The sequence below is a fragment of the Rahnella sp. BCC 1045 genome (assembly GCF_019049615.1).
GTDB lineage: Bacteria > Pseudomonadota > Gammaproteobacteria > Enterobacterales > Enterobacteriaceae > Rahnella > Rahnella contaminans.
The window spans coordinates 1-57,671 of the sequence record NZ_JAFMOZ010000114.1; the positions used below are offsets into that span (position 1 = coordinate 1).

The 57,671-nt window shown below is 53.9% G+C and carries 53 protein-coding genes (1 of these 53 running past the window's edge); 36 read left to right on the forward strand and 17 right to left on the reverse strand.

Annotated features, from left to right (window positions below):
• Positions 1-100 precede the first annotated feature (100 nt).
• Positions 101-556: a ferric iron uptake transcriptional regulator gene (gene fur, locus J1782_RS07540; RefSeq protein WP_152326459.1), complete on the reverse strand. Its 456-nt coding sequence runs from the start codon at positions 554-556 to the stop codon at positions 101-103.
• Positions 557-872: 316 nt separating this feature from the next.
• Positions 873-1,400, reverse strand: a complete 528-nt coding sequence (gene fldA / locus J1782_RS07545; protein ID WP_095921178.1) for a flavodoxin FldA — start codon at positions 1,398-1,400, stop codon at positions 873-875.
• A gap of 410 nt (positions 1,401-1,810) precedes the next feature.
• Between fldA and J1782_RS07550 the strand changes: the two genes are divergently transcribed.
• Positions 1,811-3,475 carry a methyl-accepting chemotaxis protein gene (locus tag J1782_RS07550; RefSeq protein WP_217152803.1) on the forward strand — a complete coding sequence of 555 codons (1,665 nt, stop codon included), beginning with the start codon at positions 1,811-1,813 and terminating at the stop codon, positions 3,473-3,475.
• Positions 3,476-3,540: 65 nt separating this feature from the next.
• Here the strand turns inward: J1782_RS07550 and ybfE are convergent, their stop codons facing one another.
• Both ybfE and ybfF read right to left on the reverse strand, forming a co-directional pair.
• The gene (gene ybfE, locus J1782_RS07555) at positions 3,541-3,822 is read right to left on the reverse strand and encodes a LexA regulated protein (RefSeq protein WP_104924773.1); all 282 of its coding nucleotides are present in this window, start codon (positions 3,820-3,822) and stop codon (positions 3,541-3,543) included.
• 255 nt (positions 3,823-4,077) lie between these two features.
• Positions 4,078-4,866: an esterase gene (ybfF, locus tag J1782_RS07560; protein WP_217152818.1), complete on the reverse strand. Its 789-nt coding sequence runs from the start codon at positions 4,864-4,866 to the stop codon at positions 4,078-4,080.
• Between the two features lie 233 nt (positions 4,867-5,099).
• Between ybfF and seqA the strand changes: the two genes are divergently transcribed.
• The 3 genes from seqA to J1782_RS07575 all read left to right on the forward strand — a co-directional run bounded on the left by seqA (position 5,100) and on the right by J1782_RS07575 (position 8,211).
• Entirely contained in the window at positions 5,100-5,654 is a 555-nt protein-coding gene (seqA, locus tag J1782_RS07565; RefSeq protein ID WP_152326461.1) for a replication initiation negative regulator SeqA, read from the forward strand.
• Between the two features lie 25 nt (positions 5,655-5,679).
• Positions 5,680-7,323 (forward strand): phosphoglucomutase (alpha-D-glucose-1,6-bisphosphate-dependent), encoded by a 1,644-nt coding sequence (pgm, locus tag J1782_RS07570; protein WP_217152804.1) that lies wholly within the window; start codon positions 5,680-5,682, stop codon positions 7,321-7,323.
• Between the two features lie 171 nt (positions 7,324-7,494).
• Positions 7,495-8,211 carry a PadR family transcriptional regulator gene (locus J1782_RS07575; protein WP_217152805.1) on the forward strand — a complete coding sequence of 239 codons (717 nt, stop codon included), beginning with the start codon at positions 7,495-7,497 and terminating at the stop codon, positions 8,209-8,211.
• Here J1782_RS07575 and kdpE read toward each other — a convergent pair.
• The 6 genes from kdpE to J1782_RS26550 are packed head-to-tail and all read right to left on the reverse strand — an operon-like array spanning position 8,201 to position 16,091.
• The gene (gene kdpE / locus J1782_RS07580) at positions 8,201-8,890 is read right to left on the reverse strand and encodes a two-component system response regulator KdpE (protein ID WP_165059437.1); all 690 of its coding nucleotides are present in this window, start codon (positions 8,888-8,890) and stop codon (positions 8,201-8,203) included. The genes J1782_RS07575 and kdpE overlap by 11 nt on opposite strands.
• Positions 8,887-11,583 (reverse strand): two-component system sensor histidine kinase KdpD, encoded by a 2,697-nt coding sequence (kdpD, locus tag J1782_RS07585; protein ID WP_217152806.1) that lies wholly within the window; start codon positions 11,581-11,583, stop codon positions 8,887-8,889. Before kdpD ends, kdpE begins: the two co-directional genes overlap by 4 nt.
• Before the next feature lie 7 nt (positions 11,584-11,590).
• Entirely contained in the window at positions 11,591-12,169 is a 579-nt protein-coding gene (gene kdpC, locus J1782_RS07590) for a potassium-transporting ATPase subunit KdpC (RefSeq protein WP_217152819.1), read from the reverse strand.
• Positions 12,170-12,202: 33 nt separating this feature from the next.
• Positions 12,203-14,269, reverse strand: a complete 2,067-nt coding sequence (gene kdpB / locus J1782_RS07595; protein WP_152326467.1) for a potassium-transporting ATPase subunit KdpB — start codon at positions 14,267-14,269, stop codon at positions 12,203-12,205.
• 43 nt (positions 14,270-14,312) lie between these two features.
• The gene (kdpA, locus tag J1782_RS07600; protein ID WP_152326468.1) at positions 14,313-16,001 is read right to left on the reverse strand and encodes a potassium-transporting ATPase subunit KdpA; all 1,689 of its coding nucleotides are present in this window, start codon (positions 15,999-16,001) and stop codon (positions 14,313-14,315) included.
• Entirely contained in the window at positions 16,002-16,091 is a 90-nt protein-coding gene (locus tag J1782_RS26550; protein ID WP_101075733.1) for a K(+)-transporting ATPase subunit F, read from the reverse strand.
• A gap of 297 nt (positions 16,092-16,388) precedes the next feature.
• On the opposite strand from J1782_RS26550, the gene J1782_RS07610 reads away from it, so the two are divergent.
• The 4 genes from J1782_RS07610 to J1782_RS07625 all read left to right on the forward strand — a co-directional run bounded on the left by J1782_RS07610 (position 16,389) and on the right by J1782_RS07625 (position 20,209).
• Positions 16,389-16,595: a YbfA family protein gene (locus J1782_RS07610; protein ID WP_095921190.1), complete on the forward strand. Its 207-nt coding sequence runs from the start codon at positions 16,389-16,391 to the stop codon at positions 16,593-16,595.
• Between the two features lie 191 nt (positions 16,596-16,786).
• Entirely contained in the window at positions 16,787-17,740 is a 954-nt protein-coding gene (locus J1782_RS07615; protein ID WP_217152807.1) for a DUF523 and DUF1722 domain-containing protein, read from the forward strand.
• A gap of 10 nt (positions 17,741-17,750) precedes the next feature.
• Positions 17,751-19,190 (forward strand): deoxyribodipyrimidine photo-lyase, encoded by a 1,440-nt coding sequence (gene phrB / locus J1782_RS07620; RefSeq protein ID WP_165059443.1) that lies wholly within the window; start codon positions 17,751-17,753, stop codon positions 19,188-19,190.
• A gap of 35 nt (positions 19,191-19,225) precedes the next feature.
• Positions 19,226-20,209, forward strand: coding sequence for an MBL fold metallo-hydrolase (locus J1782_RS07625; RefSeq protein WP_152326472.1), 984 nt, complete (start codon positions 19,226-19,228; stop codon positions 20,207-20,209).
• 47 nt (positions 20,210-20,256) lie between these two features.
• On the opposite strand, the gene J1782_RS07630 is transcribed toward J1782_RS07625, so the two are convergent.
• Together J1782_RS07630 and J1782_RS07635 are read right to left on the reverse strand one after the other, a co-directional pair.
• The gene (locus J1782_RS07630) at positions 20,257-21,720 is read right to left on the reverse strand and encodes an FGGY-family carbohydrate kinase (protein WP_254302972.1); all 1,464 of its coding nucleotides are present in this window, start codon (positions 21,718-21,720) and stop codon (positions 20,257-20,259) included.
• A 13-nt stretch (positions 21,721-21,733) separates the two neighbouring features.
• A complete protein-coding gene (locus J1782_RS07635; protein ID WP_217152808.1) occupies positions 21,734-23,023 on the reverse strand; it encodes a nitrate/nitrite transporter in 1,290 nt (429 codons plus the stop codon).
• A 319-nt stretch (positions 23,024-23,342) separates the two neighbouring features.
• Between J1782_RS07635 and J1782_RS07640 the strand changes: the two genes are divergently transcribed.
• From J1782_RS07640 to J1782_RS07660, 5 genes are all read left to right on the forward strand, one after another.
• Positions 23,343-24,128 (forward strand): SDR family oxidoreductase, encoded by a 786-nt coding sequence (locus J1782_RS07640; protein ID WP_152326474.1) that lies wholly within the window; start codon positions 23,343-23,345, stop codon positions 24,126-24,128.
• A gap of 68 nt (positions 24,129-24,196) precedes the next feature.
• A complete protein-coding gene (locus J1782_RS07645; protein ID WP_217152809.1) occupies positions 24,197-25,651 on the forward strand; it encodes an FAD-binding oxidoreductase in 1,455 nt (484 codons plus the stop codon).
• A gap of 138 nt (positions 25,652-25,789) precedes the next feature.
• Positions 25,790-27,139 (forward strand): MFS transporter, encoded by a 1,350-nt coding sequence (locus tag J1782_RS07650; RefSeq protein ID WP_165059453.1) that lies wholly within the window; start codon positions 25,790-25,792, stop codon positions 27,137-27,139.
• Positions 27,136-27,918: a hypothetical protein gene (locus tag J1782_RS07655; RefSeq protein WP_217152810.1), complete on the forward strand. Its 783-nt coding sequence runs from the start codon at positions 27,136-27,138 to the stop codon at positions 27,916-27,918. The genes J1782_RS07650 and J1782_RS07655 overlap by 4 nt, the downstream gene beginning before the upstream one ends.
• A complete protein-coding gene (locus J1782_RS07660; RefSeq protein WP_217152811.1) occupies positions 27,915-28,874 on the forward strand; it encodes an electron transfer flavoprotein subunit alpha/FixB family protein in 960 nt (319 codons plus the stop codon). Before J1782_RS07655 ends, J1782_RS07660 begins: the two co-directional genes overlap by 4 nt.
• Here J1782_RS07660 and J1782_RS07665 read toward each other — a convergent pair.
• The 3 genes from J1782_RS07665 to J1782_RS07675 form a co-directional block, all read right to left on the reverse strand.
• A complete protein-coding gene (locus J1782_RS07665; RefSeq protein WP_101075745.1) occupies positions 28,871-29,437 on the reverse strand; it encodes a glycerol-3-phosphate responsive antiterminator in 567 nt (188 codons plus the stop codon). The two genes, J1782_RS07660 and J1782_RS07665, sit on opposite strands and share 4 nt — an antisense overlap.
• 87 nt (positions 29,438-29,524) lie before the next feature.
• Positions 29,525-29,797 carry a ferredoxin family protein gene (locus tag J1782_RS07670; RefSeq protein ID WP_217152812.1) on the reverse strand — a complete coding sequence of 91 codons (273 nt, stop codon included), beginning with the start codon at positions 29,795-29,797 and terminating at the stop codon, positions 29,525-29,527.
• A complete protein-coding gene (locus tag J1782_RS07675; protein WP_371819751.1) occupies positions 29,794-31,086 on the reverse strand; it encodes an FAD-dependent oxidoreductase in 1,293 nt (430 codons plus the stop codon). Before J1782_RS07675 ends, J1782_RS07670 begins: the two co-directional genes overlap by 4 nt.
• Positions 31,087-31,206: 120 nt before the next feature.
• Here J1782_RS07675 and J1782_RS07680 point away from each other — a divergent pair, with 120 nt between their 5' ends.
• Positions 31,207-31,950 carry a type 2 GTP cyclohydrolase I gene (locus J1782_RS07680; protein ID WP_152326482.1) on the forward strand — a complete coding sequence of 248 codons (744 nt, stop codon included), beginning with the start codon at positions 31,207-31,209 and terminating at the stop codon, positions 31,948-31,950.
• On the opposite strand, the gene J1782_RS07685 is transcribed toward J1782_RS07680, so the two are convergent.
• Positions 31,947-33,401, reverse strand: coding sequence for an MFS transporter (locus J1782_RS07685; RefSeq protein WP_165059461.1), 1,455 nt, complete (start codon positions 33,399-33,401; stop codon positions 31,947-31,949). The genes J1782_RS07680 and J1782_RS07685 overlap by 4 nt on opposite strands.
• 228 nt (positions 33,402-33,629) lie before the next feature.
• Here J1782_RS07685 and pxpB point away from each other — a divergent pair, with 228 nt between their 5' ends.
• The 5 genes from pxpB to nei are packed head-to-tail and all read left to right on the forward strand — an operon-like array spanning position 33,630 to position 37,415.
• On the forward strand, positions 33,630-34,295 hold the full coding sequence (pxpB, locus tag J1782_RS07690) for a 5-oxoprolinase subunit PxpB (RefSeq protein ID WP_217152814.1): 666 nt from the start codon (positions 33,630-33,632) through the stop codon (positions 34,293-34,295).
• Positions 34,289-35,218 carry a 5-oxoprolinase subunit PxpC gene (gene pxpC, locus J1782_RS07695; protein WP_152326485.1) on the forward strand — a complete coding sequence of 310 codons (930 nt, stop codon included), beginning with the start codon at positions 34,289-34,291 and terminating at the stop codon, positions 35,216-35,218. The genes pxpB and pxpC overlap by 7 nt, the downstream gene beginning before the upstream one ends.
• Positions 35,208-35,945, forward strand: coding sequence for a 5-oxoprolinase subunit PxpA (gene pxpA / locus J1782_RS07700; RefSeq protein WP_217152815.1), 738 nt, complete (start codon positions 35,208-35,210; stop codon positions 35,943-35,945). Before pxpC ends, pxpA begins: the two co-directional genes overlap by 11 nt.
• A 25-nt stretch (positions 35,946-35,970) precedes the next feature.
• On the forward strand, positions 35,971-36,621 hold the full coding sequence (pcp, locus tag J1782_RS07705) for a pyroglutamyl-peptidase I (RefSeq protein WP_165059467.1): 651 nt from the start codon (positions 35,971-35,973) through the stop codon (positions 36,619-36,621).
• Complete coding sequence (nei, locus tag J1782_RS07710) at positions 36,621-37,415, forward strand: endonuclease VIII (RefSeq protein WP_165059469.1); 795 nt, start codon at positions 36,621-36,623, stop codon at positions 37,413-37,415. Before pcp ends, nei begins: the two co-directional genes overlap by 1 nt.
• A gap of 60 nt (positions 37,416-37,475) precedes the next feature.
• On the opposite strand, the gene J1782_RS07715 is transcribed toward nei, so the two are convergent.
• Positions 37,476-38,759: a citrate synthase gene (locus J1782_RS07715; RefSeq protein ID WP_152326489.1), complete on the reverse strand. Its 1,284-nt coding sequence runs from the start codon at positions 38,757-38,759 to the stop codon at positions 37,476-37,478.
• A gap of 873 nt (positions 38,760-39,632) precedes the next feature.
• Between J1782_RS07715 and sdhC the strand changes: the two genes are divergently transcribed.
• The 17 genes from sdhC to tolB all read left to right on the forward strand — a co-directional run.
• Positions 39,633-40,022 carry a succinate dehydrogenase cytochrome b556 subunit gene (gene sdhC / locus J1782_RS07720; RefSeq protein WP_104922897.1) on the forward strand — a complete coding sequence of 130 codons (390 nt, stop codon included), beginning with the start codon at positions 39,633-39,635 and terminating at the stop codon, positions 40,020-40,022.
• Entirely contained in the window at positions 40,016-40,363 is a 348-nt protein-coding gene (gene sdhD, locus J1782_RS07725; protein WP_152326490.1) for a succinate dehydrogenase membrane anchor subunit, read from the forward strand. The genes sdhC and sdhD overlap by 7 nt, the downstream gene beginning before the upstream one ends.
• A 3-nt stretch (positions 40,364-40,366) precedes the next feature.
• Positions 40,367-42,133 (forward strand): succinate dehydrogenase flavoprotein subunit, encoded by a 1,767-nt coding sequence (gene sdhA / locus J1782_RS07730; protein WP_152326491.1) that lies wholly within the window; start codon positions 40,367-40,369, stop codon positions 42,131-42,133.
• Positions 42,134-42,152: 19 nt separating this feature from the next.
• Positions 42,153-42,869, forward strand: coding sequence for a succinate dehydrogenase iron-sulfur subunit (locus J1782_RS07735; RefSeq protein ID WP_152326492.1), 717 nt, complete (start codon positions 42,153-42,155; stop codon positions 42,867-42,869).
• 392 nt (positions 42,870-43,261) lie between these two features.
• Positions 43,262-46,069, forward strand: coding sequence for a 2-oxoglutarate dehydrogenase E1 component (gene sucA, locus J1782_RS07740; RefSeq protein ID WP_152326493.1), 2,808 nt, complete (start codon positions 43,262-43,264; stop codon positions 46,067-46,069).
• A gap of 45 nt (positions 46,070-46,114) precedes the next feature.
• The gene (odhB, locus tag J1782_RS07745) at positions 46,115-47,344 is read left to right on the forward strand and encodes a 2-oxoglutarate dehydrogenase complex dihydrolipoyllysine-residue succinyltransferase (RefSeq protein ID WP_217152816.1); all 1,230 of its coding nucleotides are present in this window, start codon (positions 46,115-46,117) and stop codon (positions 47,342-47,344) included.
• Positions 47,345-47,440: 96 nt separating this feature from the next.
• Positions 47,441-48,607 carry an ADP-forming succinate--CoA ligase subunit beta gene (sucC, locus tag J1782_RS07750; protein ID WP_101077379.1) on the forward strand — a complete coding sequence of 389 codons (1,167 nt, stop codon included), beginning with the start codon at positions 47,441-47,443 and terminating at the stop codon, positions 48,605-48,607.
• Complete coding sequence (sucD, locus tag J1782_RS07755; RefSeq protein ID WP_101077378.1) at positions 48,607-49,479, forward strand: succinate--CoA ligase subunit alpha; 873 nt, start codon at positions 48,607-48,609, stop codon at positions 49,477-49,479. The genes sucC and sucD overlap by 1 nt, the downstream gene beginning before the upstream one ends.
• Positions 49,480-50,200: 721 nt before the next feature.
• On the forward strand, positions 50,201-51,769 hold the full coding sequence (gene cydA, locus J1782_RS07760; RefSeq protein WP_165059470.1) for a cytochrome ubiquinol oxidase subunit I: 1,569 nt from the start codon (positions 50,201-50,203) through the stop codon (positions 51,767-51,769).
• Positions 51,770-51,784: 15 nt separating this feature from the next.
• On the forward strand, positions 51,785-52,924 hold the full coding sequence (cydB, locus tag J1782_RS07765; protein WP_165059472.1) for a cytochrome d ubiquinol oxidase subunit II: 1,140 nt from the start codon (positions 51,785-51,787) through the stop codon (positions 52,922-52,924).
• Between the two features lie 10 nt (positions 52,925-52,934).
• Entirely contained in the window at positions 52,935-53,048 is a 114-nt protein-coding gene (gene cydX / locus J1782_RS07770; protein ID WP_101077375.1) for a cytochrome bd-I oxidase subunit CydX, read from the forward strand.
• 2 nt (positions 53,049-53,050) lie between these two features.
• Complete coding sequence (gene ybgE, locus J1782_RS07775) at positions 53,051-53,344, forward strand: cyd operon protein YbgE (RefSeq protein WP_152326497.1); 294 nt, start codon at positions 53,051-53,053, stop codon at positions 53,342-53,344.
• A gap of 151 nt (positions 53,345-53,495) precedes the next feature.
• The gene (gene ybgC / locus J1782_RS07780; protein ID WP_165059474.1) at positions 53,496-53,900 is read left to right on the forward strand and encodes a tol-pal system-associated acyl-CoA thioesterase; all 405 of its coding nucleotides are present in this window, start codon (positions 53,496-53,498) and stop codon (positions 53,898-53,900) included.
• Positions 53,897-54,586, forward strand: a complete 690-nt coding sequence (tolQ, locus tag J1782_RS07785) for a Tol-Pal system protein TolQ (RefSeq protein ID WP_013576430.1) — start codon at positions 53,897-53,899, stop codon at positions 54,584-54,586. Before ybgC ends, tolQ begins: the two co-directional genes overlap by 4 nt.
• Positions 54,587-54,597: 11 nt before the next feature.
• Entirely contained in the window at positions 54,598-55,029 is a 432-nt protein-coding gene (gene tolR, locus J1782_RS07790) for a colicin uptake protein TolR (protein ID WP_165059476.1), read from the forward strand.
• 115 nt (positions 55,030-55,144) lie between these two features.
• Positions 55,145-56,398 (forward strand): cell envelope integrity protein TolA, encoded by a 1,254-nt coding sequence (tolA, locus tag J1782_RS07795; RefSeq protein WP_217152817.1) that lies wholly within the window; start codon positions 55,145-55,147, stop codon positions 56,396-56,398.
• A 130-nt stretch (positions 56,399-56,528) separates the two neighbouring features.
• Positions 56,529-57,671, forward strand: partial view of a Tol-Pal system beta propeller repeat protein TolB gene (gene tolB, locus J1782_RS07800; RefSeq protein WP_104922885.1) — the 5' portion only. Its footprint extends 150 nt past the window's final position; only the first 1,143 of its 1,293 coding nucleotides appear in the window; its start codon is at positions 56,529-56,531; its stop codon lies off the right edge, out of view.

Genomic DNA, 57,671 nt, shown 5'->3' on the forward strand with positions numbered 1-57,671 from the left:
CCCCGGCTTGCCGGGGTTTTGCGTTCTAACTCTCATCCTGGAACACAGACATAAAAAAACCGCCTTTCAGCGGTTAATTTATTCGGACTGACCGTGCAGATTACTGCGCAGGTTTGTCATTGTGCAAAGATTCATCTTCGCGGCAATCGCCCGCTTCACAGTGTCCGTACAGATACAGACTGTGGTTGGTCAGTTTAATACCGTGTTTCTTAGCAATCTCACGCTGACGGCCTTCAATGTATTCGTCGCGGAATTCAATAACGCGGCCGCAATCAAGGCAGATCAGGTGATCATGATGATGTTGCTGAGTCAGTTCGAAAACAGACTTGCCGCCTTCGAAGTTATGACGGGTGACGATACCGGCATCATCAAACTGGTTAAGAACACGGTAAACCGTGGCCAGACCAATTTCTTCGCCCATATCAATCAGTTGCTTATAAAGATCTTCCGCACTAACGTGATGACCTTCCGGCGCTTGCAGCACTTCCAGGATTTTGAGGCGCGGAAGCGTGACTTTTAAGCCGGCTTTCTTCAGTGCGGTGTTGTTGTCAGTCATGCGGATTCAGTCCTGTTACTATGTGCTAATCAAGTTGAGGCATGCAGCCTGTGGCATCGGCGGCACAAAAATTTGTCGTTTAAGGATTCTTCGTTTAAGGGAAGTGTGCCGATTCTCAAAAACGTAGCCTGTTAATAAAGATCACAAAATGCCTGTCACATTCAATAATGCAACGACTTGATCGATAGAAAAAACAGATGAACTCAGTGTACCTTGATACCACCGAAAGTTACAATTTTGTAGCGGTTAAATTGTTAATTTCAGTAATAGTTTGGCCCTTCAATTGTAGAATAAATCCTCAGGGCCAACAGGGTTTTTAGCCAATAATTTCTGAAAGGCTCAGTTCTTCTGTGATCTGTTTGACCCATGCATCAACACGTTCGTTGGTCAGTTCCGGCTGACGATCTTCGTCAATTGCCAGCCCGATGAAGTGCTTATCATCAGCCAGACCTTTTGAAGCTTCGAAGTGATAGCCTTCAGTTGGCCAGTGACCTACGATCACCGCGCCGCGTGGCTCGATGATGTCACGCACGGTACCGAGCGCATCACAGAAGTATTCGGCATAGTCTTCCTGGTCGCCGCAGCCAAACAGCGCAACCAGCTTACCTTCGAAATCTATCTCTTCCAGCGTCGGGAAAAAGTCGTCCCAGTCACACTGCGCTTCACCGTAATACCAGGTTGGAATACCGATCAGCAAAATATCGAATTTTTCCAGATCCTCTTTGCTGCTCTTCGCAATGTCATGCACCTCTGCAACATCTTTACCCAATTGCTTCTGGATCATTTTCGCGATGTTTTCGGTGTTACCTGTATCGGATCCAAAGAAGATACCTACTACGGCCATAAGATTACCTAACCTCTTGTTCTTAATGAAGTGCTCTGCATTGCAGGCAATAATAACGCAGATGATAGCAAACTCGCGCGGCGGAGAATATGTTTCAGCTCGCCTTCTTAACTGGTGAATAAGTTTATCGGGCAATCTTTTTAAGTGTTATCGCCTTCGTGTGCTTTTAATAACCTCAAACTTATTGAGGGCACAAGCAAAATTAAGAAATAATTCCCGCCACTCCTTAAGTTTGCCCGTTGAACGCCGATAGATGATGCGAGAGGAATCTCAACATAATAAAGAAATCGATGCCCGGAGAGGTGTTCAAACATGTCCGGGGGCAAACGCCTGCCGGCTACCTGTCTTGATTCTCCGCATCCCCGTCAATCCTCAGACCAGAAACAGTCCTGTTTCGAGAGAGGCATATCGTGCAGTTTTTAAAAAATATTACCATCAGGGCCGCATTATTAACGATTCTGGGCATTTTTTGCGTCATGTGGGCGAGTGTGTCTATTTACACCGTCACCTCCCTGAATACGCTGACTCAGAACACCCAAAACAGTACCGAACTGGTCAACAATATGGCGCTGATCAATAAAGGAAATGATCAGTACTTTCGTACCGTGACACGTTTAAGTCGTGCCGTGGGGCAGCTCCAGGCGGATCCGTCAAAAGGGCAGGAAATTTTTGATACGGCAAAACAGTCACTCGATGGTCTGTCACAGGCGCTGGCGAGTTTCAAAACGGCTCCGCATCCGGGATTAGATGAAGCGTCAGTTCAGGAACTGGTCTCCAGTTGGGAAAGTCTGGTCGCGCAAGGCGTTACGCCGTTATATTCAGCGGCTATCGGCAAAAATTTCGATGCCTATAATCAGCTGGCGAACGATACCGTTCCGGCGCTGAGCCGCAATTTTGGTGCCTCAATGACGAAAGTCAGCGGGCAGATTGCGGTCGATTTCGAGGCGGCGCAGACCAAATCAAACCATCTGACTTATTACAGCAAAGTTATTCTGCTGACGGCTTTTTCTCTCGGCCTGCTTATTTTGCTGCTGACCGACCGTTATCTGGTGATGGCACTGGTGAAACCGCTGGATAAAATCCGCGATCATTTCGCCGTAATTGCCAGCGGCGACCTGACGCATTATCTGGAAGAGTTCGGCAAAAACTGCGCGGGTAAACTGATCCCGTTGCTCAACGTTATGCAGTCCAGTCTGGAAAATACCGTTCAGACCATCCGCAACTGTACCAACCACATCTATCAGGGCGCGTCCGAAATCTCTGCCGGGAATAATGATCTGTCTTCCCGAACCGAAGAACAGGCGTCTGCACTGGAAGAAACGGCAGCCAGTATGGAAGAACTGACGGCAACGGTAAAACACAACGCAGACAACGCGCATCACGCCAGCCAGCTGGTGATGGAAGCGTCTTCTACCGCGCAAAAAGGCGGTAACATTGTGGCTGACGTCGTCAGCACCATGAAAGATATCTCCGGCAGCTCGAAGAAAATTGCAGAGATCACCTCGGTTATTAACAGCATTGCCTTCCAGACCAACATTCTGGCGCTGAATGCCGCGGTAGAAGCCGCGCGGGCAGGCGAACAGGGGCGTGGATTTGCGGTGGTTGCCAGTGAAGTCCGAAATCTGGCCCAGCGCAGTGCGCAGGCGGCGAAAGAAATCGAATCACTGATCAGTGAATCCGTTTCCCGCGTCGACAGCGGTTCAAAACTGGTGGAAAACGCCGGTCAGACAATGAACGAAGTGGTGCGTTCAATCACGCATGTCACGGATATTATGGCGGAAATCGCTTCGGCGTCTGATGAGCAAAGCAAAGGCATCAGCCAGGTTGCGGTAGCAGTCACACAAATGGACAGCGTAACGCAGCAGAACGCCGCACTGGTGGAACAGGCTTCACACGCGGCGGTTTCGCTGGAAGAGCAGGCTGCATTGCTGAACAACGCCGTCGCGACGTTCAAACTCAAAGACAGCATCACGAATGTCGGAAAACGACCCGCCAGCGTGGTTCCTCAGCCGTTGTTACGGCCTGCAACCGGTGTAATGACATCGAAAAGCAGTGCAAACTGGGAAACGTTCTGAGATGAGAGTTAAGGCGTAAAAGGAAAGAAAACAGGCGGATAACCGGGAGGTTATCCGCTTTTTTATCAGCCTTCCTGACCGTTAAGATGCGACAGCAACATCTCTTCAATCAGTTCGCTACGACTGATATTGCGTTCTTCTGCCAGCTTATTGAGGGTATCAACAGCATCGGCGTTCATTTTCAGCTCTACGCGACGCAGACCGCTCGCTTTATCGCGGCGTAACTGGTTGCGCTTGTTGATCCTGAGCTGTTCATCACGGGAAAGCGGATTAGTTTTTGGACGCCCCGGACGGCGGTCATCTGCGAACAGATCAATCGTCGTGCGATCCAGTTGTTCTTTTGCCATAGGTAGCGGTACAACCAGGGAAGTTTTTACATCGGAAAACGGCAAGCCGATTCCTGACGAGCGTTTCACACATTTCGGGCTAAGAAACCCTGACCCAATTTACCCCCCGTAACTCACTTCGAGTAAAACGGGGCGGCAAAATTATAGCGCGCAATCATACACTGGCGCGCCTGGGGTTCACAACGCCTGATTGCCCTGATTTCATGTTAACTTTCGAAGTTGTGCAGACTTTTTGCACAATTTATCCCCAGGATGTTAAACCGACGGCGAATCGATGAAACGATGCACAGCGCGCAGGACGGCGTCGGGTTTTTCTGCGTGCACCCAATGACCGGCTCCGGCGACTACATAGGCTTTTGCCTGCGGGAACTGGCGGCCAATATCTTCGCGATACGCATCCTGCACATAAGGCGAATCCCCGCCACGGATGAACAGCGCCGGACAATCCCACGCCGGAACCTCTTCCCAGCCGACAATTTTGGCATATTCGTTCAGCAGAACCGGCACATTGAAGCGCCATTCTCCCTGCTGGAAGGACTTCAGAAGAAACTGAATCACCCCGTCTTCCTTTATATACTCACGCATACATTCGGTAGCGGAGGTACGGTCGCGCAATCCGGCCCCGGTGACGGCATTAATCGCAGCAAAAATCTCATCGTGACGGCGCACGTGATAATCCACTGGCGCGATATCAATGGCGATGAGCTTCTCAATTCTGTCGGGAATCAGCGCCGTCAGCGCCATAGCCGCTTTTCCGCCCATGGAATGGCCGATTACGATGAATTTTTTGAAACCGACTTCATCTAACGTTTCCATTAAATCCTGCGCCATCGCGGCGTAAGACATCTCCGGCGAACGCCCGGATTGCCCGTGATTACGCAAATCAACCTGCAACACTCTATGCTGTTGTTTCAGGTCGCGGGCGAGAACGCCCAGATTATCAAGGGTTCCGAACAGTCCGTGGATCAGGAGAACCGGCAGCGCATCGCTGCCAGCGACTTCAGGTTCTTGCAGGCGATAATGTAATTTCATGGCGAAGTTCATACAGATAAACAATCTCATTAGGTTATCATGAGTAGCGGATGATTTTTTTAAAACAGAAAGTTTCTGCCAGATGCCTGAGTGGGATTTGACAACGTGGAACAGAAGGCGAACGCAGCGAAAACGGGAAGTAATCTGCTTTTTGCTTAGCGACGCAATTCACCTGTTCGTAAACGCGTAGAAATTTGTATAATCCTTTTGAATGAATTTAGTAGAAAAAACAGTACTGGATAAAGATGAAAACTATTGAGGTTGACGAAGAACTCTACCGCTACATTGCCAGCCACACGCAAGCAATCGGTGAAAGTGCGTCTGATATTTTGCGCCGTATGTTGAAATTTACTGCTGGCCAGACCGCTCCTGCCGCGCCAGTAACATCCGCCGTTATTGCCGGGACCGTCGCACAGGAAAAACCTGTTGCCGCCGCCGCGCCGACGTCGCGTGATAAAGTCCGCGCCGTTCGCGAACTGTTACTGTCTGACGAATATGCAGAGCAGACCAAAGCGGTTAACCGCTTTATGCTGATCCTGTCGACCTTGTATTGCCTGAACCCAAAAGAATTTGCCGCTGCGACCGATTCACTTCATGGCCGCACGCGTACCTATTTTGCCGGCGACCAGCAAACCCTGCTGCAAAACGGCATTCATACCAAGCCTAAACACGTTCCCGGAACGCCGTATTGGGTTATTACTAACACCAACACAGGTCGCAAACGCAGCATGATCGAACACATCATGCAGCTCATGCAGTTCCCGGCGGAACTGACTGACAAAGTGTGCGGCACCCTCTAAATTTCAGCGTAAGGGAGAAGCGCCAGTGGCTAATCACCCCCGTGCAGGGCAACCTGCTCAGCAAAGCGATTTGATTAATGTGGCGCAGTTAACGTCACAGTATTACGTTCTGCAACCGGACCCGCAAAACCCGGCCCATGCCGTGAAATTCGGTACGTCCGGTCACCGCGGCAGTTCGTTGCGTCACAGCTTTAATGAAGCGCATATTCTGGCGATTGCGCAGGCGATTGCTGAAGTGCGTAAAGAGCAGGGCACAACCGGCCCGTGCTATGTGGGGAAAGACACCCACGCCCTGTCCGAACCGGCGTTTATCTCTGTGCTGGAAGTGCTGACGGCGAATGGCGTAGATGTCATTGCGCAGGAAAATAACGGTTTCACCCCGACTCCGGCGGTGTCTCACGCGATTCTGACGCACAATCTCAACGGCGGCGCGCTGGCGGATGGCATCGTCATCACGCCTTCGCACAACCCTCCGGAAGATGGCGGCATTAAATATAACCCGACCAACGGCGGCCCGGCAGATACCAATCTGACCTCCGTGATTGAGAAACGCGCTAACGCATTGCTGGCGGCTAAGCTCGCAGGCGTCAAGCGTCAGTCTCTGGATCTGGCGTGGAAAAGTGGCCATCTGGTGGCGCAGGATCTGGTTCAGCCGTTTATTGAAGGACTGACTGACATCGTCGATATGGCCGCGATTCAGAAAGCGGGCCTGAAACTCGGTGTGGATCCGCTCGGCGGTTCCGGTATCGAATACTGGAAGCGTATCGCAGAGCACTACAAACTGGATCTGACGCTGGTTAACGATGAAGTCGATCAGACTTTCCGCTTCATGCATCTCGACCACGACGGTGTGATCCGCATGGACTGCTCGTCTGAATCCGCAATGGCCGGCCTGCTGGCGCTGCGTGATAAATTCGATCTGGCCTTTGCAAACGACCCGGATTATGACCGCCACGGTATCGTGACGCCTGCCGGTCTGATGAACCCGAACCATTATCTGGCGGTGGCGATTCAGTACCTGTTCCAGCATCGTCCGCAGTGGGCCAAAGACGTCGCCGTCGGCAAAACGCTGGTTTCCAGTGCGATGATCGACCGCGTTGTTGAAGACTTAGGCCGTAAACTGGTCGAAGTCCCGGTGGGTTTCAAATGGTTCGTGGATGGCCTGTTTGACGGCAGCTTCGGTTTTGGTGGCGAAGAAAGTGCAGGGGCTTCTTTCCTGCGTTTCAACGGCACACCGTGGTCTACCGACAAAGACGGGATCATCATGTGCCTGCTGGCCGCGGAAATCACCGCCGTGACCGGTAAAAACCCGCAGGAACATTACAACGAACTGGCTGCCCGTTTCGGCGCGCCAAGCTACAACCGTATTCAGGCACCTGCGACTCACGCGCAGAAAGCCGCGCTGTCTAAACTTTCTCCTGAACAGGTGAAAGCTGACACGCTGGCCGGTGACCCGATCACTGCCCGTCTGACCAACGCTCCGGGTAACGGCGCGTCAATCGGCGGCCTGAAAGTGATGACCAAAAACGGCTGGTTTGCGGCACGTCCGTCCGGTACAGAAGAAGCTTACAAAATCTATTGTGAAAGCTTCCTCGGTGCTGAACACCGCGAACAAATCGAGAAAGAAGCGGTAGAAATCGTCAGCAAGGTGCTGGCCGACGCGAAATAAGTCCCTTTCTTCATCTCATCAAAAGCGCTGATTATTCAGCGCTTTTTTTTTGCCCGCGCTTCAGACATAAAAAGATATATCTAAATGCATTTTTCGGCTTGCCAGTTTCTGAAATTCGATCTAATTTAGATATATCGAAATAATTCGATATATCTAAATAGGACATAAATTATGTTTAGCAAAATGTTTGAAGGGCGCCATCGCGGTCACGGTTGCCGGGAAGAAGGGCATCGCGGTCATTGCCGTCATGAATCAGAACGCAGCGATCACAGCGAACGTCACATGTTGCGCCGCGATGGCCGCCATCGTGGCGAAGAACGCGGTGAGGAAGGGCGTGAACGTCGCGGACGTGGCGAAGGTCGTCGCGGGGGGCGTGGCGATCGCGGTGTACATCGTTTGTTTGAACACGGTGATTTGCGCCGTGTACTGCTGGCGCTGGTGGCGAAGAAACCGAGTCACGGTTATGAGCTGATCAAGGCGATTGAAGAAGCGTCGTCTGGCCTTTACGTGCCAAGCCCAGGCGTGATTTACCCGACGCTGACCCTGCTGGAAGAACAGGATTTCCTCGAGCCTGTCGCCACCGGCAATGGCCGTAAAAGCTATCAGATTACCGAAGCCGGGAAAGTGGAACTGGCGCAACATCAGGCTGCGGTAGATGTGATTTTTGCCCGTCTGGCTGGCGCACAGCGTCCGCCTGAAAATAATCTGGCAGAAGGCATTCATGAATCTATGCACCGTCTGCGTCATGCGCTGCGCACAAACATGATGCGCGCGGATTTGACGCCGGAGCAGGTTGTGCGGGTGAATGCAATTTTGCAACAGGCGGCTGAAAGTCTGGAAGCCGAATTCGGCGATGCTAAACCGGAGACTGATGAACCTAAGGCATAAAACGATAGCCCACGCCGGTCTCGGTCAGTAAATGACGCGGCCGGGTGGCGTCGGCCTCCAGTTTCTGGCGTAAATGCCCCATGTAGATGCGCAGATAATGACTGTGTTCGACGTAATTCGGGCCCCACACATGGCTCAGTAACTGACGCTGAGTAATGACTTTGCCGCTGTTTGCCAGCAGTTCAGCCAGCAGGCGAAACTCAATCGGCGTCAGATGACAATCTTCACCGTTGCGCTGTACGCGCCGGTTGATCAAATCCACCGTCACATCAGCAAACGTCACCAGCGGGCTTTCCTGCGAACTGCCCGCATGACGGCGTAACGCGACGCGAACCCGCGCCAGCAGTTCACCGACGCCAAACGGTTTTGTGAGGAAATCATCGGCACCGGCATCCAGCGCCGCAATCTTATCTTCTTCGCTGGTGCGTGCCGACAGCACAATAATCGGGATGGCGCTCCAGTGGCGCAAATCACGGATATAGGTCAGGCCGTCACCGTCCGGTAAACCGAGATCGAGAATAATCAGATCCGGTTTACGGGTTCCGGCCTCAATCAGCCCGCGTTGCAGTGTCTCACTTTCAAATACCCGTAAACCTTCCCCCTCAAGCGCTGTGCGCACAAAGCGGCGGATTTCTTTCTCGTCTTCCACAATTAAAATATTTACCGGGGATGCGCTCACGTTGCCTCGTCGATGTCTGTGTCCATATCCGTTTCCATGTCAGGCACTGCTTCCAGCGGCAGCCTGAAGCGGAAACGCGCGCCGCCGTCCGGGCCATTTTCAGCCCAAATCCGTCCGTCGTGTACTTCAATAATGGCACGACAAATCGCTAATCCCAAACCCACGCCGGGAATGGCTGACTCTTTATTTCCGCGGGCGAATTTTTCGAAAATCGCATGCTCCGCGCCTTCCGGAATTCCCGGACCATTATCCCAGACTTCGATCTCCAGCCAGTCGCCGAGCGGTAACGCTCTGATGCCGATGGTGGCACCGACACCGGCATATTTATGGGCATTTTCCAGCAGATTGATCAGCACCCGTTCGATCAGGCTTGCATCACAATTGACCAGCACCATTTCGGCAGGCAAATCGATTTCAATATGGTCATGTGCCAGCACCGGTTCCAGCATCCGCAGGGCACTGCCGGTGATTTCCTCCACCGACTGCCACTCTTTGCGCAGATTAAATCCGCCGGACTGAATGCGCGCCATATCCAGCAGATTGTTCACCAGTCGCGTGGTGCTCAGCACTTGCTGGCGGATCTGGCTGGCCTGTGGCGCATGTTTCGAGCCTTCGGAGGCCAGATCCAGCGTCAGGATTTCCGCCTGTCCAAACAGCACGGTGAGCGGTGTGCGTAAATCGTGGGAAAGCGCGGACAGCAGCGAGTTACGCAGTTGCTCACGCTCTGTTTCCAGACGTGATGTTTCCGCGCTGGCCGCAAGATGCAGACGCTCAAGGGCGTTGGCGATCAGCACCGTAAATGTCTGCAAAAGCCGCTGTTGTTCCGGCACCAGAAGCTGACGGATATTCGGCGGCTCAACTGCCAGCAAACCGCGCGATTCGCCCGAGGCCACCAGCGGCAGAAGCTGATACGGCACGCCGGGCAACGTATCGGTCCCGGCACCGGCGGGCAGTTTTTTATCGAAACTCCAGCGGGCAATGGCGTCGTCCACCACAATCGAGGTGATTTCACCGGCCGGTTGCACCAGTTCACCGTATTCATCGGGCAGCAAAATGGCCGTTTTGGCGTTCAGGCTGGAGGAAATAAAGTGGCGGCTGGTTTGCGCGATCGCTTCCGGTGTCAGCGACTGGCTCAGCCCTTTGGACATCTCATAAAGATGCTGCGCGCGCTTTTCACGGTGACGGGCGATGCGCGCCTGATAACGCACACCGGCAGTGAGATTCCCGATCAAAATCCCGACGATCAGCATGACGCCGAACGTCACCAGATATTGCGCGTCTGTGACGGCCAGCGACCCGCGCGGTTGCACGAAAAACAGATCAAAGCTGACGACGTTGATTACCGCCGCCAGCACCGAGGGCCAGCGGCCATAAAACAGCGCCACGATCACCACGCCAAGCAGATACACCATCACCAGGTTGGCCTGATCGAACGCGGGCACCAGCCATTGCGAAAGCACCGTAATGATGGCGCACAGCGCGACGGCCAGCGCACACCCGCGGATCTGGCGGCTGAAGCGGTCAACGAATGTCCGGGGATCCTGCTCTTTTCGCGACGAATTATTCGGGGTGTCTTCCAGACCGACGACAATCAGATCGAGATCGGGCCCGATCTCCGCCAGTTTATCGGCAAAGCTCGGGCCGAATTTCCAGCGTTTCTCGCGACGGCGGCCGGTCATCACTTTGCCCAGACGATGCTCGCGGGCGTAACGCAGAATGGCCTTTTCTTCCTGCGGATCGGCCAGCGTGGCGGTTTCCGCGCCGAGCTCCTGCGCCAGTTTCAGCGCATGCAAAATCGCGCGGCGCTGGCTTTCCGGCAAACGGTGCAGGCGCGGGGTTTCGACATATACCGCATGCCAAACGCAGCCCAGACGCGCCGCCAGACGTGACGCGACGCGAACCAGCTTCTCGTTGCCGCCGTCGTGACCAATGCACAGCAGCAACGCATCGCGGGTATGCCAGACGCGGCTGACGCCCTGATCGTCGCGGTATTCGCGCATCTGATCGTCCACGCGATCGGCGGTGCGACGCAGGGAAAGCTCGCGCAGGGCAATCAGATTGCCTTTGCGGAAGAAATGTTCGATGGCGCGTTCGGCCTGACCGGGGATATAAACTTTGCCTTCTTTCAGGCGCTGGCGCAGGGAGTCGGGCGGTAAATCCACCAGCACCACTTCGCTGGCGTCATCAAATAAACGGTCGGGCACCGTTTCACGAATAATAATGCCGGTCACGCCGCTGACCACGTCGTTCAGGCTTTCGAGATGCTGAACGTTCACCGTGGTAAACACGTCGATACCGGCATCGAGAAGTTCTTCGACGTCCTGCCAGCGCTTTGGATGGCGCGAACCGGCGGCATTACTGTGCGCCAGTTCGTCCATCAGGATCAGGGCAGGGCGGCGGGCCAGCGCGGCGTCGAGGTCAAATTCGTAAACCTGACGGCCGCGGTGGTGAATGCGTTTTGGCGGTAACAGAGAAAGCCCCGGCAGCAGCGCCTGCGTTTCCTGCCTTCCGTGGGTTTCCACCACGCCGACCAGCACGTCGAGACCGGTGGCGCGCAGACGCTGCGCTTCCTGCAACATGGCAAACGTTTTCCCGACGCCCGCACAGGCGCCGAAAAAGACTTTCAGTTGCCCGCGCGGCTTCTCGTTAGCGAGCGCCAGCAGGCTGTCTGGATCAGGGCGATCGTCAGTCATATTTTCCTTATTGAGATTTCAGTTCATCCAGTGCCTGATTCAGACCGAGTACGTTAACGACGTCGGGGCCGAGGAAACCAATCAGCGGTGATGATGTATTATCATCAATCAATTTATTCACTTGCGCCAGTGGCAGACCCCGCGCAGCCGCAATGCGTGGTGCCTGCCATTGGGCGGCTTCCACCGAAATTTGCGGATCTAAACCGCTGGCGCTGGCGGTCACCAGATCCACCGGCACAGCCGCAGGACTTAGCGGATTAGCCTTACGCAGCGCCGCCACACGGTCTTTCACCGCCTGATCCAGTGCAGGATTACTGGCCGCCAGATTACTGCCTGCGGACGCCATCGGATTATACGGCGAGTCAGAGGTGGCGGACGGACGTCCCCAGAAATAATCATTGCGGGTAAAATTTTGCCCGATCAGTTCTGAGCCAATCACTTTGTTGCTGCTGTCTTTCATCAGCGAACCTGTCGCCTGCGCGCGGAATACCAGCTCTGAAACGCCGGTGGTCAGCAGCGGATAAGCGACGCCGGTCGCCAGCGTCAGCAGAACCGTCATCACCAGAGCCGGGCGGACATAGGACATTCTTTTAACGGACATAATGGTCTTCCTCAAAAATCAGCTCAGATGTAAAACGGTCAGGATCACGTCAATCAGTTTGATACCGACAAACGGCACCAGCAGGCCGCCGACGCCATAAATCCACAGATTACGGCGCAACAGCGATGCGGCGCTCATGGCTTTATAGCTCACGCCTTTCAGCGCCAGCGGGATCAGAAACACAATCACCAGGGCGTTGAAAATAACCGCAGACATAATGGCCGACGACGGCGAGGTCAGATGCATCACGTTCAGCGCGTTCAGCTGCGGGTAGGTCGCCGCAAAGGCTGCCGGGATAATCGCAAAGTATTTCGCGACGTCGTTGGCGATACTGAATGTGGTCAGCGAACCGCGCGTCATCAGCATTTGCTTACCGATATGCACTACTTCAATCAGTTTGGTCGGGTTGGAATCCAGATCCACCATGTTCCCGGCTTCTTTCGCCGCTTGCGTACCGGAGTTCATGGCCACCGCCACGTCAGCTTGCGCCAGCGCCGGGGCGTCGTTGGTCCCGTCGCCGGTCATCGCGACTAAACGGCCTTCCGACTGATACTGGCGGATCAGCGCCAGTTTGGCTTCCGGCGTGGCCTCGGCCAGGAAATCATCGACACCCGCTTCAGCGGCGATCGCGGCGGCGGTCAGACGGTTATCCCCGGTGATCATCACCGTTTTGATACCCATTTTGCGCAGCTCGGCAAAGCGTTCTTTGATACCGCCTTTAACGATATCCTTCAGCTCCACCACGCCCAGCACCTTCGCACCTTCTGCGACGACCAGCGGCGTGCCGCCTTTACGCGCCACGTTTTCCACCAGCCCGTCAACGGCTTTCGGGAACGTACCGCCGTTGGATTCCACATGACGACGGATGGCGTCCACCGCACCTTTACGGATATTCCGGTCGCCGACGTTCACGCCGCTCATGCGGGTTTGCGCAGAGAACGGCACAAAGGTCGCATTCAGTGAATGAATATCGCGCTCGCGCAGGTTAAAGCGTTGTTTCGCCAGCACCACGATACTGCGGCCTTCCGGTGTTTCATCGGCCAGCGACGATAACTGTGCGGCATCGGCCAGTTCCTGTTCCGTCACCTGAGGCGCGGGCAGAAACTGCGATGCCTGGCGGTTACCCAGCGTAATGGTGCCGGTTTTATCCAGCAGCAGCACATCCACGTCACCGGCGGCTTCCACCGCACGGCCACTGGTGGCAATAACGTTGGCTTCCAGCATGCGGCTCATCCCCGCAACGCCGATAGCTGACAGCAAACCGCCGATGGTGGTCGGGATCAGACACACCAGCAGGGCGACCAGAACGGTGACGGTGACCGGAATACCGGCGTGACTGGCGTCCACGCTGAACAGCGAGAACGGATACAGCGTGGCGGTTGCCAGCACGAACACCAGCGTCAGCGCCACCAGCAAAATGGTCAGCGCCACTTCGTTAGGGGTTTTGCGACGTTTCGCGCCTTCGACCATGGCAATCATGCGGTCAAGGAAAGTATCACCGGGATTGGCCGAACACTCGACCACCAGCCAGTCGGACAACACGCGTGTCCCGCCAGTGACGGACGAAAAGTCCCCGCCGGATTCGCGGATCACCGGTGCGGATTCCCCGGTGATGGCACTTTCATCGACGGACGCGCCGCCGATCAGCACTTCGCCGTCACACGGCACGGTGTCTCCGGCTTCGATCAGCACATAATCGCCTTTGCGCAGCGTATCGGCCGCGACTTTGATCACCGGTGATTCCGGGCGCGGTTCGTAAATCTTCTTCGCCCAGCTGGTTTTCTGCACGCCTTTCAGGCTCTGCGCCTGCGCCTTACTGCGGCCTTCCGCCAGCGCTTCGGCGAAGTTAGCAAACAGCACGGTGAACCACAGCCACAGCGACACACTGCCGGTAAAAGCGGCGCTGCCGTCGGTGTGGTGTGACAGAATCGCCAGCCAGATAAGCGTGGTGAGAATACTGCCCAGATACACCACGAACATCACCGGGTTGCGCCACTGAACGCGCGGATCCAGTTTTTTCACTGAATCCAGCAGGGCGGTGCGGATCAGTTGAGGTTCAAATAATGCACGTTGTTTACGGCTCATTTTATTAATCTCTATATTCATTAATTCAACGAATTACGCAGCATTACTGTGCTGACCAAACCTGCAAATGTTCTGCGACCGGCCCCAGCGCCAGCGCCGGAATAAAGGTCAGCGCACCGACCAGCAACACGGTGCCGACCAGCAGGCCGATAAACAGCGGACCGGACGTCGGCAGTGTGCCGTTGCCGGCTTTCTGACGTTTTTTCGCTACCAGCGAACCGGCGATAGCCAGTACCGGAAGGATTACGCCAAAGCGTCCGAAGAACATGCATACCGCCAGCAACAGGTTGTAGAACGGCGTATTGACGCTCAGCCCTGCAAACGCGCTGCCGTTGTTATTGGCGGCAGAAGACACGGCGTAAAGCACTTCGCTGAACCCGTGCGCACCGGGGTTTGCGATCCCCGCGCGACCGGCATCGGTGACCAGTGCCAGCGCGGTGCCGAGCAGTACGAGCGTGGGTGTCACGAGGATCGCCAGCGCGGTCATCTTCATGTCGTAAACGTCGATTTTCTTGCCGAGATATTCCGGCGTGCGGCCAATCATCAGCCCGGCGATAAACACCGTTAGCAGCACAAACAGCAACATGCCGTACAGCCCGGAGCCCACACCGCCGAACACCACTTCACCGATTTGCATCAGCCACATTGGCACCATGCCGCCGAGTGCAGTGAAAGAATCGTGCATGGCGTTAACCGCGCCGCAGGAGGCCGCCGTCGTGACGACCGCATACATTGCCGACGCCAGAATGCCGAAGCGGCTTTCCTTCCCTTCCATGTTGATGTTGCTGTTAGCGCCAAGCATCGTGAAGTGCGGATTGCCTTTGAGCTCTGCGTACATCACCACTACCACTGAGACGACGAAAATCACTGACATCGCCCAGACCAGCGCGTTGCCCTGGCGGTTGTCACCGACCACACGACCAAAAGCAAAACACAGCGCACAAGGGATGATGAAAATCGCCAGCATCTGCGCCATGTTGGTCAGCGCCGTCGGGTTCTCAAACGGATGCGCGGAGTTTGCACCGAAGAAACCGCCACCGTTGGTCCCCAGCATTTTGATGGCTTCCTGAGAGGCCACCGGCCCCATCGGCAGCGTCTGCTGCAAGCCTTCCAGTGTGGTGATGTGCTGATACGCTTCAAAGTTTTGAATCACGCCCTGACTGACGAAGAACAGCGCCAGCAGGAACGACACCGGCAGCAGCAGATAGATTGTGATGCGCCATAAATCCGTCCAGGCGTTACCGATGGTTTGCGCGGAAGGGCGTGCAAAAGCGCGGATCAGCGCAAAGGCAACGGCGATACCCGTGGCGGCAGAAAGGAAGTTTTGTACCGTTAAACCGACCATCTGGCTGAGATAGCTCAGCGTATTTTCGCCGCTGTACGCCTGCCAGTTGGTGTTGGTCACGAAACTGACGGAGGTGTTAAACGCCAGATCCCAGGACATCCCGCCGAAATGCTGCGGGTTCATCGGTAAAACGCCCTGCGCCATCAGCATGGCGGTCAGGACAATAATCCCCAGAATGTTGAATACCATGATCGCCAGCGCGTACTGCCACCAGTTCATCTCAGCCTCGCGGCTGCCGGAAGTGCGTAATACGCCGTATTCGATGCGCTGTAAAAATGCGCCGGGCTGTCCTTCAATCAGTTGAGCAATAAAGTTACCCAGTGGTTTTGCCAGCAGCAAAAGCACCAGCATAAAACTGGCAATCATTAAGAATCCGGTTGCGGCCATTTAAAAATCCTCCGCATTCAGCAGGGCATAAACCAGATAGCCGAGCAGCAGGAGAACCAGCAATGCGCCGCAGATTACGCCAACAGTCACAATCCACCTCCACAGGTGTGTTTTTATGTTGGGAGGAGAATAAGAAAAGGCGGGAAAAGATCCTGAAAAGAAAGGGCATCGCGGTGTAAAAAAAGTATAAAAATGCGCAAAAATGAAACCCAAGAGAAACTTTAAACACGTATTTATTTAACTATTTTGTAACTCAATTACAGCGATAGCCAAAAAATGGCGAAAATTTACACTTTAAAGTGGTCAGATGAGTAGTAAAATTTCACCGGTTGCAGTAAAATTTTTCGCAACTTACAGTTTCCGAAAAATAGATACAGGAGCAACGCCATGAATGAATACACGCCGTACACAATGACCCGCATACTGGCCCGCCGCGCTTTTGTTATCGCAGCCGGTGTGCTGGCCCTGCCGGTCATGTTGTTCCGCGCTGACCGCGCCCGTTTTTACAGCTATTTACACCGTGTCTGGATGAAAACCAGCGATAAGCCGGTGTGGCTGAGTCATGCTGAAATGGCGACCCAGGATTTCTACTGATTTAGCTCCCCTCCCGGCCTCCCCCTTCGCAGGGGGAGGAGCCAGAAACCCCGTTTCCCAACGGGGTTTTTTATTGTCCTTTTTAGAAACCTGTACAACATTATTTTTATGTATAACTTATGATAAGGTTATACATGAGGGTGATGATCTGCTGACACTCCCATTTCTTCCTTCAACGCCGGGAGCTGACAATGACGAAAACAATTCCTATTGGTATCAGCGCATGCCTGCTGGGTGACAACGTCCGTTTCGATGGCGGCCACAAGCGTTTCGCATTTGCAGTAGAGCAACTCGCGCCTTATGTTCGCTTCGAACCGGTTTGCCCTGAAATGGCGGTTGGTCTGCCGACGCCGCGTCCGGCACTGCGACTGGTCAGAAGGGATGACGGCGTTGCGATCCGTTTCAGCAATGACGAAACCGTCGATATCACCGGCAAAATGCAGAGCTATTCTGAAAAACGTGTCGCGCCTATGACGCACCTGTGTGGCTATATCGTTTGCGCGAAATCCCCAAGCTGCGGCATGGAACGCGTGCGGGTTTACAGCGCCAACGGCAAGGATGCAAAGAAAAGCGGCACCGGAATTTTTACCGCGGAGCTGATGAAACAGCATCCGTGGCTGCCGGTGGAAGAAGACGGCAGGTTGAATGATCCCGTCCTGCGCGAGAATTTCGTTGAACGCGTTTTCACGTTGTTTGAGCTGAATCAGCTGCGCGAAAGTGGCCTGACACGCGGCAAACTGATGGCGTTTCACAGCCGCTACAAACTTTCCCTGCTGGCCCATTCGCAGCCGGAATACCGTGAGCTCGGGCGTTTTGTCGCCGCGATGGCGGAGTGGGATTCCCTCGATGAATACTTTCTTGAATACCGCCAGCGCCTGATGAATCTGTTGCAGCACAAAGCCACGCGGCGCAATCACACCAATGTGCTGATGCACGTTCAGGGCTATTTCCGTAAACAGCTGAATTCGTCACAGCGCCAGGAACTGGCGGGACTGATCGACCGTTACCGTCAGGGCGTGCAGCCGCTTCTCGCGCCCATCACGTTACTGAAACATTACATGTCGGAATATCCCGACGCCTACCTTTCGGGCCAGCGTTATTTTGAGCCCTATCCTGAAGCCTTATGCTTACGATACGGACATTAGAAGGACAGTTATGACCACGCATTTAGTCTGGTTCCGCAACGATCTGCGCATTACCGATAACCGTGCATTACACGCCGCCTGTGAGGATCCGCAGGCGCGCGTGATCGCGATATTTATTGCCACGCCGGAGCAGTGGAAACAGCACGAGATGGCGCCGCGTCAGGCGACGTTTATCTACCAGCACCTTCAGGCATTACAGCATTCCCTGGCAGAGCGCGGTATTGCGCTGCATTACCATCAGTGTGATGATTTTGCTGACAGCGTGAGCTGGCTGAAAGATTTTTGCGCCAGTGAAAAGGTTGATGCGCTTTTCTACAACAAACAGTATGAAATCAACGAGCGTCAGCGGGATCTGGCGCTGGAAAAAGCGGTCAGCGATACCGTCATGTGCCACGCTTTTGATGACAGCCTGCTGTTGCCACCGGGATCTGTCACCACCGGTAACGACGAAATGTACAAGGTTTACACGCCGTTCCGCCGGGCTTTTTTGGCGCGGCTGACGGAGTCTGACAGCCGTTCCCTGCCTGCGCCGCAGGCGCGTGAAAACGTAGAAAAACCGGTGATGCATAAACTGATGCCGTTTGATTATCCGCTGGCGGCCATCGGCGATGATTTTGCAATCGGCGAGGAAGCCGCCCGGAATCAGTTGCGCAGTTTTTGCCGCGAGCAGGTGCAGGATTATCTCGAACAGCGCGATTTACCGGCCATCGACGGCACCAGTTCGTTGTCGCCTTATCTGGCGATTGGCGTGCTTTCGCCGCGTCAGTGCCTTAACCGTCTGCGTACGGAATGCCCCGACGTGCTGGAAAAAACCGACGGCGGCGCATTCGGGTGGCTGAACGAACTGGTGTGGCGCGAGTTTTACCGCCATCTGATCGTCGCCTGGCCGAAGCTTTGCAAACATCAGCCTTTTGTTGAATGGACTGACAGCGTGCGCTGGCGCGATGCGCCGGACGATTTGCAGGCGTGGAAAAACGGTAAAACCGGCTATCCGATTGTGGATGCGGCGATGCGCCAGCTAAATTCCACTGGCTGGATGCACAACCGTCTTCGGATGATTGTCGCCAGTTTCCTGGTGAAAGATTTACTGATCAACTGGCGCGAAGGCGAGCGCTATTTTATGTCGCAACTGCTCGACGGCGACCTTGCCGCTAACAATGGCGGCTGGCAGTGGGGCGCTTCCACCGGTACCGACGCCGCACCGTATTTCCGCATTTTCAACCCGACCACACAGGGCGAACGGTTCGATAAAGCCGGACGCTTTATCAAGGCCTGGCTGCCGGAACTGGCGGATGTGCCGGAACGAGACATTCATCAACCGCATCGTTGGGCTGAAAAACAGCATCGCGTGCTAGACTATCCGCTGCCGGTTATCGATCACGCCCGTGCCCGCAAGGACACGCTGGCGGCGTTTGAGGCGGCGAAAAAGCGCAGTCAGCCTGAGGGCTGACCTTATCGAGGCTCACCACGACAAGGAGCGATGTGATGAAAAAATACCTGCTGGCGCTGATGATTGGCTGCTGGATTAACCCGGCAGCCGCGGGCTTTGATGTCATCGCCCTCGGGGTTAACGGCGGCGTCGAAGAGGGCAATCTGACGTCATATCTGGTGCGCAGCGATGACCAGAAACTGTATCTCGGGCTGGATGCCGGGTCGGTTTTACCGGGGATCCGCAAGGCGCTGGAGAAGGGGAGTTTCCCTGAGGTGACGGCAGAAAACGCCACCCCGCTGACGCCGCAGGGCGCGGTCTTCCGTAATCTGATTGGCGGTTATTTTATCAGTCATGGTCATCTCGACCATCTGGCCGGGCTGATTATCAGCTCGCCGGAAGACACGAAAAAGCCGATTTACGGCACCGCCGACACTATCGGCACATTGCGTCAGCATTACTTCAATGGTCGCGTCTGGCCGAATTTCACGGATTCCGGCAGCGGCCTGCGCATCGGCACGTACCGCCTGAATCTGCAACGCCCCGATCAGCGTTTCTCGCTGGGGCTGACCGGCCTTGATGGCCGCATCTTCCCGCTTAGCCATGGCGGCACGCCATCGAGCATGATTCTGATCAGCCGCAATAAAGAGTCGTTTGCTTTCTTCGGTGATACCGGTCCGGATGAAGTGGAGAAATCGAAAAACCTCGACGCCACCTGGCGCGTGCTCGGCGAAGAGATCAAAGCGAAACGCCTGAAAGGGATAATCATCGAAACGTCGTATCCGGACGGCGTGCCCGACAGCAAACTTTTCGGACATCTGACGCCAGACTGGTTGCTCAAAGAACTTGGCTACCTGCAACAATACGCCGGTGGCGAAGGTTCGCTGAACGGGCTGACGGTAATTATCAGCCACGTCAAACCCAGCCTGAAAGCCGGTGCCGATCCCGAAAAAGAGATCATGGCGCAGCTTGAGAAAGGCAATAATCTGGGTCTGAAGTTTGTCCGGATGCAGCAGGGTGACAGACTGACGCTGGAATAGGGGGTAAAAAAGAGGGAAACGGCCGTTTCCCTCTGAGCTGTATCGCGTTAATCCACCCGCGGGCTCAGCGCCTGCAACAGCGGATCTAAATGGGTATTCATTTTCTGATAAACGTCTGCATTCAGTGCGTTATAAAGCTGATGATTTTTCCCGTCGGGCGTGAAATGTTCGCCCATCCGCACCATCTTTTCGGTCGCTTTTTCGTAGCTGTCAAATACACCCGCGGCCATTCCGGCGTTGACCGCGCACCCGACGGCGGCCGAGCCTTTCATCAGATTACGTCGGGTCGGTACGCCAAACACGTCGGCGAAGATTTGCATGAATAAATCACTGTTTGCGCCGCCGCCGGAAATAATCAGGCCTTTGAACGGTATGCCCAGTTCGTCCGCCATCTTATCCATATGATTTTTCATGGTAAACGCGATGCCTTCGAGCATTGAGCGGTACATATGTGCGCGGGTATGGCGTCCGTCAAATCCTATCATCGCGCCTTTGCGGAACTCGGCTTCTGACGGCGGTGCCCAGTCGTGAACCGTCAGCAATCCTTCGCAGCCTGCCGGAATTTTCGTCGCTTCACGGTTGAGTAATTCTTCGATGCTCAGGTCTTTCTCCTGCGCATCGGCCAGCGCGGCGGCACCAAACTGGTCGCGGAACCAGCTGATGGTCCACATTCCGCGGCGCACGCCCATACATTCATACAAATAATGCCCCGGAACTGACGCCTGGAACGGCCAGAAGTTTTGCGCATTTTTGACGTTTTCGTGGCCGTGAACCATCGCGCCAATGTAGGTGCCCAACGAAATCAGTGCGATACCCGGTTCGAGCGTGCCTGCGCCCAGCGCCTCGACGGCTTTGTCGTGCGCGGTAGCAATCACCGGGATCCCGGCGGGCAGGCCAATCTGGCGCGCGGCTTTTTCACTCAGATAGCCGAGCATCTCACCGGGTTTCACCACATCGAAAACCTGACTGCGGCTCAGGTTGCAGCTTTCCCATTGCGCAGGATCGGTGCTCCAGTCCAGCATGTCATTGTCCATCGGCCACCAGCCGATGTAATTGGCGCAGGTATCTTTAAATTCGCCGGTCAGGCGGTGAGTGATGTAGCCGGATGTCGTCGTGACATATTTCACCTCGCCGTAGCACTCAAGTGGCTGATAAGGTTTATTCAGGCGCTTATCCATCCAGTTGATCACCGGCCACGCCAGCTCGCCGTTGCCTTTGAGCAGCACGCGGCAGCAGCGGATGACGCACACGCCCATCGCCAGAATCTGGCTCGCGTCGCCGCCCTGCGCATAGAAGTTGTCCATGACTTTGCCGAAGGCGACTTTCAGGGAATCCCACAGGTCATCGTCCGGGTGTTCAGCCAGCAGCGGCGCGGGGATATCCAGTTTTCGCAACGCCTGTTTGCCTTCGCAAATGACGTTGCCTTCCGTATCGAAAATCACCACTTTTGCACTTTGTGTACCGACATCCACGCCCATCAGATATTTTTTGTTCATTGAAAAACTGTCCATATTTAACGCTCCGTTAGATGAATTCGTGTGTTGGCTGCTTTGCGGTCCCGGCCGGAACGGCGTGGCTGCGGATATTTCTGATCAGTAATGCTGTAAAAATAAGCACCATGGCCGTGGCCGCCAGGCCGAGCAGCCACATGTTGCGATAGGCCACGGCGGCGGGCAGGGTGTCCTGCCAGTGGCCGACCAGCGGATAAACAAACACGTCTGGCAGAAAGCCAATCACTGAGCAAATCCCGACCGTGGTGCCCATGATGTATTTCGGCGTGCGGGCTTCGCCGATGCAGGCAAAATACAACCCGCGCGAAGCGTAACAGGCGAACGCCAGCAGCAAAATAAGCCCGATGCCAATGAAGACGGATGAGGGATGCGCGTTGGTTATCAGCAAAACGACCAGCGTGATAATGCTCACGAGTGACAATAGCTGGACGGCACGGGTCGGGGATTTCAGCCGGGTATAAGTGGTGATAATGCCGCCCAGCGGGCCGCACAGCGCGCGGAAAATCTTGTTGATGACGATGCCCATATAGCTGGCGGCGACCAGCGTCATGCCATACATTTCCGTCAGATAGTTGGTGGAATAGCTGAGGATCGCGTAGATGGTGTAAACGCCGAAAATGATCAGGCTGCAATACCAGGTGGTACTGATTTTCAGCACCGAAGTGATGTCTTTCAGGCTGAACTTTTGCGTGCCGCTCTCGTCGCTGCGGACCGTAAAACCGTCCTGCACGAAGAACCAGCACAGCACGCCCAGCAGGATATAAACGCCGCTGTAAATCAGGATCACGGCTTTCAGGCTGGCAGGATTTTCCGGGGCGAACAGGGAAAAGACCCACATCGTAAAGACCGCCAGCGCCATGACGCCGACCCCGCGCAGGCCTTCCATCCAGCCCATAATTTTGCCCTGTTCCTCGTGATTTCCGAGCAACGACGCGGCTTTTATGGAAACGGACCACAGCATTAAAATCGTGGTAATGGCGAACGCCACCTGAATGACGATCATCACCCAGAATGGCGGATAGACGGCCATTAATAAGCCCAGCAGGCCGGTGACGATCATGGCAAAACTCATCATTTTTTTGTGTGAGAATTTATCGGCAATAATTCCGCTGGGTGCATATAAAATAATCGCCGTAATACCGAATGTGCTCATAATTAACCCTATTTCGGTATTGGAAAATCCCATGAACTTTGCCATGGGTATTTGGTAGATATAACGTAAGTAAGCCAGATCAAAACTGACACCGCCGCTGATACTTATTATTGCCAGCGTCAGCCAGCGACGAAAATTAGAAGGTTCCATATTGCTGCCCTGTATTTTTAGCGGATTAAGGCAAAAAAAAAGAGAAAAGCAGACTTCCCCGCAGGAGGGAAGTTACTTTTCTCTTGATCTCTGGTAACTGAGAATAGTAATAGCATGCCGCAATATTAATTTACCGTGAGAAATCTCACAGAATTATTAAACGAGTTTTTTGTGAGTCTGCTCACGGAATCCGGCTAATTAAACATGGTACACCTTAAAGCCAGTTACTAGAGCCGATGAGAAAAGTAGCTTCCCTTTATTTCCGGGGAAGATTGCTTTTCTCTTTTTTTTTGGATTTTTTCAGGTAAGGAGCTTCACCATGTCGTTGAACGCGCTGAATGAGTTTTCACTGGATTTCTTCTCTCTGAAAGGAAAAACGGCCATCGTCACTGGCGGAAATAGTGGTTTGGGCCAGGCCTTTGCGGTCGCACTGGCCAAGGCCGGAGCCAATTTGTTTATTCCGAGTTTCATTATGGACAAAGGCGAAACGCGTGAACTGATTGAATTGCAAGGAAGTCGCGTTGAGTTTATGCAGGTAGACATCACCGAGAAAGGCGCACCGGCGCGTGTGATTGAGCAATGTCTGAAAACCTTCGGCACGGTGGATATTCTGGTCAACAACGCCGGGATCTGTAAGCTCAATAAAGTGCTGGATTTTGGTCGTGAAGACTGGGATCCGATGATTAATATAAATCTGACCGCGGCGTTCGAATTAAGCCATGAAGCCGCGAAAATCATGATCCCTAAAAATGAAGGGAAAATTATTAATATTTGTTCGCTGTTCTCATATCTGGGCGGGCAATGGTCTCCGGCTTATTCCGCCACAAAACATGCGCTGGCTGGCTTTACCAAAGCGTATTGCGACGAACTTGGGCAATATAACATTCAGGTCAACGGGATTGCGCCGGGATATTACGCCACCGATATTACGGTTGAAACCCGGAAAAACCCGGTCACCAATCAGCGCGTATTAGATCACATTCCGGCAAACCGCTGGGGAGAAACCCAGGATTTAATGGGGACAATGGTCTTCTTAGCCAGTCGCGCGTCAAATTATGTTAACGGACACCTTGTGGTTGTCGATGGCGGTTATTTAGTCCGTTAATTTTGTTATGCGTATTCAGGGTGGTTCCTGAGTCTGATTTAAATTTACTGAAGAAATAAGGATTATTTATGTCGTTATCCCGTGAAGCCATTGTTGATCATTTAAAAGAGATCGTCGGTCCGGCGCAGGTCATTACCGATGAGGAAGTGCTGAAGAAAAACAGCGTCGATCGCTTCCGTAAGTATGCCGATATTCATAACGTTTTCACGCTGCCACTGCCTGCGGCGGTCGTGAAGCTGCACAACACGCAGCAGGTATCCGACGTGCTGGCGTTTCTGAATAAACACGAAATTAACTGCGTGCCGCGTACCGGCGCATCCGCCACTGAAGGCGGGCTGGAAACCGTGGTGAAAAACTCGGTGGTGCTCGACGGTTCCGGTCTGAATAAAATCGTCAAAATCGATATCCGCAATATGCAGGCGACGGCGCAGTGCGGCGTGCCGCTGGAAGTGCTGGAAAATCAGCTGCGTGCGCAGGGTTACACCACCGGACATTCGCCGCAGTCCAAGCCGCTGGCGCAGATGGGCGGCCTGGTAGCCACGCGCAGCATCGGGCAGTTTTCCACGCTGTATGGTGCCATTGAAGACATGGTGGTCGGGCTGGAAGCGGTGTTCCCGGACGGAAAAATCACCCGCATCAAAAACGTGCCACGCCGGGCGGCCGGGCCGGATATCCGCCATGTGATTATCGGTAACGAAGGTGCGCTGTGCTATATCACTGAAGTGACGGTGAAAATTTTCAAATACATGCCGGAAAATAATCTGTTCTACGGTTATACGCTGGAAAACATGCAAACCGGTTTCGACATTCTGCGTGAAGTGATGGTTGACGGTTATCGTCCGTCCATTGCCCGTCTGTATGACGCCGAAGACGGCAGCCAGCATTTTACGCATTTCGCTGACGGTAAATGCGTGCTGATCTTCATGGCCGAAGGGACGCCGGGCATTGCGCGGGCGACTGGTGCAGGCATCGAAGGGATTGTGGCGCAGCATCCGGAATGTCAGAAAGTGGACAGCGCGCTCATCGAACGCTGGTTTAACCACCTGAACTGGGGCCCGGAAAAAGTGGCTGCAGAGCGCGAGCAAATCCTGAAGACCAATAACATGGGCTTCACCACGGAAGTCTCCGGGGACTGGTCGAGCATTCACACTATTTATGAAAATGTCATTCGCCGCATTAGCGATGAATTCCCGCACGCGGACGATATCACCATGCTCGGCGGTCACTCCTCTCACAGCTATATCAACGGCACCAACATGTATTTTGTCTACGATTACAACGTGATGGACTGCAAGCCGGAAGAGGAAATCAACAAGTACCACAATCCGCTGAACAAAATTATTGTCGAGGAAACCATCAAACAGGGCGGCTCGATGGTACATCACCACGGCATCGGCAAACACCGCACGCACTGGACCAAAGATGAGCACGGCAGCGCCTACTACATTCTGAAGGCGCTGAAAGACGTTTACGACCCGAAAGGGATCATGAATGCGGGCACAATTTATCCGATTGAAAAATAATGTGATTTACACCTCCCCCTGTGAAGGGGGAGGTGTTAGGAGGGGGGCTTGGCTGGCGGCTATGCAGTTTGAGTTCACCCCCCATTTTCCCTTCTTAAAAGGGAAGAATAATGAGCATCACCCGACACGGAGCGAAACATGGCCGCAGATAAAACGGTTCAGGTCAGTATGGATGACATCCCGCTCAACGCCTTTCACATCAAAATGGCCGGGCTAACTTTCGGCGCGCATCTGACAGACGGTTATGTGCTCGGCATGATTGGTTTTGCACTGGTTCAGCTCACGCCGCAAATGCAGCTGACGCCGTTCTGGCAGGGGCTGATCGGCAGTTCCGCGCTGTTTGGCCTGTTTATCGGCAGCCTGTTTCTGGGATGGTTATCCGATCATATTGGCCGCCAGAAAATTTTTAATTACAGCTTTATCATCATCACGCTGGCCTCTGTTGGTCAGTTTTTTGCCCAGACGCCGGAACAGTTGTTCTGGCTGCGCGTGCTGGTGGGTATCGGGCTGGGCGGTGATTATTCCGTCGGGCACACCATGCTGGCGGAGTTTTCCCCGCGTAAACACCGGGGCATTTTGCTCGGTTCTTTCAGCGTGATATGGACGCTCGGCTACGTCAGCGCCACGCTGACCGGCCATCTGATGGCCGATTTCGGCCCGGACGCCTGGCGCTGGCTTTTGGCCTCATCGGCGATCCCGGCGGTTCTGATTATGTTGCTGCGCATCGGCACGCCGGAATCTCCGCGCTGGCTGATGCAAAAAGGGCAATTCGCAGCGGCGCATCGCGTGGTGCTGCGCTGTTTTGGCCCGAACGTCACGCTTAACGATGAGATCGCCGTGGCGACTTCGCATCATCTTAAAACCCTTTTTTCGGCCAGATACTGGCGGCGGACGGCGTTTAACAGCCTGTTCTTTGTCTGTCTGGTGGTGCCGTATTTTGCGATTTATACATTTTTGCCCGCCATTATCGCCCTCATTGGCCTGACGCCCGGCCTGAGCACGGATTTGCTTCTCAATACCTTGCTGGTGGCGGGCTCGCTGGCCGGAATTGGCCTGACGGTGACCTGCTCCCGACGCGGCTTTCTGATTGGCTCGTTCCTTTTGCTGACGTTTTGTCTCGCTGTGATGAGCGTACTTCCTGAAGGCTATGCCGGATTAACGCTCTTTCTGTTTGCCCTGTTCACACTGGCTATTTCAGCGGTCAGCAATCTGGTCGGCGTGTTTCCGGCTGAGAGTTTCCCCACCGATATCCGCTCGCTGGGCGTCGGATTTGCGACGTCGATGAGCCGTTTCGGTTCGGCTATCGGCACCGGTTTACTGCCGGTTTCCGTGCTGACGCTGGGGATCCAAAACACCACGCTGCTGCTGGCGGGAATATTGCTGCTGGGCGCGGTCATTTCGATTCTCTGGGCACCGGAAACTAAAGGAATGACGCTGGTCGGCGCGTCTTCACCGCTTACCGTGGCGAAACAAGGAAATGGCCTGTGAATATTGTTGTGTGCGTAAAAGTGGAACCGGATTTATCGATGCTTTCGGCCAGCGACTGGCAGGCGGCTGAGCAAAAGGGCATTTCCTATGATTTTGCCCGCTGGCAGCTGAGCGGATTTGACCAGAGCGCGGCAGACATGGCCCTGAGCCTCACCGACGCCAGCCTGACATTGCTCACCGTCGGCGGCGAACAGACCACACCGGTGCTGAAAACGTTGCTGGCGCTGGATTTTCAGCGCGCGGTGCGCATTGACGCAGGGGCTGAGGATCTGCGTTTTCATCCCGAAGCCATCGCTGTGCTGATTGCCGGTTTCCATCATCAGGACGAAAAAACCGGGGTGATTATTTTAGGCCCGCAGAGCAGTGAAGGGCAGAACCGGCAAACCGGGCCGCTGCTGGCGGAAATGCTGGGCTGGCCGTGTATCACGCAGGTTTGCGATATCAGGCGCGCTGAAGACCCAACGTTGTTGCGCGTCGTCAGGAAAACGCCGGAAGCGGTGCAGACACTCACTGTGCGGCTGCCGGTAGTGCTGGTCGCCGGGCAGGCTGCGCAGGATCGCCTGTTGCGTATTCCGACGCTGAAACAAAAACTGGCGGCGGCGCGCAAACCTCTTGATGTCCTGCGGGCAGAATCGCTCGCGAAATTACCGCCGGTGCCGGTCGTTACGCTGGCTCTGAGAAATGCGCGACGCGGCGCAATGATCATCGAAGGCGGCAGCCCGGCGGACAAAGCCCTGACGCTGTATACCGGTTACCTGAAATCGCGGGGAAACCGATGAACATCGCTATTATTCTTGACTGCCGCCAGCGGGGATTTTTGTCGCAGGCGCAGATGCAAAATGATTTTCTCCGCGCGAATCCGATGTTATCCGGTTCCGCCGAGATGTGGTTGTTGTATGACGCAGATAAGCCGGATGTTTTACCGCAAATGGCCTGCGATGTGCGGCATATCGTCTGGATTTCGCTTCCCGAAAACGGCCTGGCAGAACCGGCGCTAGAGGCACTGACGGCTTTGTTTGATCAGCGTCCGGCAAAACTTTTACTGTGCGCAAGCGGTGAAGCGGCGGACGAACTGGCCACACGGCTGGCGTACCGGATCGGTGGTGTCAGTGGAACCGGCGTCGTTAAAGCCGAAAGAAGTGAAACACACTGGCGTGTGGTCAGGCCCGCGTACGGCAGCCGGATGTGGGCGACGCGAACGCTGAACGGTTCTTCGCTGTGTATTTCGGTGGCGGCAACGGGCGGGAAAACCGCGCGAACCACGCCAGTTCACGCCCAAGAAACAGATTTTTCAGCGCCGTCTGCGCCAGCTGGCTGGCTGGTGGATTTTCAGCAGGAACCGCAACTGCCGGATAACGGTTTGCATAATGCCTCCGCCGTTCTGGTGATCGGGCAGGGAGCGGGCAGCGCGGAACAAGTGCGGCGGCTGGAGGCATTCGCCCGGCAAATCCACGCAGAGCCGGGATGCAGCCGTCCTGTGGCGATGAATGCCTGGTGTGAGATGTCGCGGATGGTGGGGATTTCCGGCGTGGTCGCAGCGCCCGACGTGTGCATCGTGGCCGGAGCGTCAGGTGCCGCGGCGCTGATGGCAGGCATTGATCGCAGTGAGTTTATCGTGGCAATCAATACCGACCCGCATGCCGCGATTTTTGCGCAGGCGGACGTCGGCATTGTGGACGATCTGGATGATGTTTTGTCTGCGCTCGCCGCGTGTTATTCCTGCACCAGCGTTTAGAATTTCAGCTGCCAGACGCCGGTGTTGGTGGTGGAAACGGCCACGGCACCGGCGTTCAGCGCGCTGGTTGCATCTTCTAAATCACATACCAGCCCGCCGGCAATAATCGGCAGATCGATTTTCTCCGATACCCAGCCCAGCACTTTCGGCATGCAGCCCGGCAAGATTTCCACACAATCCGGGTTCGACTGCGCCACCTGTTTATCGATGTTGTGAAATGAAATCGAGTCGAGCAGAAACATCCGGTGAATACCAAAAAATCCCTGCGCTTTTGCGGCTTTGATCATCGAGGCTTTGGTGCTGATGATGCCATCTGCCGTGGTGACGATTTTCAGAAAATTAATCACGATCTCTTTATTGGACGTGCCGTCCAGCAGATCGACATGGATAAACGCGTATTTTTCAGCCTTTTTGATCCGCTGAACAATCGCGCCGATATTGCAGATATTCCCGTACAGCACTGAGATGATTTTGCAGTCCGACAGCAGGGCGGCGTTCAGGCTTTCAGTGTCTTTCACTGCGGCGATGACCGGGTGTTGATTCAATAATTGCAAAATAGACACAGGAGAAGCTCCGTTGAAATGTAATGTTATGCAACTGAAAACATAGCAGCTTTCCGTGTTTACAACCCCGCGCCACCTCCCAGAGTTTTACCCGAACCGAAATGTCACACCGCAACCGGCAGCCGGATAACGCCAGAGGGAAAACGCCTCGTCGTGGCAGACAATGCGGCAGGTGCCGCATTCAAGACAGCCGTTCGGATCAAAGGTGATTTCTCCGGCTTCGTTCATCCGGTAAAGCCCGGCCGGACAGGCATTCAGCAGGATCTTCAGCGCACTTTGCTGCGCGTTGCCAGCCACCACGATGTGGGCGGTATTTTCCGGCTGATAGTAATTTTTGGCGAGTTTGTCATTCAGGTTCACAGGCTACGCGCTCCTTTACGCAGGTCTTTCAGTAACTGCCACAACCCGGCACGGCGGGCATGACGCCAGAGTAAACGGCGAAGCGGCACGGACGGTTGTTCGCCGACGTGAAAAAGACTGTGCAGCAGATCAGCGGAAAGTTGCGGATAGCGGCTGAAAGCCTGCGGCGAACGGAGTAAATCGGCGGGCAAATGGCGGTATTGCGTCATCAGCGGCCACAGCGCGCTGCGCTGCAAATGCTCGCGGTATAGGGAAAGTGAGGCGGCGCTGAAATCGCTTTTCCGGTGCGCATGAATCAGCGTTACGGCCGCAGCCTGCGCAGACATCATCGCCAGATCCATTCCGCGAACCGTGTGCCCGGCATTCAGACAAAAACCGGCGCAGTCACCGGCAACCAGCCAGCCATCGCCGGACAGCGGTGCCAGGGCATTCAGCCCGCCTTCGGGGATCATGTGCGCGCTGTATTCCATGACTTCAGCCTGTTTAAGTAACGGGCGCAGGGCGGGATGTTGTTTGAAGTTGTCGAGCATCTGCGGCAGGCTGCGCGCGCTATCGCTGAGCTGAGAAAGGTTGCAGACCACACCGAGCGAGAGGGTGTCTCGATGGGTATACAGAAAACCGCCACCGACTTTTCCGGCGGTCGGCTGCCCCGCAAACAGCCATGCGCAGCCCTGATCGCCTTCCAGCCCGAAACGTTCTTCCAGCTTTTCACGCGGCAGCGCGAGCACCTCTTTCACGCCCGTAGCCATGTTTTCCGCAGAGGGTTTTGGCGAGGCGAGACACCGTTGCGCCAGAAGCGAATTCGCCCCTTCCGCCAGAATAACGGCGCGCGCAGTCAGCGGGTCATCGCCGATTCTGACGCCGGTCACGCGGTTCCCTTGCTTCATCAACCCTTCGACCTGCGTATCCGTAATGCACTGCGCACCGGCGAGCTGCGCCTGTTCCATCAGCCAGGGATCAAACCGCGCACGCAATACGGTCCATGAGCATGCGGCGTCAGCAGTCTGCCGGTGATCCAACGTTGTCATGCTGTCGCCTGTCAGCATTGAGAGCCTTTCCTGCGTTACGCGGCGTTCAAGCGGGGCGCTTTGCGCGAAATCGGGCAGGATTTGTGAAAGGGTATGTGTATAAATGCGCCCGCCGGAACTGTTTTTGCTTCCCGCCTGTGCGCCTCTTTCCAGCAAAATAACGCTAAGGCCAGCGCGGGCTAACAGCAATGCACTGGTGCAACCGGCTATTCCGCCGCCGACGATGATGACGTCGCAATCATTTTCCTGCATCTTCTTCAGTCCGTTGAAAAGTGAGGAAACCAGAATAACAATCCGGCAGTTCCCGTCATTGATTTTGAGCAGGACTGGCGTTGTCGTATATTATCTGCTGCATTCGCCATGACAGATAAGTGAAACTCCATGAACAATTTCCAGCTTGAAAAGCTGATTAACCAGAAACTGGATATCAGCAACTACAAAGATTATGCGCCGAACGGTTTGCAGGTCGAAGGCCGCAGCAATGTGCAGCGCATCGTGACCGGCGTGACGGCTTCTCAGGATCTGCTGGATGCCGCCATCGCTGTTGAAGCCGATGCGATTCTGGTTCACCACGGTTATTTCTGGAAAGACGAACCGGTTGAAATTCGCGGCATGAAACGCAACCGTCTTAAAACGTTGCTGGCGACTGACACCAATATGTACGCCTATCATTTGCCGCTCGACGGTCACGCGGAGCTGGGCAATAACGCGCAGCTGGCGAAACTGTTTGGCATTACCGTACAGGGTGAAATCGCGTTGCTGCTGCCGTATGGCGAGCTCGATACGCCGCTTAGCGGCAACGAATTCCGTCAGCGCATCGAAAGAATTCTGGATCGCAGCGTTCTGCACAGTGCGCAAAATGCACCGGCGGAAATCCGTCGTGTGGCGTGGTGTTCAGGCGGTGGTCAGGGCTATATTCAGAAAGCGGCAGAATTTGGCGTGGATGCGTTTATCAGCGGTGAGGTTTCTGAGCAAACCATTCACATCGCACGCGAGATGGGGCTGCATTTCTTCGCTGCTGGCCATCACGCCACAGAACGTTACGGCGTGAAAGCGCTGGGCGAATGGCTGCAAAATGAGCACGGGTTAGATGTGATGTTTATCGACATCGATAACCCGGCTTAATTTTTCTTTTCGGTTGTTTCTTCGGCAACACTATTTTCTGAAACGCTGTCTTCCAGCAGCGTAAATGCCCGCTGTAATCCGGTATCCACTTCAGGGTCTGCACCCTGCGGTGGATATTTGCTTTCCTCTTCTTCCTCGACGGGCTCTTCGTTTGTCTCTCCGATAACCGGTTCAACCACGTTTTCGGGGGCGGGCATGGTGTCCTGAATCATCTGTTCGTCAAACGCCGGATTCAGCGCCGGTGACAGCGGTGAACTGCTCAGGCTGTCCGGCATAGCGATGTGCGGAACGGGTGCATCGACCGCCATTTGCGTTTCTTCTTCTTTCTTGGATGTACGGCTTAACGCCACAATGCCTGCGCCGCACAGTGCGAAAAAGGCATACAGAATATTGCCGCCCAGCGGCTGGATCAGCGCGCCAACGGCTAACGGCCCGATACAGGCACCGACGCCAAATGCCATCAGCAAACAGGCGGAAAGCGAAACGCGCCGCTCCGGCTCAATCATGTCATTCGCCAGCGCGACCACCAGCGGATAGAGCGTGAACTGCATCAGGCTGACGATAAAACCGATGCCGAGCAGCAGCGGGAAAGAGATATGGCTGAACAGCGCCAGGGGCAGCGCCGTCAGCGCCAGCAAAATGGCGTTAATCCGCATCAGCATGTTGCGGTTATAGCGGTCAGACAGCCAGCTCAGCGGGAACTGGGCCAGCAGCCCGGCGAAAATCGCCAGCGCCATAAACAGACCGGTTTGCTGCGTAGTGAGCGATTGCTGACTGGTGTAAATCGGTGCCATACCGTAGAACGAACCGACCACCATGCCGATGACCAGCGTGATCGCCAGTACTTTGGGAATGGCACGGATGAAGAATTTCAGCTCCATCGGCGCGGGAGACATATGGCCGACGTTGGTGCGCGTGGTTAATGCAATCGGCACCAGACACAGCGCAAAACACAGCGCGATAACGATCAGTGTGCTGACGCCTAAATCGCTGTTGAGCATCAGAACGACCTGACCGAGCGACATCCCGAGATACGACGCCACCATATAAAAGCCGAAGACCACCCCGCGCTGGTTCGCTTCGGCCTGATCGTTGAGCCAGCTTTCCAGCACCATATATTGCACCATCATGCACAGACCGATGATCAGGCGCAGCACCACCCAGACCGGGATAATGTCGGTCAGGCCGTGACCGAGTACGGCGGCGGTGATAATCCCGGAACAGGATACGTAGGCGCGGATGTGCCCGACGCGGGCGATCAGGATATGGCCGACTTTGCCGCCAATCACCAGCCCGATGTAGTTCGCCGCAATGATGGCACCGATCATCGCGCCGCTGACGTTAATCGCCGACAGGCGCAGGGAAATGTAGGTAGTGAGCAGGCCGGAACCCAACAGCATCAGTAATGTGGTGGTGTAGAGCGGAAAAAATAAGGCCAGTGGCTTTTTCACGACGTCTCCCTTTCATTTGTGGCGAAAGCGTTATCCAAACGCTAAAAAAAACAGCAACATTTCTGAGAGTAGCAGTTGAAGGCGGCGGGGGAAACCCTGAAGCCGGGAAAGCACGGGCGGACAGGTTGACATGTCCGGTCAGTTTCACGCATAACAGAGAGTAAGTTTCGATTCATTGAGTTGCTGAATAACCTGATGATCCACAACCTTTCTTTAAGGAGTGCCTGAGTGCAACGAGCACGATGTTATCTGCTAGGTGAACGCGCAGTAGTGCTGGAACTGGAACCGCCGGTGTCGCTGGCAAGCCAGCAACGGATCTGGGGGCTGACCCAGCGTTTGCAGGATCGTGCTGCCTATCCCGGCGTACGTGAAGTCATTCCTGGCATGAATAATTTGACCGTTCTTCTGACCGATGCCCAGAGTTCTGCGCTGGACGCGATTGAGCGCCTGCAAACCTGGTGGGAAGAGAGCGAGGCCATCGTGCCTGAATCGCGTTTAATTGAGATCCCTGTGATTTACGGCGGCGGGCACGGGCCGGATCTCGGGAATGTCGCGCGCCACACCGGTATGTCTGAGAGCGACGTTGTGGCACTGCATTCCGGCATTGATTACACCGTCTATTTTCTGGGTTTCCAGCCCGGGTTCCCGTATCTGGGCGGTATGTCCGAGAAACTCGCCACACCACGCCACGGCGAACCGCGTCTTTCTGTACCCGCAGGCTCGGTCGGGATCGGCGGCAGCCAGACCGGCATTTATCCGCTCGCTACGCCGGGTGGCTGGCAGCTGATCGGGCAAACGCCGCTGGTGATGTTTGATCCGCTGCGTGAAATTTCGACATTGCTCCTGCCGGGTGACAGCGTACGGTTCGTGCCACAAAAGGAGGGCGTATGTTGAAGGTTTTACGCGCAGGGATGTTTACCACCGTTCAGGATTTGGGGCGCAACGGGTATCGCAGGCAGGGCGTCAGCCAGTCCGGTGCGCTGGATACACCGGCGTTGCGGATTGCCAATCTGCTGGTCGGCAATGACGAAAATGCCGCCGGTCTGGAAATCACGCTGGGCCAGTTCAGCGCGGAGTTTCACCGCGAAGGGTGGATTGCGCTGACCGGCGCAGGTTGCCATGCGCAGCTCGACGGCAAAGAAATCTGGACCGGCTGGAACTATCCGGTGAAGCCGGGTCAGATTCTGACCATGAAAATGCCCGCGCGCGGGATGCGCAGCTATCTGGCGATTTCCGGTGGCATTGATGTGCCGGAAATCATGGGGTCACGCAGTACGGATCTGAAAGCCAGATTTGGTGGTTTTGAGGGGCGTCAGTTGCAGGACGGCGATCAGCTGCCCACCGGTGACTCATACCGGCAGCCGAAGCATTCCGGCGGCATTAAACAACTGCTGTTCGGCAACCGCATTCGTGCCTTGCCGGGGCCGGAATATCAGGAGTTCAGCGCTAAGTCGCGCGAAGAGTTCTGGCGCGCCGCCTGGCAGCTCAGCCCGCAAAGTAACCGCATGGGATATCGTCTTCACGGGCATGTGCTGAAACGCGAAACCGACCGCGAGCTGCTTTCCCACGGGCTGCTTCCCGGCGTGGTGCAGGTTCCGCACGGTGGTCAGCCGATTGTGCTGATGGCCGATGCGCAGACCACCGGGGGTTATCCGCGCATTGCCTGTGTAATCGAGGCCGATTTGTACAATCTGGCGCAAATCCGCCTTGGCGAGCCAATTCACTTTGTAAAATGCACGCCGGAAGAAGCGCAGAAAGCGCTGCGTGAACAGACATTATTTATTGAACAGGTGAAACGGGGGCTGCATGGTCGTTGATCTGAATGCCGATCTGGGTGAAGGCTGCGCCAACGACGAGGCGCTTTTACAGCTCGTCAGTTCGGCGAATATCGCCTGCGGTTTTCATGCCGGAGACGCGCAGACCATGCAGCAGTCCGTGCGCTGGGCGCTGAAATACGGAGTGGCGATTGGCGCGCATCCGAGCTTTCCGGATCGCGAGAACTTTGGACGGACGGCCATGCAACTTCCGCCGGAAACTGTGTATGCGCAGGTGGTGTATCAGCTCGGCGCACTCGCTGCGATCACCCGCGCCGAAGGCGGCAAAATGGTGCATGTAAAACCGCACGGCATGTTGTACAACCAGGCGGCAAGCGACGCGCTGCTGGCGGATGCCATTGCCCGCGCAGTGTATGACGTTGACCCGACCCTTCGTTTAGTCGGGCTGGCGGGAAGCGAACTTATCCGGGCCGGTGAACGTCTCGGGCTGCAAACGCGGCAGGAAGTGTTTGCCGACCGGCGTTATCAGAGTAACGGCACGCTGGTGCCGCGCAGCCAGCCGGATGCGATGATTGAGAGCGATGAACTGGCGCTGGATCAGACGCTGGCGATGGTGCGGGAACAGAAAGTACTCAGCCGCGAAGGCGTCTGGGTGCCGGTGCAGGCCGACACCGTTTGTCTTCACGGTGATGGTGAGCATGCACTGACCTTTGCGCGCCGTCTGCGCGAAGCGTTTGGTGAGCGGGATATTCAGGTCAGCGCAGGCTGACTTCAGCAAAATCAGGGGAATACCTATGCGTAAAGTCTTAGTCACCGGTATTGAGCCGTTTGATGGTGAAAAAATTAATCCGTCTTGGGAAGTGGTGAAGCAGTTGGGCGATCTGGAGCTGTCCGGGGCGAAAATTGTGGTTCGCCAGTTGCCGTGCGTGTTTGGCAAAGCTATCGACGCGCTGAATGTCGCTATTGATGAAGTGCAGCCTGAAATGGTGATTTGCGTCGGGCAGGCGGGCGGTCGCAGTGATTTCAGCATCGAACGCGTGGCGATAAACATCAACGATGCGCGTATCCCTGATAACGATAACAATCAGCCGGTGGATGAGACGATTGTCGCCGACGGCCCAGCCGCGTATTTCTCCACCTTGCCGATCAAAACCATTGTGAACGGGTTACGCGAATCCGGTATTCCGGCTTCTGTCTCGCAAACGGCAGGCACCTATGTGTGTAATCACATTATGTATGGCCTGCTGCATCGTCTTGCCCAGCCGTCGTGCAAAGTGGTGAAGGGCGGTTTTATCCATATTCCTTATCTGCCGGAGCAGGCGGCGAAGCATCCGGGCGCGCCGAGTATGTCAGTTCACACTGTGCTGAATGCGCTTGAGCTGACAATTGCTATCGCGCTGCATACTGAGCAGGATTTGAAAATTGCCGAGGGTGCGACTCACTGATGCCTGAAGGTCCTGAAATCCGCCGCGCTGCCGATTTGCTGGCAGCTGCGGTGGTGAACAAGCCGCTCACGGATGTCTGGTTTGCTTTCCCTAATCTGAAGCCTTACCAGTCCGCATTACGTGGTACCAAAATTACGGCGATTGAAACCCGCGGAAAAGCGTTGCTGACGCACTTTTCCAATGGCCTGACGCTCTACAGCCACAACCAGCTTTATGGCGTCTGGCGGGTTATTCAGGCCGGTGAAACCCCGAAGGAAACCAAGCGTTCGCTGCGGGTAAAACTCGAAACCACGGATGCGGCGATCTTGCTGTACAGCGCGTCTGAGATCGGGCTTTACGATACGGCGGAAATTGAAAATCATCCGTTCCTGCAACGTATCGGGCCGGACGTGCTGGATGAAACCCTGACCGTCGCTCAGGTTCGTGAGCGGTTACTTTCGCCGAAATTCCGCAACCGTCAGCTCGGCGGGATGTTGCTTGATCAGGCATTTCTGGCCGGATTAGGAAATTATCTGCGGGCGGAAATTCTGTGGCTGGCAAAATTGCTGCCCGACCATAAACCGAATGAACTGAATGACGCAGAGCTGGATGCACTGGCCGATGCCTGTTTGTCCGTCGCGCGTTTGTCCTACGCCACGCGCGGTACAATGGATGAAAATGTGCATCACGGTGCGCTGTTTCGTTTTAAAGTTTTCGGGCGGACGGGGAAACCCTGCGAGCGCTGTGGCGATCCGATAGCGAAATCCAGCGTGTCATCACGGCCATTTTTCTGGTGCCCGGTTTGTCAGGTGTGATGAAAACGTTGAAATGAAAAAGGCTCCCGCGGGAGCCTTTAAAGTCTGAGTAATCAGAACTTATTTTTTCAGCTGAGAATGGAAATCGCGTTTGTCGTAGCCGGTGTAAAGCTGACGAGGACGGGCGATTTTGATGCCGTCCTGGTGCATTTCGCTCCAGTGAGCAATCCAGCCAACGGTACGCGCCATCGCGAAGATCACGGTAAACATGGACGACGGAATGCCCATGGCTTTCAGGATGATGCCTGAATAGAAATCGACGTTCGGATACAGTTTTTTCTCGATGAAGTACGGGTCGTTCAGCGCGATATGTTCCAGCTCCATCGCTACTTCCAGCAGGTTGTCTTTCAGATCCAGCTCTTTCAGCACTTCATGACAGGTTTCACGCATTACAGTGGCGCGCGGGTCGTAGTTTTTGTAAACACGGTGACCGAAGCCCATCAGGCGGAAAGAATCATTTTTGTCTTTCGCACGTTTTACGAATTCCGGGATGTGATCCACGCTGCTGATTTCTTCCAGCATTTTCAACGCGGCTTCGTTAGCGCCGCCGTGCGCAGGTCCCCACAGGGAAGCGATACCGGCTGCGATACAGGCGAACGGGTTAGCGCCAGAAGAACCGGCGGTACGCACGGTAGATGTCGACGCGTTCTGCTCGTGGTCAGCGTGCAGGATCAAAATACGATCCATCGCGCGTTCCAGAATCGGGTTCACTTTATATTCTTCACACGGCGTGGAGAACATCATGTGCAGGAAGTTACCGGCATAAGACAGGTCGTTGCGCGGATACACAAACGGCTGGCCGATAGAATATTTGTAACACATCGCGGCAACGGTCGGCATTTTGGACAGCAGACGGTAAGCGGCGATTTCGCGGTGACGTTCGTTTTCGACATCAATGGAGTCGTGATAAAACGCCGCCAGTGCGCCGGTCACGCCGCACAGTACGGCCATCGGGTGAGAGTCACGACGGAAACCGTGGAACAGGCGGGTGATCTGCTCGTGAACCATAGTGTGACGGGTCACATTGGTTTTGAATTCTTCGAACTGCTCCGGGGTTGGCGCTTCGCCGTTCAGCAGCAGGTAGCTGACTTCCAGGAAGGTTGACTCTTGCGCAAGCTGGTCAATCGGGAAGCCGCGGTGTAACAGAATACCTTCGTCACCGTCGATATAGGTGATTTTGGATTCGCAGGATGCAGTAGAGGTGAAACCGGGGTCATAGGTAAAAAGACCTTTTGAACCGAGGGTACGGATATCAATTTCATCCTGACCCAGCGAGCCGGTGAGCACGCTCAGTTCAATCGGGTCGTGACCTTGTAGGGTAAGTGTCGCTTTCTTATCAGCCATTTACAGTCTCCTTAGCGCCTTATTTTTAAAAATCAGTAACAACAGAAATGCCTGGAAGCGACGCCTTGAAAGGTCATTATTATTGTCAGCCTTAACTCTGCGATCGGATGGGGAGGGAACGTAGAGTTGAGTCGAATTGCAGTCTCAGACTGCTCTGTGACCAACAAGCGGCGTTTCATCGTTGTTAACGATTCGGTAAATCATTACTGTTCTGTCGCTCAGTACCTGTGAAGAGTATGAGGATTTACACAATCCCCACTTTTGCATAACTTGGGGCTACAGGGAAGACCCTGCATCACGATTGTGTGATCCACTGATTCTTCAGAGACTTTCACCTTTTTGGTGCGGTTGGTGTCAGCCGGTATGTGCTCAGTATCACAGTCCTATAGGGATAGCTCATATGTAATGGAAATGTTGATCAAATGTCAAACTAGATAATTTATTTTGTGCCTTTTATGGAAAATGAGAGCTAACTCACTGTTTAAAAGAAATGTGAATAAAGCATTTGTAGGGCAATTGTAATAAGAATGTGATCAACCTATACTCCTACAAGGTCTCCGGGCAATCCGAAGTAGGAGCACCCAGCATCATTTTCCTGGCCTTTACGTTACGGCTTTGAAAATTGACTATCGCGCCGTTTAAGCACATCGGATGTCGTTGTTTGAGCGCGGGAGAAGTTGAGCTTTTAGCTCTGATATATCCAGGTCATTTGCGTTGCGGGAAGGCGGCAAGCGAACGAGTCCCTATGAGCTGACTCCAGTCAGTGATTAGGGTGAGTAAACGCAGCCAACGCACCAGCGGCGCAAAGAACGAAGGATAGATGCTGTCTGACATACTGCTCCGGGCCGGAGGAAGTAAAATAATAAGAGCTGTGTGGGCAAAACCGTGAAAAAACAAAGACCTGTCAATCTGGATCTGCAAACGATCCGGTTTCCCGTTACTGCGATAGCGTCCATCTTACACCGAGTCTCTGGCGTAATAACCTTCGTCGCCGTCGGTATCCTCCTCTGGCTGTTAGGTTTGTCTCTCTCTTCTCCTGAAGGGTTTGCACAGGCTGCGGCCATCATGAATAGCTTCTTCGTCAAATTCATCTTTTGGGGAATACTCACTGCGCTGGCCTATCACGTTTGCGGTGGCGTCCGCCACTTGCTGATGGATTTTGGCTATATCGAAGAGAGTTTGGCTGCCGGTACCCGTTCTGCCCAGGTGGCAATCGGTCTGACCGTCGTGCTGTCAATTCTGGCTGGAGTCCTCGTATGGTAAGCAACGTTTCTGCATTGGGACGCAATGGTGTGCACGACTGGCTGTTACTGCGTGCTTCCGCGATCATCCTCACCTTGTACATCCTTTATATTCTGGGCTTTGTGGTTCTGGCTCAGGAACTGACTTTTGATGTCTGGCATGGCTTCTTCTCTTCCTCCATCACGAAAGTATTCACACTGCTGGCATTGCTGTCGATTTTGATTCATGCGTGGATCGGCATGTGGCAGGTGTTAACGGACTATGTCAAACCGCTGGCTGTCCGACTGGTGCTGCAACTGGCCATCGTCGTCACGTTAGTGGTTTACCTACTTTACGGAACAATTGTTGTTTGGGGAGCGTAGTAAATGAATCTGCCAGTCAGAGAGTTTGATGCTGTCGTTATCGGTGCAGGTGGCGCCGGTATGCGTGCCGCGTTACAGATTTCACAACAGGGCCTGTCCTGCGCCCTGATTTCCAAAGTCTTCCCGACCCGCTCCCATACGGTGTCTGCTCAGGGCGGTATTACCGTTGCGCTGGGTAACACGCATGAGGATGACTGGGAATGGCATATGTACGACACCGTAAAAGGTTCCGACTACATCGGTGATCAGGACGCCATTGAATATATGTGTAAAACCGGGCCGGAAGCGATTCTGGAACTCGAACACATGGGATTGCCTTTCTCCCGTCTTGATGATGGCCGTATTTATCAGCGTCCGTTTGGCGGCCAGTCGAAGAACTTCGGCGGCGAGCAGGCGGCACGTACCGCGGCAGCAGCCGACCGTACCGGTCACGCCTTGCTGCACACGCTGTATCAGCAAAACCTGAAAAACCACACCACGATTTTCTCCGAATGGTATTCACTGGATTTAGTGAAAAACCAGGACGGCGCGATCGTCGGGTGTACCGCAATTTGTATCGAAACCGGTGAAGTTGTTTACTTCAAAGCCAAAGCGACCGTGCTGGCAACCGGCGGTGCAGGCCGTATTTATCAGTCCACCACCAATGCGCACATTAATACCGGCGACGGCGTGGGCATGGCATTGCGTGCAGGTGTGCCGGTGCAGGATATGGAAATGTGGCAGTTCCACCCGACCGGCATTGCCGGTGCCGGCGTTCTGGTAACAGAAGGCTGCCGTGGTGAAGGTGGTTATCTGCTCAATAAAGACGGCGAACGTTTCATGGAACGTTATGCGCCAAATGCCAAAGACCTGGCGGGTCGTGACGTGGTGGCGCGTTCCATCATGATCGAAATCCGTGAAGGCCGTGGCTGCGAAGGTCCGTGGGGCCCGCACGCCAAACTGAAACTCGATCATCTGGGTAAAGACGTTCTGGAATCCCGTCTGCCGGGTATTCTGGAATTGTCGCGTACCTTTGCGCACGTCGATCCGGTTAAAGAGCCGATCCCTGTTATCCCAACTTGCCACTATATGATGGGCGGCATTCCGACCAAAGTGACCGGTCAGGCGCTGCGTGTGAACGCACAGGGTCAGGATGAAGTGATCCCCGGCCTGTTCGCGGTCGGCGAAATTGCCTGCGTTTCCGTTCACGGTGCCAACCGTCTCGGCGGTAACTCACTGCTCGATCTGGTGGTCTTTGGCCGTGCAGCCGGTATGCACTTGCAGGAATCCATTCAGGAGCAGGGCGCAAGCCGCGATGCGTCTCAGGACGATATCGATGTGTCTCTGGAGCGTCTGAACCGCTGGAACAACACCCGTTCGGGTGAAGATCCGGTGGCTATCCGTAAAGACCTGCAATCGTGCATGCAGAATAACTTCTCGGTCTTCCGCGAAGGGGATGCGATGGCGAAAGGTCTGGAAGAGCTGAAAGTAATCCGTGAACGCCTGAAAAGCGCGCGTCTGGATGATACCTCCTCAGAATTCAACACCCAGCGCGTCGAGTGTCTGGAGCTGGATAACCTGATGGAAACTGCGTTCTCAACGGCTGTCTCCGCAAACTACCGTACAGAAAGCCGTGGCGCTCACAGCCGCTTCGACTTCCCTGAACGTGATGATGCGAACTGGCTGTGCCATACGCTGTATCAGCCGGAAACAGAAAGCATGACCCGCCGTGAGGTGAACATGCAGCCTAAGCTTCGCGCGGCGTTCCCGCCGAAAGCGCGTACTTACTAGGGCGGAGCGGAAACAGATTATGAAAATTGAATTTTCGATTTATCGCTACAACCCGGACGTCGATGATGTTCCGTACATGAAGGATTACGTGCTGGAAGCCAAAGAAGGGCGCGATATGATGTTGCTCGACGCGCTGATTTTGCTGAAAGAACAGGATCCGACGCTGGCTTTCCGCCGCTCATGCCGTGAAGGTGTTTGCGGGTCTGACGGCGTGAACATGAACGGTAAAAACGGTCTGGCGTGTATCACGCCGGTTTCGACGCTGCGTAATGGCAACAAGAAAATTGTTATCCGTCCGTTGCCTGGATTGCCTGTTGTGCGTGACCTTGTTGTGGACATGGGACAATTCTATAAGCAGTATGAGAAGATTAAGCCTTACCTGTTGAATGATGGGAAAAATCCTCCGGCGCGTGAGCATTTGCAGATGCCGGATGACCGTGAAAAGCTCGACGGATTATACGAATGTATTCTCTGCGCCTGCTGCTCAACCTCCTGTCCTTCGTTCTGGTGGAATCCGGACAAATTTGTCGGTCCGGCTGGCCTTCTGGCCGCTTACCGTTTCCTCATCGACAGCCGCGATACCGAAACGCAACCGCGCCTCGACGATCTGAACGATGCTTTCAGCGTATTCCGCTGCCACAGCATCATGAACTGTGTGAGTGTGTGCCCTAAAGGTTTGAACCCGACGAAAGCGATCGGCCATATCAAATCGATGCTGCTACAGCGGGGCGCCTGAGTTCATAAGGTGATGCCATCAGCGGGAACTCAGGTTCCCGCTGTTATTTACCCGCTTTTGGTTTCGCTTTCTTTAGTTACAAATGCCGTAACTGAGGCTTTGATAGCAAATAAGTAATTTTTTAATAACAAAGTAGCAACAAGTGCAACAAAGTTGCGCCTGACAGGAGTAAGATAGCCGGGTAAAAATCAGGGGGATGGAAAAAAGGGGTAAAGAAGCAGGGCAACTTCAAAAATCAGTCACGCATCTGGCGGATTTCTGAAGGTTCCTTGAAGAGCCAAACGCTCAACCAACGAACTGTTTTAGTATGGAAAACCGTTTTACCGCGGTGTATCACGGTCAATATTATTAACCACGGCGAAAACTAAAGCTTCAAAGCTTAAGGGATCACGATGCAGAACGGCGCAATGAAGGCCTGGCTGGATTCCTCCTATCTGGCGGGTGCGAACCAGTCTTACATAGAACAACTCTATGAAGACTACTTAACCGATCCTGGTTCCGTTGACGATAGCTGGCGTTCGATTTTTAAACAGCTACCAACAGTGGGTGTGAAACCAGAGCAACTCCATTCTCAAACTCGCGACTACTTCCGCCGCCTGGCGAAAGATGCGTCACGTTACAATTCCTCCATCAGCGATCCTGAAACGGATGCCAAGCAAGTTAAGGTGTTGCAGTTAATCAATGCCTTCCGCTTCCGTGGTCATCAGAACGCGAACCTTGATCCCCTCGGCCTGTGGAAACTGGACGATGTACCGGATCTGGATCCTGCGTTCCATCATCTGACTGAAGCTGATTTCCAGGAAACCTTCAACGTCGGTTCTTTTGCCATTGGCAAGGAAACCATGCAGCTCGGCGAGCTGTATAAAGCCCTGAAGCAAACCTATTGCGGTTCCATTGGTGTGGAATACATGCACATCACCAACACCGAAGAGAAACGCTGGATCCAACAGCGCGTCGAATCCGTGGCCGGTCGTGCGAAATTCACCAATGACGAGAAGAAAACGTTCCTGAAAGAACTGACCGCAGCAGAAGGTCTGGAGCGTTATCTGGGCGCGAAATTCCCCGGTGCAAAACGCTTCTCTCTTGAAGGTGGCGATGCGCTGGTTCCGATGCTGAAAGACATGATCCGTCATGCAGGCAAAAACGGAACGCGTGAAGTAGTGCTGGGTATGGCGCACCGTGGCCGTCTGAACGTGCTGATCAACGTACTGGGGAAAAAACCTCAGGACTTGTTTGACGAATTCTCCGGCAAACATAAAGAACATCTGGGCACCGGTGACGTGAAATACCACATGGGCTATTCGTCCGATGTGGAAACCGAAGGCGGAATGGTTCACCTGGCGCTGGCGTTTAACCCGTCGCACCTGGAAATCGTGAGCCCGGTGGTGATCGGTTCTGTTCGTGCCCGTCGTGATCGTCTGGACGAAGCACGCAGCAATATGGTTCTGCCAATCACTATTCACGGTGATGCGGCGATTACCGGTCAGGGTGTGGTTCAGGAAACCCTGAACATGTCGCTGGCACGCGGTTATGAAGTGGGCGGTACCGTGCGTATCGTCATCAATAACCAGGTGGGCTTCACCACCTCGAATCCGAAAGATGCGCGTTCCACCGATTACTGTACTGATATCGCGAAAATGGTGCAGGCGCCGATTTTCCACGTCAATGCCGATGACCCTGAAGCGGTGGCTTTCGTGACCCGCCTGGCATTGGATTTCCGTAACACCTTTAAACGTGACGTCATGATCGATCTGGTTTGCTACCGTCGCCACGGCCATAACGAGGCCGACGAACCGAGCGCAACCCAGCCACTGATGTATAACAAGATCAAGAAGCACCCGACGCCGCGTAAAATTTATGCTGACATTCTGACCGAGCAAAACGTGGCCAGTCTCGAAGATGCCACGGAAATGGTCAATTTGTATCGTGATGCGCTGGATGCGGGAGAGTGTGTGGTGGAGGAGTGGCGTCAGAATGACATGCACACGTTCACCTGGTCACCGTATCTGAACCACGAGTGGGATGAAGCTTACCCAAACAAGGTTGAGCTGAAACGCCTGCAGGAACTGGCGCGCCGCGTCAGCCATGTGCCGGATGCTATCGAAATGCAGTCACGCGTTGCCAAGATTTACGGCGACCGTAACGAGATGGCCGAAGGTAATAAGAAATTCGACTGGGGCGGCGCGGAAAATCTGGCGTACGCTACGCTGGTTGATGAAGGTATTCCAATCCGTCTGTCGGGTGAAGATACCGGTCGCGGCACCTTCTTCCACCGTCATGCTGTGATCCACAATCAGAAAAATGGTTCCGTATACGTGCCGCTGGCTAATATCCATAACAGCCAGGGCGAGTTCAACGTATGGGATTCCGTTCTTTCCGAAGAAGCGGTGCTGGCGTTTGAATACGGTTATGCCACGGCTGAGCCGCGTACGCTGACCATCTGGGAAGCGCAGTTCGGCGATTTCGCCAACGGTGCGCAGGTGGTTATCGACCAGTTCATCAGCTCCGGCGAACAGAAATGGGGCCGCATGTGTGGTCTGGTGATGTTGCTGCCGCACGGTTACGAAGGGCAGGGGCCGGAGCACTCCTCCGCGCGTCTGGAACGTTATCTGCAACTTTGCGCTGAGCAAAACATGCAGGTTTGTATCCCGTCGACCCCGGCGCAGGTTTACCACATGATCCGTCGTCAGGCGCTGCGTGGTATGCGCCGTCCTCTGATCGTCATGTCGCCGAAGTCTCTGTTGCGTCATCCCCTGGCGGTTTCTACGCTCGATGAACTGGCCAACGGCAGCTTCCTGCCAGCGATTGGTGAAGTAGACGAACTGGATCCAAAACAGGTTAAGCGCGTGGTGATGTGCTCAGGCAAGGTGTACTACGACCTGCTGGAACAGCGTCGCAAAAACGAGCAAACCGACGTGGCGATTGTCCGCATCGAGCAGCTGTACCCGTTCCCGCACAAAGCGATTCAGGAAGTGCTTGAGAAATTCTCACACGTTCATGATTTCGTCTGGTGTCAGGAAGAGCCACTGAACCAGGGCGCGTGGTATTGCAGCCAGCACAACTTCCGTGAAGTGATTCCTTTCGGGGCTTCTTTACGTTACGCAGGACGTCCGGCCTCTGCTTCTCCGGCAGTGGGTTACATGTCCGTTCACCAGAAGCAACAGCAAGATCTGGTTAACGATGCGCTGAACGTTAAATAACGCGTTGGCGTGAGTTAACACTATGGAACATAAGAAGGATTTATAATGAGTAGCGTAGATATTCTGGTCCCTGACCTTCCTGAATCCGTGGCAGATGCGACGGTTGCAACCTGGCATAAAAAACCGGGCGACAGCGTTGAGCGTGACGATGTACTGGTAGAAATTGAAACCGATAAAGTGGTTCTGGAAGTGCCGGCAAGTGAAGCCGGTATTCTGGACAGCATTATCGAAGATGAAGGCGCAACGGTCATTTCCCGTCAGATTCTGGCGCGCATTCGTCCGGGTAACAGCTCCGGTAAGCCAAGCACTGAGAAAAGCTCCGATAAAGAAGCGACTCCTGCTGCACGCCATACCGCCGCTCTGGAAGAAGAAAGCAACGACGCACTCAGCCCGGCAATCCGCCGTCTGATTGCCGAGCATTCTCTGGATGCCAACGCGATCAAAGGCAGCGGTGTTGGTGGTCGTCTGACCCGTGAAGATGTCGAGCAACACCTGGCGAAAGCCAAAGACGCGAAACCTGCGGCTGCACCAGCAGCGACTCCTGCCGCGACCAGCGCCGCACCGGCTCTGGGTTCACGCAGCGAAAAACGCGTCCCGATGACCCGTCTGCGTAAGCGTGTTGCTGAGCGTCTGCTTGAAGCGAAAAACAGCACCGCAATGCTGACAACCTTCAACGAAATCAACATGAAGCCAATCATGGATCTGCGTAAGCAGTACGGTGATGGTTTCGAAAAACGTCACGGCGTGCGTCTGGGCTTCATGTCTTTCTATCTGAAAGCTGTGGTTGAAGCGCTGAAACGCTATCCGGAAGTGAACGCTTCTATTGATGGCGATGATGTGGTTTACCACAACTATTTCGACGTGAGCATCGCCGTTTCTACGCCACGCGGCCTGGTAACGCCGGTTCTGCGCGATGTGGATACGCTGGGTATGGCTGACATCGAAAAGCAAATCAAAGAGCTGGCGATCAAAGGCCGTGACGGCAAACTGAAAGTGGAAGAACTGACCGGCGGTAACTTTACTGTGACCAACGGCGGCGTCTTCGGCTCACTGATGTCGACCCCGATTATCAACCCACCGCAGAGTGCAATTCTGGGCATGCATGCCATTAAAGATCGTCCGATGGCGGTGAACGGTCAGGTTGTGATCTTGCCAATGATGTATCTGGCACTGTCCTACGATCACCGTCTGGTTGATGGCCGGGAATCGGTCGGCTTCCTGGTGACCATTAAAGAAATGCTGGAAGATCCGGCTCGTCTGCTGCTGGACGTTTAGTCCCCCGCGGAACGAAAGAAATAGAGATCGTAAAAATCTGTGGCACAGCCCGCTGTGCCCTGATAAGCCTTCCTACTAAAGAATGGATAGAACATCATGAATTTACACGAGTATCAGGCGAAACAGCTGTTCCTGCGCTACGGCCTGCCAGCACCAACGGGCTTCGCCTGTTCCACGCCGCGTGAAGCGGAAGAGGCTGCATCGAAAATCGGTGCCGGTCCGTGGGTGGTAAAATGTCAGGTTCATGCCGGTGGTCGCGGTAAAGCGGGCGGCGTGAAAGTCGTGAAAAGCAAAGAAGAAATTCGTGCTTTCGCTGAACACTGGCTGGGTAAACGTCTGGTGACTTACCAGACAGATGCACTGGGTCAGCCGGTTAACCAGATCCTGGTTGAATCCGCGACAGACATCGACAAAGAATTGTACCTCGGCGCTGTGGTAGACCGCAGCTCACGACGCGTGGTGTTCATGGCGTCTACTGAAGGCGGCGTGGAAATCGAGAAAGTGGCTGAAGAAACGCCACACCTGATCCACAAAGTTGCACTGGATCCGCTGGCAGGTCCGCAGCCTTATCAGGGCCGTGAACTGGCATTCAAACTGGGTCTGACCGGTAAGCAGGTTCAGCAGTTCACCAAGATCTTCATGGGTCTGGCGAACATCTTCTTAGAACGCGACCTGGCGCTCATCGAAATCAACCCGCTGGTAGTGACCACCGCTGGCGACCTGATCTGCCTCGACGGCAAACTGGGCGCAGACGGCAACGCATTGTTCCGTCAGCCAGAATTGCGTGAAATGCGCGATTACAGCCAGGAAGATGCCCGCGAATCTCAGGCAGCGCAGTGGGAACTGAACTACGTTGCGCTCGACGGCAACATCGGTTGCATGGTGAACGGTGCCGGTCTGGCAATGGGTACCATGGACATCGTGAAACTGCACGGTGGCGAACCGGCTAACTTCCTGGATGTTGGCGGCGGTGCGACCAAAGAACGCGTAACAGAAGCCTTCAAAATCATCCTGTCCGATGAAAAAGTGAAAGCCGTCTTCGTGAACATCTTCGGCGGTATCGTTCGTTGCGACCTGATCGCCGACGGTATCATCGGTGCGGTGGAAGAAGTGGGCGTCAGCGTGCCGGTTGTGGTGCGTCTTGAAGGTAACAATGCCGAGCTGGGTGCCAAAAAACTGGCAGACAGCGGTTTGAACATCATTGCAGCGACCAGCCTGACGAATGCGGCTCAACAAGTTGTCGCGGCAGTGGAGGGGAAATAATGTCGATTTTAATCAACAAGAACACCAAAGTTATCTGCCAGGGTTTCACCGGTAGCCAGGGGACTTTCCACTCTGAACAAGCCATCGCTTACGGCACAAAAATGGTTGGCGGCGTAACGCCGGGCAAAGGCGGCACCGAACATCTGGGTCTGCCAGTGTTCAACACCGTTCGCGAAGCGGTTGAGACTACCGGCGCGACGGCTTCTGTTATTTATGTTCCCGCGCCATTCTGCAAAGATTCCATTCTGGAAGCGCTGGATGCAGGCATCAAACTGATCATCTGTATCACAGAAGGCATCCCGACGCTGGATATGCTGGTGGTTAAAGTGAAACTGGATCAAAGCGATGCCGTGATGATCGGGCCAAACTGCCCGGGCGTGATCACCCCTGGCGAATGCAAAATCGGCATCATGCCTGGACATATTCACCTGCCGGGCAAAGTGGGTATCGTTTCACGCTCTGGTACGCTGACCTATGAAGCCGTTAAACAGACTACAGATTACGGCTACGGTCAGTCTACCTGCGTCGGTATCGGCGGCGACCCGATCCCGGGCTCTAACTTCATCGATATCCTGAAACTGTTCCAGGAAGATCCGCAGACTGAAGTGATCGTCATGATCGGTGAAATCGGCGGGAATGCTGAAGAAGAAGCGGCTGCGTACATCAAAGCACACGTAACCAAACCGGTTGTAGGCTACATCGCGGGTGTGACTGCGCCTAAAGGCAAACGTATGGGCCACGCAGGCGCCATCATTGCCGGTGGTAAAGGCACGGCTGACGAGAAGTTTGCAGCACTGGAAGCTGCTGGCGTGAAGACTGTTCGCAGCCTGGCCGATATCGGCGAAGCCGTGAAATCCGTTCTGCCACAGTAAGTATTGTCCGTCGCGCCGGGCCATGTTCCGGCGTGACCTGAGTCATTTCATATGACTTAACGATTCGACATGTTGGCCACCTTCGGGTGGCCTTTTTTATTTTTAAGCTAAATATTTAACAATCGCCGATATGAGCTATATTTATTAACAGAGCACGATAGGTTCATTGGAAATAAAAAGTTAATAAATGGGTTTTAAAAGGTAGCGATTTAGATATTTAGCACAACCATAAAAACACAACAAATTAACAATAAATACACCATTAAAGATCAGTGAAACCAACGGTTAACATCCTGAAATATTTTTTCAGAAATTGATGTAGATATTATAGAAATAAACAATGAGATAGGCTTAAATTGCGTCAGATCAATTACGGCAACCTGCACTGTTTTGTCGTTAAATTGACCTGTACGCGGAAATCCGCTTTGGGTCACTAAAAAACCTATTTAATGTGTGGGATTACTGGCGTAACATAATGGTCCTGTAACATCAGTTTTTTTGTATGTTTACTTTTCCCCGAGATTTTCCCGTTCATCAGCCTCTTAGAGGCTCGCTGGCCGCGTCTTTTCCGGGTATCAGAATGCCTTGAACGGCTTCACTCAGCTGAACTCTGCATTTCTGTTCTACACACATTTAAATACTGGTAGTCATGAGGCGTTCCGGCAACCGGTTCGTCAAAGATCGCAATTTGGGGTCTTCCTCCGAGGAGCAAGGGGTCAAGATGTTTGATATCGTTGAACTGTCGCGTTTACAGTTTGCTTTAACAGCCATGTACCATTTCCTATTTGTCCCATTAACGCTGGGTATGGCGTTTATACTGGCAATTATGGAAACGGTGTATGTGCTTTCCGGCAAACAAATCTATAAAGATATGACCAAATTCTGGGGCAAGCTTTTTGCAATTAACTTTGCAATTGGCGTTGCTACCGGTTTAACCATGGAATTCCAGTTCGGGACTAACTGGTCATATTTCTCACATTACGTCGGTGATATCTTCGGTGCGCCTTTGGCGATTGAAGGTTTGATGGCGTTCTTCCTGGAATCAACACTAGTCGGCCTCTTCTTCTTCGGTTGGGATCGCCTGTCTAAAGTTCAGCACATGGCGGTTACCTGGTTTGTTGCCCTTGGCTCAAACTTGTCTGCTTTGTGGATCCTGGTGGCGAACGGCTGGATGCAAAACCCGATTGCTTCTACCTTCAACTACGAAACCATGCGCATGGAAATGGTCAGCTTCTCCGAGCTGGTTCTGAACCCGGTTGCGCAGGTTAAATTCGTACACACCGTTGCATCCGGTTATGTGACAGGTGCGATGTTCGTTCTGGCTATCAGCTCTTACTACCTGCTGAAAGGTCGCGATGTGGGCTTTGCAAAACGCTCTTTTGCGATCGCGGCAAGCTTTGGTCTGGCGGCTGTACTGTCTGTTATCGTGCTGGGTGATGAATCCGGTTACGAAATGGGTGACGTACAGAAAACCAAACTGGCGGCAATCGAAGCAGAGTGGGATACCCAACCTGCACCGGCCAGCTTCACGCTGTTCGGCCTGCCAAATCAGGACAAAATGGAAAATGAATACTCCATTCAGATTCCTTACCTGCTCGGCCTGATTGCAACGCGTTCTGTGGATACGCCGGTGACTGGTCTGAGAGACCTGATGGCGCAACACGAAGTGCGTATCCGTAACGGGATGAAAGCGTACAACCTGCTGGAAGAGTTACGCGCAGGGAATACTGATCCAACCGTTCGCAGTGACTTTGAAAAAACCAAGCAAGACTTGGGCTACGGTATGTTGCTGAAACGCTATACCGACAAAGTGACCGATGCGACAGACGCACAAATCCAGAAAGCGACGAAAGATTCTATTCCGCGCGTTCTGCCTCTGTACTTCGCATTCCGTATCATGGTTGCCTGCGGCATCCTGATGCTGGTTCTGATTGGATTGTCATTCTTCGCAGTGGTTCGGGGCAAAATTGGCGAAAAACGCTGGCTGCATCGTGCCGTGTTGTTTGGCCTGCCACTGCCATGGATTGCGGTTGAGTCTGGCTGGTTCGTTGCGGAATACGGCCGTCAGCCATGGGCAATTGGTGAGGTCTTACCAACGGCCATTGCGCACTCTTCTTTGACCGTCGGTGATGTGCTGTCATCAATGATCCTGATCTGCGGCTTGTACACCCTGTTCCTGGTCGCTGAGATGTTCCTGATGTTCAAATATGTACGCCTGGGGCCAAGCAGCCTGAAAACAGGGCGCTATCATTTTGAAAAACCTTCAGCCCCGCTTGAGCAAGCTCAGTAATTAGGGAGTCCGACTATGTTCGATTATGAAAGTTTACGGTTCATTTGGTGGGCGCTGATTGGCGTGCTGTTTATCGGCTTCGCGGTCACCGATGGATTTGATATGGGTGTGGGGATTCTGGTACGGATCATCGGTAAAACCGATACAGATCGCCGGATCATGATCAATGCGATCGCCCCGCACTGGGATGGTAACCAGGTCTGGCTGATCACCGCCGGTGGTGCGTTATTTGCTGCGTGGCCGATGGTTTATGCGGCAGCGTTCTCGGGTTTTTATGCGGCGATGGTTCTGGTGCTGTGCGCATTGTTTTTCCGTCCGCTGGGCTTTGACTACCGTTCAAAACTGGATAACGCGCGCTGGCGTGGAATGTGGGACTGGGGCATCTTCATTGGTAGCTTCGTGCCATCGCTGGTCTTTGGTGTGGCCTTCGGTAACCTGTTACAGGGCGTGCCGTTCCACATTGATACCGACCTGCGTCTGTTCTATACCGGTAACCTGATTCAGCTGCTGAATCCGTTTGGTATTCTGGCCGGTCTGGTCAGCCTGACCATGCTGATTACGCAGGGCGCAACGTATCTGCAAATGCGTACTGTCGGCGAACTGCATCTGCGTACCCGTAATGCCTCGCAGATTTCTGCGCTGATCATGATGGTTTGCTTCCTGCTGGCGGGCATCTGGCTGGTTAAAGGGATTGATGGCTTCACCGTGACTTCCGTACTGGATCACGCGGGCCCGTCAAATCCGCTGCACAAAACGGTTTCTCATGAAGCGGGCGCATGGTTGGCTAACTTCAACAAGATCCCTGCTCTGTGGGCTATTCCTGCACTGGGTGTGATTCTGCCGCTGCTGACAATCCTGTTCTCCCGTTTGAATAAAGCGGCTCTGGCTTTCGTCAGTAACTCACTGACTATCGCCTGTGTGATCCTGACGGCCGGTATCACTATGTTCCCGTTCGTCATGCCGTCAATCACTGATCCTAACGTCAGCCTGACCATGTGGGACGCAACGTCTACCTTACTGACGTTGAGAGTGATGACCGTCGTAGCGTGTATTTTTGTGCCAATCATCCTGATTTACACCTCATGGGCGTATTACAAGATGTTCGGTCGCCTCGATAAAACGTACATCGAGAACAACAAGCATTCGCTGTATTAAGGAGAAAACCATGTGGTATTTTGCCTGGATCCTCGGCACCTTGCTGGCCTGCTCATTTGGTATCATGACCGCGCTGGCGCTTGAGCACAGCGAAGCCAACAAAGCTGCAAAAGAAGAGAAGTAACAATGAGTGTGATCGCGGATAAAGTTTACGCCGTCACAGACAAGGGCCCCTTGCGGGCCCTTTCCCTTGTGATGTCGCTGCTGCTTGCCGGTTGTGTTTTCTGGAAACCGGGCATGTTTGCTTCGTCGACCAGCCAGCTGGAAGTGTGGCACGGGCTCATTCTGATATGGGCTGTTTGTAGCGGTGTTATTCACGGTCTGGGTTTTCGTCCGAGAAATTCGGTGTGGAAATCATTTTTTTCACCGTTACTGGCGATGATTGCACTGGCTGCGGGTTTGTTTTACTTCTTCAGCTGACTTTTATCGTCTTAAAAATACACAGATTTACAGTAATCTTCCTATGGGCCGCTCCGGCCCATAATTATTTTCGTTCCAGCATTGCAACCCATTCCCAACCCCAATTCTCTTGCGTATAGTAGTGCCGTCAAATTGCATTACGGGATGTAGAGTGAGTAATTCGTTGTTCCGATGGCCGGTTCGTGTCTATTACGAAGACACAGACGCGGGAGGTGTGGTCTACCATGCCCGATACGTCGCCTTTTTTGAAAGGGCTCGCACAGAGATGTTGCGCCAACGCAATTTTCACCAGCAGCAGTTGCTGGCAGAACACGTCGCTTTTGCTGTCCGCCGCATGACGGTCGAATACTTTGCACCAGCTCGCTTAGATGACTTGCTGGATGTTCAGAGTGAGATTACGTCCATTCGCGGAGCTTCTCTTACTTTTGCACAACGAATTCTTGATTCGCATGGAAACCTTCTGAGTTCTGCAGAAGTGTTGATTGCATGCATTGATCCACACCAAATGAAGCCCCGAGCGCTTCCTAAGTCTATTGTCGCGGAGTTTAAGCAGTGACTGACATGAACATTCTTGATTTATTTTTGAAGGCCAGCATCCTGGTCAAGCTGATTATGCTTGTCCTGGTGTGCTTTTCTATCGCATCCTGGGCGATCATCATTCAACGCACGAAAGTGCTGAATGCCGCCACCCGCGAGGCAGAAGCGTTCGAAGATAAATTCTGGTCCGGTATTGAGCTTTCCCGTCTGTATCAGGAAAGCCAGGGCCGTCGCGAAACCCTGAGCGGGGCAGAGCAAATCTTCCATTCTGGTTTTAAAGAATTCGCCCGTTTACACCGTGCCAACAGCCACGCGCCAGAGGCGGTGATTGAAGGGTCTTCACGTGCAATGCGCATCTCCTTTAACCGTGAACTCGAATCCCTTGAAACACACATTCCTTTCCTTGGCACCGTCGGTTCCATCAGCCCGTATATCGGTTTATTCGGTACGGTCTGGGGGATCATGCACGCCTTTATCGGTTTAGGTTCCGTGAAACAAGCGACCCTGCAAATGGTTGCTCCAGGTATCGCAGAAGCACTGATTGCTACGGCGATTGGTCTGTTCGCCGCTATTCCGGCCGTTATGGCGTATAACCGCCTTAACCAGCGTGTGAATAAGCTTGAGCAAAACTACGATAACTTCATGGAAGAATTCACGGCTATCCTGCACCGTCAGGCTTTCTCTCGCGAAACCAGCAGTAACTAAAGGGGGAGAGTATGGCTCGTACACGAGGTCGTCGTAACCGGCGCGAAGGTAAGTCGGAAATCAACATCGTTCCGCTGCTGGACGTACTGCTGGTTCTGTTACTGATTTTTATGGCGACAGCACCGATCATTACCCAGAGTGTGGAAGTTGACTTACCTGATGCGACGGATTCTAAAACAGTGTCCAGCGATGATAACCCGCCTGTGATTGTTGAAGTTTCAGGCGTCGGTCAATACACCATTGTGGTGGATCATCAGCGTATGGAACAACTGCCTGAACAACAGGTTATTGCAGAAGCGACCAGCCGTATTCAGGCCAATCCGAAGACGGTATTCCTGATCGGCGGCGCGAAAGATGTGCCTTATGATGAAATCATCAAGGCGCTGAATATGCTGCATCAGGCTGGCGTGAAGTCAGTCGGATTGATGACACAACCTATCTGAGGATAGGTAATTTGTAACACTTATTTGAAACCCGGCATTCGCTGGCTTGCTAAAAGAGTAAGTCAGGCGCTACAGGATCCCGGGTTTTTAGTAATCCTGTCTTGGGAAATCTATTTTGGTAAAGGCAACTGCAACTGAACAAAACGATAAGCTCAAACGCGCCGTTATTGTTTCGGTCGTTCTGCATATCATCATTATAGCCCTGTTGATTTGGGGATCGCTGGACGAAGATACCAGCATGAGCGGTGGCGGCGGCGGTAGCGATATCTCGGCCGTAATGGTTGATCCCAGTGCCGTGGTCGATCAGTACAACCGTCAGCAACAGCAACAGGCTGATTCCCAACGTGCTGCCGCAGCGCGTCAGAAAAAATCAGAGCAACAGGCTGAAGAGCTTCAGCAGAAACAGGCCGCAGAACAGCAACACCTGAAAGAACTTGAGAAAGAGCGTCTTCAGGCACAGGAAGATGCGAAGCAGCAGGCGCAGGAACAGGCTCAGCAGCAGAAACAAGCCGCTGAACAACAGAAACAAGCGCAGCAGGCTGCCGAGCAGGCGAAAGAACAACAGAAGCAGGCCGAAGCTGCTGCCGCACAGGCGAAAGCTGAAGCGGCAAAAGAAGCGGCTCAGGCGAAGGCCGATGCAGCGAAAGAAGCTGCAAAAGCGCAGGCTGATGCACAGAAAAAAGCCGCAGCCGAAGCGAAGAAACAGGCTGAAGCTGAAGCCGCCGCAGCGGCTGCGGCCGCGAAAAAACAGGCCGAGGCTGACGCGAAGAAAGAAGCGGCTGCTGAGGCGAAGAAACAAGCTGCCGCAGAGGCTAAAGCTCAGGCTGCCGCCGATGCGAAAGCGCAAGCTGATGCAGACGCCAAAGCTGCTTCGGATGCGAAAGCCGCCGCTGCCGCTGAGAAGAAAGCTGAAGCGGCTGCAGCTGCCAAGAAAGCCGCAGCCGATAAGAAAGCGGCCGCTGCCGCTGCCGCAAAAGAATCTGCTGACGCCAATAACTTATTTGACGGGCTGGCCGATTCTAAAAATGCGCCGAAAGGTTCAACAGGCGGTGGGGCTTCTGCTCCGGCAGGTAAAGGAACACAGAAAAAGGCGGGTGCATCCGGTGCCGATATTGCTAACTATGGCAGCCAGATAAAGGCGGCTATTGAGAGCAGATTCTATGACGCGTCATCGTATGCGGGTAAAACCTGTTCGTTGCGCGTTAAAATGAACCCGGATGGCTCGCTTATCAGCGTGTCAGCAGAAGGTGGGGATCCAGCACTTTGTCAGGCAGCGCTTGCCGCGGCCCGACAGGCGAAATTCCCGAAACCGCCTTCTGAAGCAGTCTATGAAGTATTTAAAAATGCTCCGATAGATTTTAAACCGTAGAAAGATGAAAATAATTTCTTTTCAGAATTTTACGATAGATTGCAGGGTGTAATTCTAGTTTTGTATGCGTTGGTTTGTTAAAATTCTGCTAAATTATCGCGGGCAGATACGTCCAGATAAGGGAGATACAATGAAGCAGGCATTTCGAGTAGCGTTCGGCCTTTTGATGATGTGGGCATCTGTAGTACATGCAGAAGTTCGCATTGAAATTACTCAGGGCGTAGATACCGCTCGTCCGATTGGCGTTGTGCCATTCAAATGGGCGGGCCCGGGTACTCCACCTGAAGATGTTGGCGGTATTGTTGCTGCTGACTTACGCAACAGTGGTAAATTTAACCCTATTGATGCATCGCGCATGCCACAACAGCCAACTTCAGCGGCAGAAGTCACACCTGCTGCCTGGACTGCTTTGGGCATCGATGCCGTTGTTATCGGTCAGGTTCAGCCTGCAGCCGATGGCAGCTATGTTGTTTCTTACCAGTTGGTTGACACCTCTGGTGCTCCGGGCACTGTGCTGGCACAAAACCAGTATAAAGTGACCAAACAATGGTTGCGTTATTCTGCCCATACAGCCAGTGATGAAGTTTTCGAAAAACTGACCGGTGTTAAAGGTGCATTCCGCACCCGTATTGCTTACATCGTGCAGACTAACGGCGGCAAATTCCCGTACGAACTGCGTGTAGCGGATTACGATGGTTACAATCAGTTTGTTGTTCACCGTTCACCAGAGCCTCTGATGTCTCCGGCCTGGTCTCCGGACGGTAGCAAACTGGCTTACGTGACCTTCGAAAGTGGTCGTTCAGCGTTGGTTGTACAGACACTGGCAAACAGTGCCATCAAACAGATTGCCTCTTTCCCACGCCACAACGGTGCTCCGGCGTTCTCTCCGGACGGGTCTAAACTGGCATTCGCGTTGTCTAAAGATGGTAGCCTTAACCTGTATGTGATGAACCTGGGTTCAGGTCAGATCTCTCAGGTCACTAATGGCCGTAGCAACAATACTGAACCAACCTGGTTCCCGGACAGCCAGAACCTGGCGTTCACGTCGGATCAGGGCGGTCGTCCTCAGGTATATAAAGTTAATATTAATGGCGGTGCGCCACAGCGTCTGACATGGGAAGGCTCACAGAATCAGGACTCTGACGTCAGTGCAGATGGTAAATTCCTGGTCATGGTGAGCAGCGCCAGCGGTACACAGCACATCGCTAAACAAGATCTGGCAACGGGAGCCGTTCAAACATTGACGGACACGTTCCTGGATGAAACGCCTAGC

Coding starts and splice junctions, on each gene's coding strand:
- fur (WP_152326459.1), bottom strand. CDS start 556: ATGACTGACAACAACACCGCACTGAAGAAAGCCGGCTTAAAAGTCACG.
- fldA (WP_095921178.1), bottom strand. CDS start 1,400: ATGGCCGTAGTAGGTATCTTCTTTGGATCCGATACAGGTAACACCGAA.
- ybfE (WP_104924773.1), bottom strand. CDS start 3,822: ATGGCAAAAGAACAACTGGATCGCACGACGATTGATCTGTTCGCAGAT.
- ybfF (WP_217152818.1), bottom strand. CDS start 4,866: ATGAACTTCGCCATGAAATTACATTATCGCCTGCAAGAACCTGAAGTC.
- seqA (WP_152326461.1), top strand. CDS start 5,100: ATGAAAACTATTGAGGTTGACGAAGAACTCTACCGCTACATTGCCAGC.
- J1782_RS07575 (WP_217152805.1), top strand. CDS start 7,495: ATGTTTAGCAAAATGTTTGAAGGGCGCCATCGCGGTCACGGTTGCCGG.
- kdpD (WP_217152806.1), bottom strand. CDS start 11,583: ATGACTGACGATCGCCCTGATCCAGACAGCCTGCTGGCGCTCGCTAAC.
- kdpC (WP_217152819.1), bottom strand. CDS start 12,169: ATGTCCTATGTCCGCCCGGCTCTGGTGATGACGGTTCTGCTGACGCTG.
- kdpB (WP_152326467.1), bottom strand. CDS start 14,269: ATGAGCCGTAAACAACGTGCATTATTTGAACCTCAACTGATCCGCACC.
- kdpA (WP_152326468.1), bottom strand. CDS start 16,001: ATGGCCGCAACCGGATTCTTAATGATTGCCAGTTTTATGCTGGTGCTT.
- J1782_RS07610 (WP_095921190.1), top strand. CDS start 16,389: ATGAATGAATACACGCCGTACACAATGACCCGCATACTGGCCCGCCGC.
- J1782_RS07615 (WP_217152807.1), top strand. CDS start 16,787: ATGACGAAAACAATTCCTATTGGTATCAGCGCATGCCTGCTGGGTGAC.
- phrB (WP_165059443.1), top strand. CDS start 17,751: ATGACCACGCATTTAGTCTGGTTCCGCAACGATCTGCGCATTACCGAT.
- J1782_RS07625 (WP_152326472.1), top strand. CDS start 19,226: ATGAAAAAATACCTGCTGGCGCTGATGATTGGCTGCTGGATTAACCCG.
- J1782_RS07630 (WP_254302972.1), bottom strand. CDS start 21,720: ATGGACAGTTTTTCAATGAACAAAAAATATCTGATGGGCGTGGATGTC.
- J1782_RS07635 (WP_217152808.1), bottom strand. CDS start 23,023: ATGGAACCTTCTAATTTTCGTCGCTGGCTGACGCTGGCAATAATAAGT.
- J1782_RS07640 (WP_152326474.1), top strand. CDS start 23,343: ATGTCGTTGAACGCGCTGAATGAGTTTTCACTGGATTTCTTCTCTCTG.
- J1782_RS07645 (WP_217152809.1), top strand. CDS start 24,197: ATGTCGTTATCCCGTGAAGCCATTGTTGATCATTTAAAAGAGATCGTC.
- J1782_RS07650 (WP_165059453.1), top strand. CDS start 25,790: ATGGCCGCAGATAAAACGGTTCAGGTCAGTATGGATGACATCCCGCTC.
- J1782_RS07660 (WP_217152811.1), top strand. CDS start 27,915: ATGAACATCGCTATTATTCTTGACTGCCGCCAGCGGGGATTTTTGTCG.
- J1782_RS07680 (WP_152326482.1), top strand. CDS start 31,207: ATGAACAATTTCCAGCTTGAAAAGCTGATTAACCAGAAACTGGATATC.
- pxpC (WP_152326485.1), top strand. CDS start 34,289: ATGTTGAAGGTTTTACGCGCAGGGATGTTTACCACCGTTCAGGATTTG.
- pxpA (WP_217152815.1), top strand. CDS start 35,208: ATGGTCGTTGATCTGAATGCCGATCTGGGTGAAGGCTGCGCCAACGAC.
- pcp (WP_165059467.1), top strand. CDS start 35,971: ATGCGTAAAGTCTTAGTCACCGGTATTGAGCCGTTTGATGGTGAAAAA.
- nei (WP_165059469.1), top strand. CDS start 36,621: ATGCCTGAAGGTCCTGAAATCCGCCGCGCTGCCGATTTGCTGGCAGCT.
- J1782_RS07715 (WP_152326489.1), bottom strand. CDS start 38,759: ATGGCTGATAAGAAAGCGACACTTACCCTACAAGGTCACGACCCGATT.
- sdhD (WP_152326490.1), top strand. CDS start 40,016: ATGGTAAGCAACGTTTCTGCATTGGGACGCAATGGTGTGCACGACTGG.
- sdhA (WP_152326491.1), top strand. CDS start 40,367: ATGAATCTGCCAGTCAGAGAGTTTGATGCTGTCGTTATCGGTGCAGGT.
- J1782_RS07735 (WP_152326492.1), top strand. CDS start 42,153: ATGAAAATTGAATTTTCGATTTATCGCTACAACCCGGACGTCGATGAT.
- sucA (WP_152326493.1), top strand. CDS start 43,262: ATGCAGAACGGCGCAATGAAGGCCTGGCTGGATTCCTCCTATCTGGCG.
- odhB (WP_217152816.1), top strand. CDS start 46,115: ATGAGTAGCGTAGATATTCTGGTCCCTGACCTTCCTGAATCCGTGGCA.
- sucC (WP_101077379.1), top strand. CDS start 47,441: ATGAATTTACACGAGTATCAGGCGAAACAGCTGTTCCTGCGCTACGGC.
- sucD (WP_101077378.1), top strand. CDS start 48,607: ATGTCGATTTTAATCAACAAGAACACCAAAGTTATCTGCCAGGGTTTC.
- cydA (WP_165059470.1), top strand. CDS start 50,201: ATGTTTGATATCGTTGAACTGTCGCGTTTACAGTTTGCTTTAACAGCC.
- cydB (WP_165059472.1), top strand. CDS start 51,785: ATGTTCGATTATGAAAGTTTACGGTTCATTTGGTGGGCGCTGATTGGC.
- cydX (WP_101077375.1), top strand. CDS start 52,935: ATGTGGTATTTTGCCTGGATCCTCGGCACCTTGCTGGCCTGCTCATTT.
- ybgE (WP_152326497.1), top strand. CDS start 53,051: ATGAGTGTGATCGCGGATAAAGTTTACGCCGTCACAGACAAGGGCCCC.
- tolR (WP_165059476.1), top strand. CDS start 54,598: ATGGCTCGTACACGAGGTCGTCGTAACCGGCGCGAAGGTAAGTCGGAA.